General features: G+C 71.9%; 48 protein-coding genes and 5 pseudogenes (1 of these 53 only partly in view). 28 read left to right on the top strand and 25 right to left on the bottom strand.

All coding sequences use genetic code 11. The features are described 5' to 3' along the window. The 4 genes in view from JL475_RS21365 to JL475_RS40150 are tightly spaced (at most 26 nt apart) and all read left to right on the top strand, a layout consistent with a single transcriptional unit that may run on beyond the window. Positions 1-304 carry the 3' portion of a 6-carboxytetrahydropterin synthase gene (locus tag JL475_RS21365; RefSeq protein WP_202279414.1) on the top strand. 95 nt of this gene lie to the left of the window's left edge, so the window shows 304 of its 399 coding nt (coding positions 96-399); its start codon lies beyond the left edge, outside the window; its stop codon occupies positions 302-304. Beyond that, complete coding sequence (locus JL475_RS21360; RefSeq protein ID WP_307825123.1) at positions 301-1503, top strand: glycosyltransferase family 4 protein; 1203 nt, start codon at positions 301-303, stop codon at positions 1501-1503. Before JL475_RS21365 ends, JL475_RS21360 begins: the two co-directional genes overlap by 4 nt. Then, entirely contained in the window at positions 1500-2540 is a 1041-nt protein-coding gene (locus tag JL475_RS40155) for a class I SAM-dependent methyltransferase (RefSeq protein WP_237407827.1), read from the top strand. Before JL475_RS21360 ends, JL475_RS40155 begins: the two co-directional genes overlap by 4 nt. Before the next feature lie 26 nt (positions 2541-2566). Then, positions 2567-3793, top strand: a complete 1227-nt coding sequence (locus tag JL475_RS40150) for a lysylphosphatidylglycerol synthase transmembrane domain-containing protein (RefSeq protein ID WP_237407853.1) — start codon at positions 2567-2569, stop codon at positions 3791-3793. Here the strand turns inward: JL475_RS40150 and JL475_RS21350 are convergent. Next, positions 3679-4437: pseudogene (locus JL475_RS21350) on the bottom strand (creatininase family protein); the annotation flags it as partial. The gene JL475_RS40150 and the pseudogene JL475_RS21350 overlap by 115 nt on opposite strands. A 41-nt stretch (positions 4438-4478) precedes the next feature. On the opposite strand from JL475_RS21350, the gene ribA reads away from it, so the two are divergent. Beyond that, the gene (gene ribA, locus JL475_RS21345; protein ID WP_202279412.1) at positions 4479-5138 is read left to right on the top strand and encodes a GTP cyclohydrolase II; all 660 of its coding nucleotides are present in this window, start codon (positions 4479-4481) and stop codon (positions 5136-5138) included. Positions 5139-5193: 55 nt separating this feature from the next. Here ribA and JL475_RS21340 read toward each other — a convergent pair. Then, positions 5194-5475 (bottom strand): annotated as a pseudogene (locus JL475_RS21340) (hypothetical protein); the annotation flags it as partial. A gap of 264 nt (positions 5476-5739) precedes the next feature. On the opposite strand from JL475_RS21340, the gene JL475_RS21335 reads away from it, so the two are divergent. Together JL475_RS21335 and JL475_RS21330 are read left to right on the top strand one after the other, a co-directional pair. After that, a complete protein-coding gene (locus JL475_RS21335; protein ID WP_109380262.1) occupies positions 5740-6183 on the top strand; it encodes a PPOX class F420-dependent oxidoreductase in 444 nt (147 codons plus the stop codon). Between the two features lie 156 nt (positions 6184-6339). Further along, entirely contained in the window at positions 6340-6750 is a 411-nt protein-coding gene (locus JL475_RS21330; RefSeq protein ID WP_202279410.1) for a VOC family protein, read from the top strand. 75 nt (positions 6751-6825) lie between these two features. Here JL475_RS21330 and JL475_RS21325 read toward each other — a convergent pair whose 3' ends face one another. Both JL475_RS21325 and JL475_RS21320 read right to left on the bottom strand, forming a co-directional pair. Continuing rightward, positions 6826-8181, bottom strand: a complete 1356-nt coding sequence (locus tag JL475_RS21325) for an MFS transporter (protein WP_202279409.1) — start codon at positions 8179-8181, stop codon at positions 6826-6828. A 200-nt stretch (positions 8182-8381) separates the two neighbouring features. Further along, positions 8382-9047 carry a TetR/AcrR family transcriptional regulator gene (locus JL475_RS21320; protein WP_202279408.1) on the bottom strand — a complete coding sequence of 222 codons (666 nt, stop codon included), beginning with the start codon at positions 9045-9047 and terminating at the stop codon, positions 8382-8384. 143 nt (positions 9048-9190) lie between these two features. On the opposite strand from JL475_RS21320, the gene JL475_RS21315 reads away from it, so the two are divergent. Then, on the top strand, positions 9191-10075 hold the full coding sequence (locus tag JL475_RS21315) for a shikimate dehydrogenase (RefSeq protein ID WP_202279407.1): 885 nt from the start codon (positions 9191-9193) through the stop codon (positions 10073-10075). A gap of 65 nt (positions 10076-10140) precedes the next feature. Beyond that, on the top strand, positions 10141-11967 hold the full coding sequence (locus JL475_RS21310) for a bifunctional sugar phosphate isomerase/epimerase/4-hydroxyphenylpyruvate dioxygenase family protein (protein WP_202279406.1): 1827 nt from the start codon (positions 10141-10143) through the stop codon (positions 11965-11967). 23 nt (positions 11968-11990) lie between these two features. Here JL475_RS21310 and JL475_RS21305 read toward each other — a convergent pair whose 3' ends face one another. From JL475_RS21305 to JL475_RS21285, 5 genes are all read right to left on the bottom strand, one after another. Further along, positions 11991-12575 carry a histidine phosphatase family protein gene (locus JL475_RS21305; protein ID WP_202279405.1) on the bottom strand — a complete coding sequence of 195 codons (585 nt, stop codon included), beginning with the start codon at positions 12573-12575 and terminating at the stop codon, positions 11991-11993. 5 nt (positions 12576-12580) lie between these two features. After that, positions 12581-13531, bottom strand: a complete 951-nt coding sequence (gene gnd, locus JL475_RS21300) for a phosphogluconate dehydrogenase (NAD(+)-dependent, decarboxylating) (RefSeq protein ID WP_202279404.1) — start codon at positions 13529-13531, stop codon at positions 12581-12583. 70 nt (positions 13532-13601) lie between these two features. Then, positions 13602-14537, bottom strand: coding sequence for a glucose-6-phosphate dehydrogenase assembly protein OpcA (opcA, locus tag JL475_RS21295; protein WP_202279403.1), 936 nt, complete (start codon positions 14535-14537; stop codon positions 13602-13604). Continuing rightward, positions 14534-16108, bottom strand: coding sequence for a glucose-6-phosphate dehydrogenase (gene zwf, locus JL475_RS21290; RefSeq protein WP_202279402.1), 1575 nt, complete (start codon positions 16106-16108; stop codon positions 14534-14536). Before zwf ends, opcA begins: the two co-directional genes overlap by 4 nt. A 279-nt stretch (positions 16109-16387) precedes the next feature. Beyond that, positions 16388-17803 carry a glycoside hydrolase family 16 protein gene (locus JL475_RS21285; protein WP_202279401.1) on the bottom strand — a complete coding sequence of 472 codons (1416 nt, stop codon included), beginning with the start codon at positions 17801-17803 and terminating at the stop codon, positions 16388-16390. Between the two features lie 201 nt (positions 17804-18004). Between JL475_RS21285 and JL475_RS21280 the strand changes: the two genes are divergently transcribed. The 3 genes from JL475_RS21280 to JL475_RS21270 are packed head-to-tail and all read left to right on the top strand — an operon-like array spanning position 18005 to position 22613. Beyond that, positions 18005-18184: a hypothetical protein gene (locus JL475_RS21280; RefSeq protein WP_202279400.1), complete on the top strand. Its 180-nt coding sequence runs from the start codon at positions 18005-18007 to the stop codon at positions 18182-18184. After that, positions 18181-19527: a 6-phospho-beta-glucosidase gene (locus tag JL475_RS21275; RefSeq protein ID WP_202279399.1), complete on the top strand. Its 1347-nt coding sequence runs from the start codon at positions 18181-18183 to the stop codon at positions 19525-19527. Before JL475_RS21280 ends, JL475_RS21275 begins: the two co-directional genes overlap by 4 nt. A 20-nt stretch (positions 19528-19547) precedes the next feature. Next, on the top strand, positions 19548-22613 hold the full coding sequence (locus JL475_RS21270; RefSeq protein WP_202279398.1) for a glycoside hydrolase family 38 C-terminal domain-containing protein: 3066 nt from the start codon (positions 19548-19550) through the stop codon (positions 22611-22613). Positions 22614-22727: 114 nt separating this feature from the next. On the opposite strand, the pseudogene JL475_RS40145 reads toward JL475_RS21270, so the two are convergent. Continuing rightward, positions 22728-23064 (bottom strand): annotated as a pseudogene (locus JL475_RS40145) (ATP-grasp domain protein); the annotation flags it as partial. Positions 23065-23351: 287 nt separating this feature from the next. Between JL475_RS40145 and JL475_RS21265 the strand changes: the two are divergent. Beyond that, positions 23352-24242 carry a metallophosphoesterase gene (locus JL475_RS21265; protein ID WP_202279397.1) on the top strand — a complete coding sequence of 297 codons (891 nt, stop codon included), beginning with the start codon at positions 23352-23354 and terminating at the stop codon, positions 24240-24242. Further along, positions 24239-24916: a 4'-phosphopantetheinyl transferase gene (locus JL475_RS21260; protein WP_202279396.1), complete on the top strand. Its 678-nt coding sequence runs from the start codon at positions 24239-24241 to the stop codon at positions 24914-24916. Before JL475_RS21265 ends, JL475_RS21260 begins: the two co-directional genes overlap by 4 nt. 295 nt (positions 24917-25211) lie before the next feature. Here the strand turns inward: JL475_RS21260 and JL475_RS21255 are convergent, their stop codons facing one another. Further along, positions 25212-25868 carry a helix-turn-helix transcriptional regulator gene (locus JL475_RS21255; RefSeq protein ID WP_202279395.1) on the bottom strand — a complete coding sequence of 219 codons (657 nt, stop codon included), beginning with the start codon at positions 25866-25868 and terminating at the stop codon, positions 25212-25214. Between the two features lie 223 nt (positions 25869-26091). On the opposite strand from JL475_RS21255, the gene JL475_RS21250 reads away from it, so the two are divergent. Both JL475_RS21250 and JL475_RS21245 read left to right on the top strand, forming a co-directional pair. Further along, on the top strand, positions 26092-26754 hold the full coding sequence (locus JL475_RS21250) for a hypothetical protein (RefSeq protein ID WP_202279394.1): 663 nt from the start codon (positions 26092-26094) through the stop codon (positions 26752-26754). An 82-nt stretch (positions 26755-26836) separates the two neighbouring features. Continuing rightward, positions 26837-28402: pseudogene (locus JL475_RS21245) on the top strand (discoidin domain-containing protein); the annotation flags it as partial. 27 nt (positions 28403-28429) lie between these two features. Here JL475_RS21245 and JL475_RS21240 read toward each other — a convergent pair. Next, positions 28430-29371, bottom strand: coding sequence for a DUF5996 family protein (locus JL475_RS21240; RefSeq protein WP_202279393.1), 942 nt, complete (start codon positions 29369-29371; stop codon positions 28430-28432). A gap of 144 nt (positions 29372-29515) precedes the next feature. On the opposite strand from JL475_RS21240, the pseudogene JL475_RS21235 reads away from it, so the two are divergent. The 4 genes and pseudogenes from JL475_RS21235 to JL475_RS21220 all read left to right on the top strand — a co-directional run. Next, positions 29516-29746, top strand: a pseudogene (locus JL475_RS21235) (hypothetical protein); the annotation flags it as partial. A 186-nt stretch (positions 29747-29932) separates the two neighbouring features. After that, on the top strand, positions 29933-30259 hold the full coding sequence (fdxA, locus tag JL475_RS21230) for a ferredoxin (RefSeq protein ID WP_202279392.1): 327 nt from the start codon (positions 29933-29935) through the stop codon (positions 30257-30259). After that, positions 30256-30975, top strand: a complete 720-nt coding sequence (locus JL475_RS21225; protein ID WP_307825122.1) for a helix-turn-helix domain-containing protein — start codon at positions 30256-30258, stop codon at positions 30973-30975. The genes fdxA and JL475_RS21225 overlap by 4 nt, the downstream gene beginning before the upstream one ends. An 18-nt stretch (positions 30976-30993) precedes the next feature. Further along, positions 30994-31422 carry a hypothetical protein gene (locus JL475_RS21220; RefSeq protein WP_202279391.1) on the top strand — a complete coding sequence of 143 codons (429 nt, stop codon included), beginning with the start codon at positions 30994-30996 and terminating at the stop codon, positions 31420-31422. 27 nt (positions 31423-31449) lie between these two features. Here the strand turns inward: JL475_RS21220 and JL475_RS21215 are convergent, their stop codons facing one another. After that, positions 31450-32448 carry a DUF2510 domain-containing protein gene (locus JL475_RS21215; protein WP_202279390.1) on the bottom strand — a complete coding sequence of 333 codons (999 nt, stop codon included), beginning with the start codon at positions 32446-32448 and terminating at the stop codon, positions 31450-31452. Positions 32449-32857: 409 nt separating this feature from the next. On the opposite strand from JL475_RS21215, the gene JL475_RS21210 reads away from it, so the two are divergent. Continuing rightward, positions 32858-35593: an AAA family ATPase gene (locus tag JL475_RS21210; protein WP_202279389.1), complete on the top strand. Its 2736-nt coding sequence runs from the start codon at positions 32858-32860 to the stop codon at positions 35591-35593. 30 nt (positions 35594-35623) lie between these two features. On the opposite strand, the gene pcaD is transcribed toward JL475_RS21210, so the two are convergent. From pcaD to pcaH, 4 genes are read right to left on the bottom strand one after another with little or no spacing between them, the layout of a single operon-like run. Further along, the gene (gene pcaD / locus JL475_RS21205) at positions 35624-36751 is read right to left on the bottom strand and encodes a 3-oxoadipate enol-lactonase (protein ID WP_202279388.1); all 1128 of its coding nucleotides are present in this window, start codon (positions 36749-36751) and stop codon (positions 35624-35626) included. Then, on the bottom strand, positions 36748-38109 hold the full coding sequence (gene pcaB / locus JL475_RS21200) for a 3-carboxy-cis,cis-muconate cycloisomerase (RefSeq protein WP_202279387.1): 1362 nt from the start codon (positions 38107-38109) through the stop codon (positions 36748-36750). Before pcaB ends, pcaD begins: the two co-directional genes overlap by 4 nt. After that, positions 38106-38711 (bottom strand): protocatechuate 3,4-dioxygenase subunit alpha, encoded by a 606-nt coding sequence (pcaG, locus tag JL475_RS21195; protein ID WP_202279386.1) that lies wholly within the window; start codon positions 38709-38711, stop codon positions 38106-38108. The genes pcaB and pcaG overlap by 4 nt, the downstream gene beginning before the upstream one ends. A gap of 5 nt (positions 38712-38716) precedes the next feature. Further along, complete coding sequence (pcaH, locus tag JL475_RS21190; protein ID WP_202279385.1) at positions 38717-39496, bottom strand: protocatechuate 3,4-dioxygenase subunit beta; 780 nt, start codon at positions 39494-39496, stop codon at positions 38717-38719. 366 nt (positions 39497-39862) lie between these two features. Between pcaH and JL475_RS21185 the strand changes: the two genes are divergently transcribed. After that, positions 39863-40321, top strand: a complete 459-nt coding sequence (locus JL475_RS21185; RefSeq protein ID WP_202279384.1) for a MarR family winged helix-turn-helix transcriptional regulator — start codon at positions 39863-39865, stop codon at positions 40319-40321. A gap of 59 nt (positions 40322-40380) precedes the next feature. Here the strand turns inward: JL475_RS21185 and JL475_RS21180 are convergent, their stop codons facing one another. Next, the gene (locus JL475_RS21180; protein WP_202279383.1) at positions 40381-41391 is read right to left on the bottom strand and encodes a DUF3048 domain-containing protein; all 1011 of its coding nucleotides are present in this window, start codon (positions 41389-41391) and stop codon (positions 40381-40383) included. Between the two features lie 257 nt (positions 41392-41648). Between JL475_RS21180 and JL475_RS21175 the strand changes: the two genes are divergently transcribed. Beyond that, positions 41649-42839 (top strand): zinc-dependent alcohol dehydrogenase, encoded by a 1191-nt coding sequence (locus JL475_RS21175; RefSeq protein ID WP_202279382.1) that lies wholly within the window; start codon positions 41649-41651, stop codon positions 42837-42839. A gap of 107 nt (positions 42840-42946) precedes the next feature. Here JL475_RS21175 and JL475_RS21170 read toward each other — a convergent pair whose 3' ends face one another. Together JL475_RS21170 and JL475_RS21165 are read right to left on the bottom strand one after the other, a co-directional pair. Next, on the bottom strand, positions 42947-45100 hold the full coding sequence (locus JL475_RS21170; RefSeq protein WP_202279443.1) for a family 16 glycoside hydrolase: 2154 nt from the start codon (positions 45098-45100) through the stop codon (positions 42947-42949). Positions 45101-45144: 44 nt separating this feature from the next. After that, entirely contained in the window at positions 45145-47574 is a 2430-nt protein-coding gene (locus JL475_RS21165; protein WP_307825124.1) for a ThuA domain-containing protein, read from the bottom strand. Here JL475_RS21165 and JL475_RS40140 point away from each other — a divergent pair. The 4 genes from JL475_RS40140 to JL475_RS21150 all read left to right on the top strand — a co-directional run bounded on the left by JL475_RS40140 (position 47480) and on the right by JL475_RS21150 (position 50415). Then, positions 47480-47674: a hypothetical protein gene (locus JL475_RS40140; RefSeq protein WP_237407818.1), complete on the top strand. Its 195-nt coding sequence runs from the start codon at positions 47480-47482 to the stop codon at positions 47672-47674. The genes JL475_RS21165 and JL475_RS40140 overlap by 95 nt on opposite strands. Before the next feature lie 249 nt (positions 47675-47923). Further along, on the top strand, positions 47924-48907 hold the full coding sequence (locus JL475_RS21160; RefSeq protein WP_202279380.1) for a multicopper oxidase domain-containing protein: 984 nt from the start codon (positions 47924-47926) through the stop codon (positions 48905-48907). 83 nt (positions 48908-48990) lie between these two features. Continuing rightward, complete coding sequence (locus JL475_RS21155; protein ID WP_202279379.1) at positions 48991-50031, top strand: LacI family DNA-binding transcriptional regulator; 1041 nt, start codon at positions 48991-48993, stop codon at positions 50029-50031. Positions 50032-50169: 138 nt separating this feature from the next. After that, complete coding sequence (locus JL475_RS21150) at positions 50170-50415, top strand: WhiB family transcriptional regulator (RefSeq protein ID WP_202279378.1); 246 nt, start codon at positions 50170-50172, stop codon at positions 50413-50415. Positions 50416-50495: 80 nt separating this feature from the next. On the opposite strand, the gene JL475_RS21145 is transcribed toward JL475_RS21150, so the two are convergent. The 5 genes from JL475_RS21145 to JL475_RS21125 form a co-directional block, all read right to left on the bottom strand. Then, a complete protein-coding gene (locus JL475_RS21145; RefSeq protein ID WP_202279377.1) occupies positions 50496-51470 on the bottom strand; it encodes an acyl-ACP desaturase in 975 nt (324 codons plus the stop codon). 190 nt (positions 51471-51660) lie between these two features. Next, positions 51661-52437: a dimethylargininase gene (gene ddaH / locus JL475_RS21140; RefSeq protein ID WP_202279376.1), complete on the bottom strand. Its 777-nt coding sequence runs from the start codon at positions 52435-52437 to the stop codon at positions 51661-51663. Between the two features lie 210 nt (positions 52438-52647). Further along, a complete protein-coding gene (locus JL475_RS21135; RefSeq protein ID WP_202279375.1) occupies positions 52648-54264 on the bottom strand; it encodes an ABC-F family ATP-binding cassette domain-containing protein in 1617 nt (538 codons plus the stop codon). Between the two features lie 288 nt (positions 54265-54552). Continuing rightward, positions 54553-55782 carry a GDSL-type esterase/lipase family protein gene (locus tag JL475_RS21130; RefSeq protein WP_202279374.1) on the bottom strand — a complete coding sequence of 410 codons (1230 nt, stop codon included), beginning with the start codon at positions 55780-55782 and terminating at the stop codon, positions 54553-54555. Positions 55783-55872: 90 nt separating this feature from the next. Then, positions 55873-56289: an SsgA family sporulation/cell division regulator gene (locus tag JL475_RS21125; RefSeq protein ID WP_202279373.1), complete on the bottom strand. Its 417-nt coding sequence runs from the start codon at positions 56287-56289 to the stop codon at positions 55873-55875. A gap of 234 nt (positions 56290-56523) precedes the next feature. Here JL475_RS21125 and JL475_RS21120 point away from each other — a divergent pair, with 234 nt between their 5' ends. Then, positions 56524-57240, top strand: coding sequence for an endonuclease V (locus tag JL475_RS21120; RefSeq protein WP_202279372.1), 717 nt, complete (start codon positions 56524-56526; stop codon positions 57238-57240). Positions 57241-57435 lie beyond the last annotated feature (195 nt).

Below are 57435 nucleotides of genomic sequence, written 5' to 3'. Positions count from 1 at the left end.
CCTCGTGGACGCCGCGTTCCGGCGCGAACAGTTGGACGAGGACAACCTCGTCGTCGACATCGGCCTCGCGACGCAGGAACTCGGGGCCGTCGTCGGCGAGCTGAACTACCGCAACCTCGACGACGAACCTGACTTCGCGGGGATCAACACCTCCACGGAGTTCCTGGCCAAGGTCATCGCCGACCGGCTGGCCGAGCGCATCCACAAGGGCGCGCTGGGCGAGAACGCCAAGGGCATCGCGGGGCTCACGGTCACCCTGCACGAGTCGCACATCGCCTGGGCGAGTTACGAGCGTGAGCTGTGAACGACGCCACCGCCACCGTGACCGGCACGGCCACCCAGCGGGCCCGCCTGGACTACGTCCCCCAACAGGCCTCCCTCCCGGGGAACGGAGGGATCATCCCCATGTCCCTGCGCTCCGTGCACTTCCTGATGCCGGGCGGCGTCGACGACCCGGCCGCACCGAGCGGCGGCAACGCCTACGACCGGCGCGTCTGCCTGGACCTGCCCGGATTCGGCTGGGAGGTGCAGCGGCACGCCGTGGCCGGTGACTGGCCCCGCCCGGACGCCGCCGCCCGTACCGCGCTCGCCCGCACCCTGCGCGAACTGCCCGACGGCGCCGTCGTCCTGCTGGACGGACTGGTCGCCTGCGGGGTCCCCGAGATCATCCTCCCGGAGGCGGAACGGCTGCGGATGGCCGTCCTCGTCCACCTCCCGCTCGGCGACGAGACCGGGCTCGACCCGGCGGTCGCCGCCGACCTGGACGCCCGTGAGCGTACGGTGCTGCGCGCGGTGCCGGCCGTCATCGGCACCAGCGACTGGGCGGTACGCCGCCTGGTCTCCCACCACGGGCTCGCACCCGACCGGGTCCACGTCGCCGCTCCCGGCGCCGACATCGCGCCCCTCGCCTCCGGCACCGACGGCGTCTCCCGGCTGCTGTGCGTCGCCGCCCTCACCCCGCGCAAGGGCCAGCACCGACTGGTCGAGGCGCTGGCGGCGGTGTCCGACCTGCCGTGGAGCTGCGCGCTGGTCGGCGGGCTCGGCCACGACCCCGAGTACGTCGCCCATCTGCGGTCCCTGATCGGCCGATACGGCCTCCAGGACCGGCTGGAGCTGGCGGGACCGAAATCCGGCGCCGAACTCGACGCCAGTTACGCCACCGCCGACCTGATGGTCCTCACCTCGTACGCCGAGACGTACGGCATGGCGGTCACCGAGGCGCTGGCGCGTGGCATCCCGGTGCTGGCCACCGATGTCGGCGGCCTGCCCGAGGCGGTCGGCCGCGCCCCCGACGGCGGGGTGCCCGGCATCCTCGTACCGCCGGAGAACCCCGCCGCCATCGCCGTCGAACTCCGCGGCTGGTTCGGCGAGGCGGACGTCCGCCGCCGGTTGAAGGCGGCCGCGCGTGGCCGGCGTGCCGCCCTCGGCGGCTGGGCGAGCACCGCACAGAGCCTGGCGGCGGTACTGCGCCGGCTTCCGACCGAACCCCGGAGGGCCGCATGACCAGCCCGTCGACGACGCAGACCCCGTCAACGACGCAGACCCCGTCAGCAGCGCGGACGGCCCAGGAGACGCAGCCGACGGCACCGGCCGGACCGGGCGGCCCCGCCACCCGGCAGTCCGTCATCCCCGGGGCCGGTCCCGTGCTCCGTCCCGGGGAGCGGGACACCCTCCGGCTGCGGGAGGTCGCCACCGCCGACACCGATGAACCCGCCCGGTACGCGCCCGAATGGCTCCAACTGCGGGAACCCGCCGACGCCTGCGCACGCGCCCACGACCTGCTCGACCCGCTGCGCATCCGGCTCGCCAACCTGCCGCAGCGGGCCGGCGGTTTCGTCGTCCACGACATCGGCTGCGGCACCGGCTCCATGGGCCGCTGGCTCGCGCCCCGGCTGGACGGCGCCCAGCACTGGATCCTGCACGACCGGGACCCCTACCTCCTCCACTTCGCCGCCGTCGCCTCCCCGCGGTCCGCCGCCGACGGCAGCCGTGTCAGTGTGGAGACCCGGCGCGGCGACGTCGCCCGGCTCACCCCGGACGCCCTGGTCGGCGCCTCCCTGGTGACCGCGTCCGCACTGCTCGACGTCCTCACCCGCGAGGACGTCGACGCCCTCGCCGCCGCCTGCGCCGGAGCCGGCTGCCCGGCCCTGCTCACGCTCTCGGTGGCCGGACGCGTCGAACTGACCGCGCCGCACCCGCTGGACCAGGAGATCACCGAGGCGTTCAACGCCCACCAGCGCCGGGACGGACTGCTCGGCCCGGACGCGGCCACCGTCGCCGCGGAGGCCTTCGCCGACCACGGCGCGACCGTGCGGCTCGACCCGAGCCCCTGGCGGCTCGGCCCCGAACAGGCCGAACTGACCGCGCAGTGGCTGCGGGGCTGGGTCGGCGCGGCGGTCGAGGAACGCCCCGAACTGGCCGAGCCCGCGGGCCGTTACCTGACCGAGCGCCTGGAGGCCTGCGCGGCGGGCGAACTGCGGGTCGTCGTCCACCACAACGACCTGCTCGCCCTGTGCCGGCCGTCGGGCGCCGCCGCGTGAGTGCCCGGACGGTGGAAACACCGGTCCTGGACCCCCCGGTACCGCGCCCCGGCAGCGCCCCGCGCGCTCTCCTCGCCCGGCTCAACACCCCCGCCGTGCGCACCCGCCTCGGCAGCGCCGCCGGTGTCCTCATCCTCGCCGTGCTGCTGTGGCGCCTGGGCACCGGCGTCCTCCTCGACGGGCTGCGCCGGATCGACGGGCCCGCCGTGCTGGCGGCGCTCGGGATCGGGCTGGTGACCACGGTGTTCAGCGCCTGGCGCTGGGCCCTGGTGGCCCGGGGCCTGAGGATCCGGCTGCCGCTCGTCCCGGCCGTCGCCGACTACTACCGCGCCCTGTTCCTGAACGCGGCCCTGCCCGGTGGCGTCCTCGGCGACGTCCACCGCGCGGTGCGGCACGGGCAGAGCACCGGTGACCTGGGCCGCGGGGTGCGGTCCGTGGTGCTGGAGCGGGCCGCCGGACAGCTGGCGCTGTTCGCCGCCGGGGCCGTGATGCTGCTGACCATGCCGTCACCGGTCCGGGACGACATGCGGCAGGCCGCCCCGCTCGTGGGCCTCGCCGCACTCGGCGCCTGCGCCGTCGTCCTCGCCCTGCGGATGAACCGGTCGGCGTCGTCACGCCGGGACCGGGCGCCGCGGCCGGTGCTCGCCGAGGCCCGCGAGGGGCTGCTGTCCCGGCGCAACGGACCAGGTGTGCTGCTCTCCTCCCTCGTCGTGCTCGCCGGATACCTGGCGATGTTCGTCCTCGCCGCCCGCGTCGCCGGAGTCGGCGCGCCGGTCACCGAGCTGCTGCCGCTGGGCGTACTGGCGCTGCTCGCCATGGCGCTGCCACTGAACGTCGGCGGCTGGGGCCCCCGGGAGGGCGTCGCCGCCTGGGCGTTCGGCGCCGCGGGACTGGGCGCGGGCCGGGGGCTGGCCGTCGCCGTGGTCTACGGGGTGCTCAGCCTCGTGGCGAGCCTGCCCGGGGTGATCGTGCTCGTCGCCCGCTGGTACGCGGAACTGCGCGCCGGGCGGCGGACGGCCGCCACCGCCGCCCCCGGCGCCCAGGAGGACACGGCCTATGAGCCGTCGTTCACCGCGCCGGCCGAACCGGTGGTGTCCGCCGAACCGGCCGGGGCCGCCGCCTCCGTCGGGGTGCTGCCGGAGGTGAGCATCGAGAAATACGCGCCGAAGGAATCCACGAGGCTCGCCAGAAGCTCTCTGCCCTTTTCCGCGGAGCCCAGTGAAGGGCGTCCGATGACACCGGAATCGGTATAGGCGGTCATTCCCAGCGTGAGCAACCGGCGCCGGTCGTCGGCGACGTGATCGGAGGTCTCATAACCGGCCCGGAGCAATTCGGGATGAGTGTGCAGAAGGACGGAGGTCTCGATTTCCCCCGCGTGCATGTCGGTGAGCAGCGAGGTGACCACGCCGGCGTGCCGGCGCGCGGTCTCCCAGTCCTCCGGCGCCGGGAACAGCGACATGCGCTCGCCGCGGGCGGAGGATTCCTGAACGACGTTGCCGAGTACGTAGTTTCCGCCGTGCCCGTTGACCAGCACCAGGGTGTCCACGCCGGAACGGCGCAGCGAGTCGGCGATGTCCCGTATCACCGCGTGAAGGGTCACGGAGGAGATGGAGACGGTCCCCGGCCAGGCCGCGTGCTCGTGCGAGCAGGAGATCGTCACCGGAGGGAGGAGATGCACCGGGTACGTGTCGGCGATCTCCCTCGCGACGGCACACGCCACCAGGGTGTCGGTCACCAGCGGAAGGAACGGGCCGTGCTGCTCGAAACTCCCGACGGGAAGAACCGCGATCTGCCGTGAGACGTCGGCGCCTCGATTCCGTACATCTTCTGTAGTATCCGCCGGCAACAGACCGTGGACCGGGCCGTATGCCGCCGACCGCTTTTGTGAACCACTCATCTCTTCACGGCCTTTCGTCTCTGCTTAGGAACTCGAGAATCATGACAGAAAACATAGGCGTACTCGCCAAGAAGCCACCCCAGCGGACCGGCGTGGAACGTGTCGTGAATGCGCCGTTGCCCACCGTGTACGGAAAGTTCCAGGCGGTCGGCTACCTCGACCACGACCGCGGTGACGAACAAGTCGCCCTGGTCCACGGCGACATCGGCACGGACCGGGTCCTCACCCGGCTGCACTCGGAGTGCCTGACCGGCGACGCGTTCGGCTCCCAGCACTGCGAGTGCGGCGACCAGCTCGCCGCCGCACTGCGCGCGGTGGCCGCCGAAGGGGCCGGTGTCGTCCTCTACTTGAGAGGACACGAGGGCCGCGGCATCGGCCTGCTGGCGAAGCTGCGCGCGATGGCCCTGCAGGCGGAGGGGCTGGACACCGTCGAGGCGAACCTCGCCCTCGGCCTGCCGGTGGACGCCCGCGACTACGGTGTCGCCGCCGGCATGCTCCAGGACCTGGGCGTACGGTCGGTGCGGCTGATGTCCAACAACCCCCGCAAGCACGAGGCGTTGGTACGGCACGGTGTCCAGGTCGCCGAGCAGGTACCGCTGTTGATACCGCCGTGCGAGAGCAACATCACCTACCTGCGGACCAAGCGGGAACGCCTCGACCACGACCTGCCCCACCTGGACGCGGTGGCGCACTGGTCCTGACGGCCCACCGGCCCCGGCACCCCCGGCGGCGAACCGGCGTCCGGCCGGCCGGCGTTCAGCCGGTCACGGCCTCGTGCACCAGCCGCCTGAGGTCCGGGAACACCGAGTGGGAGGACCGGGGCCGCACCTGCGTGCAGAACTGCACGGCCAGGTCGCGGCCCGGGTCGACCCGGAACGCGGTGGTGGCGACCCCGGTCCAGCCGTACGTGCCGAGGCCGGACGGGAACCGGGGACGGCCCCGCAGCGGCAGCCCGGCGATGGGCTCGATGCCGCCGTCGTCCGTCTCGCCGTACAACTCCGCGAGCCGCCCGCCCCGCGCGACGGCGACGAGGAAGCCGGGCAGCCGCCCCTCGTCGACCTCGTGCGCGAAGTGCCGGCCCAGCCGGTCCAGTGCCTCCGCGTCCAGTGCGGTCTCCGCCGGGTCGGCCTCCTGCCGCAGCAGTCCCATCGCACGCTCCTTCGACCACGCTCACGAGCTGAGTCCGGGATACCCCGCCCGGAGCACGTCAGGCCTCGTCGGACCGGGTGAACACACCGGCGCACCCGGGCGGACGGCGAGGGCGACGGGAACGACGGGGCCGGTGCGGGCGTTGCAGGGGGTATGACACAGGACACACTGCCCGCGCTGCTCGCACTGATCGGTGACCACAACGGTGGCGTGCTCGTCACGCTGAAACAGGACGGCCGACCCCAGCTGTCGAACGTCAACCACGCCTACTACCCCGACGAGCGGCTGATCCGTGTCTCGATCACGGACGACCGGGCCAAGACCCGCAACCTGCGGCGGGACCCCCGGGCTTCCTACCACGTGACCACCCCCGACCGGTGGGCGTACACGGTCGCCGAGGGCACCGCCGAACTGTCCCCCGTCGCCGCCGATCCGCACGACGAGACGGTGCGGGAACTGATCCGGCTCTACCGCGACGTCAACGGCGAACACCCCGACTGGGACGACTACCGCGCCGCCATGGTCCGCGACCGCCGCCTCGTACTGCGACTGCGGGTGGAGCGGGCGTACGGGATTCCCCGGCGAGGCGAGTCGTAGGACCCGGGGGCGAGTCGTAGGACCTGGGGGCGGGGCGTAGGACCCGAGGCCCCCGCCGGGCGACCGATGGTTCGGTGATCGGTGGGGTGTCTACGCTGCGGAACGGATCGGCGCCGGTTCCGGCGCGGAGGAGCGCACCCCAGGGGAGAGGGCATCATGTCCGTCGACGGCCGCAGTCACATCCGTATCGCCCGCCCGTCCCGGGACCTCGCCGCGGCCGAGCGGTTCTGGTGCGGCGGGCTCGGATTGAGCGTGGTGTGGCGGACCGAGGGCGGCGCCCCGCCCGGTGGACACGACCTGCTGATGCTGGGCTGGCCGGACGCCGACTGGCACCTCGAACTGGTGTATGAACCCGGTCGGCCCGTCGAGCCCCGGCCCACCGAGGAGGACCTGCTGGTGATCTACCTCGACGGCCCGGTCCCGGACGACCTGGTCGGTCGGCTCGAGCAGCACGGCGGCACGACGGTCCCGTCCCCCAATCCGTACTGGAACGAGTGGGGCGTCACCCTCGAGGACCCCGACGGTTACCGGCTGGTGCTGTGCCGGCGCGGGTGGTCCAACCGGTAGGCGGGGCGGGCGGAGCCGTGCCGACGTGAGACCCCTGGAGCCGGACACCGGCTCCAGGGGTCGAAGTGAGCGGGGTCAGGTCGTCACTTTCTCCGGCTGGGTCGCGCCGTCGGCCGTGCGTTCGCCGAGCAGTTCGGTCGGGACGCGGTGGGTCTCCCGTGCGGAGAGCGCCGCGATCACCGGCGGGACGCACAGGGCGGCCGTGAAGAGCGCCACCGCCGTCCAGTCGTCCCCGTCCGGGCCCGCGATCTGTGCGGCGAAGGTGACCGCGAAGCCGGCCACGGCGAAGCCGATCTGGGTGCCGATCGCCATGCCCGAGAGCCGCACCCGGGTCGGGAACATCTCGCCGTAGAAGGACGGCCACACACCGTTCGCGGCGCTGTAGACGACGCCGAAGGCGATGATGCCCAGCAGCATCGTCAGGGCGAAGTCGCCGGTGGAGACGACCCACAGGTACAGGAACATCGTCACCGCGCTGCCGACGGCGCCGACCAGGAAGACCGGGCGGCGGCCGATGCGGTCGGAGAGCACGGCCCACATGGGGATCGCGGCGAGCGCGGCGACGTTCGCCAGCGCGGCCACCCACAGCATCGACGTGCGGGACATGCCGACCGCGTCACTGGTCGCGTACGCCAGCGCCCACACCGTGAAGATCGTGCTGACCGAGGCGATCAGCGCACCCGCGACCACCCGCAGGACGTCCGCCCAGTGCTCGCGCAGCAGCACGGCCAGGGGCAGCTTCACGACTCCCTCGGTGGCGGTCTGCTGCTCGAAGGCCGGGGTCTCGTCGAGCTTGCGGCGGATGACGTACCCGACCACGGCGACCGCGACGCTCATCCAGAACGGCACCCGCCAGCCCCAGGAGAGCAACTGCTCCTCGGGCATCGCGGCCACCGGGATGAAGACCAGCGTGGCCAGCAGCTGGCCGCCCTGCGTACCGCTCAGGGTGAAGCTGGTGAAGAAGCCCCGCCGGTGGGGCGGCGCGTGTTCCAGGGTCATCGAGTTCGCGCTGGCCTGTTCGCCGGCCGCCGAGACGCCCTGCAGGATGCGGCACAGCACCAGCAGGGCCGGCGCGAGGGTGCCGACCTGGTCACGGGTGGGCAGACAGCCGATGAGGAACGTCGACACGCCCATCAGCATCAGCGTGAAGACCATGATCTTCTTACGGCCGACCCGGTCCCCGTAGTGGCCGAGGAACAGCGCGCCGAGGGGCCGGGCCGCGTACGCGACACCGAACGTCGCCAGCGACAGCAGGGTCGCGGTGGCCGGGTCGGAGTCGTCGAAGAACACCTCCGGGAAGATCAGCGCCGCCGCGCTGCCGTAGATGAAGAAGTCGTAGTACTCCAGGGCGCTGCCGATCCAGGCGGCGGTCGCCGCCTTCTTCGGCTGTCCGGGCGGGGAGGCGTCGCGGGGCGGTGCGGGGACGGACACGGCGGGCTCCTTCGAGGGGACTCCACGACGGTGCGCGGAGGATGAGCTGAGGGGAGAAGCCGGTGCGCTAATTAACCCACTGGATAGTTAGTCGCGGCTGGATAGGGATGCTGCGCCCGACGGCTTCCGGTGTCAAGAGGTGGCGTCGTGCGGAGTCGGCCCGGGATCCGCCGGGGCTCGGGGGCGCTGCCCTCCGCCCGTCAGTCCGTGGCCCGCTCCGCCGTCAGGTACGCGATCACCATGTCGCCCAGCATCGCCCGGTAGTGCTCGCGCCGCTCCGGGGCGACCAGGTCGCGGCCGAACAGCGCGCCGAAGGTGTGCCGGTTGGACACCCGGAAGAAGCAGAACGAGCTGATCATCGCGTGCAGGTCGACGGCGTCCACATCGGCCGTGAACAGGCCGGACTCCTGCCCCGCGGCCAGGATCCGGCGGATCACGTCGAGCGCCGGCGAGCCCATCCGGCCGAGCTCATCGGAGGCCCTGATGTGCTCCGCGCCGTGGATGTTCTCGATGCTCACCAAGCGGATGAAGTCCGGGTGCCGCTCATGGTGGTCGAAGGTCACCTCCGCCAGCCGCCGGATGGCCGCCACCGGGTCCAGGTGGTCGACGTCCAACTGCTGCTCGGCCTCGCGGATCACGCCGTACGCGCGCTCCAGCACGGCCGTGAACAGCTTTTCCTTGCCGCCGAAGTAGTAGTAGATCATCCGCTTGGTGGTGCTGGTGCGGGCGGCGATCTCGTCGACGCGGGCCCCGTCGTAGCCGGCCCGGGCGAACTCCCGCGTCGCCACGTCGAGGATCTCGGCCCTGGTGCGGGCGGCGTCACGGATGCGCTCGCCGGGCCGTGCCGGTTCTTCGACGCTGGTCATGGAGTTCCTTCGGGCGAGGGTATGCGGTGCGGTGATTGTAGAAGGGAGCCGTCATCGACCGGCCGGGGCTTCCATGAGGCCCCGACCGGCTGATATAGCTAACGTACTGGTTCGTACATTAGTGAGTGGTCTCTGGAGGCCCGGTGCTCAAGGACTCGTATCTCGTCGGGCTGATCGGCTCCGGCATCGGCCCGTCGCTCAGCCCCGCGCTGCACGAGCGGGAGGCCGACCGGCAGGGTCTGCGCTGTCTGTACCGGCTCCTCGACCTCGACACGATCGGCGTGCCGCCCGAGGCGGTGGGCGAGCTGCTGCGCGCCGCGCGGCTGCTCGGATTCGACGGGCTCAACATCACCCACCCGTGCAAACGGCTCGTCGTCGAGCACCTCGACGCACTCGATCCGCAGGCCGAGGCGCTCGGCGCGGTCAACACCGTCGTCTTCGAGGGCGGCCGGGCCGTCGGCCACAACACGGACGTCACCGGCTTCGCCGCCTCCTTCGCCCGCGGCCTGCCCGACGTGCCGCTGGAGCGGGTGGTGCAGCTCGGCGCGGGCGGCGCCGGCGCCGCCGTCGCGCACGCCGTGCTCACCCTCGGCGCCGGACGGGTCACCGTGGCCGACGCCCTGCCCGAGCGGGCCGACGAACTCGCCGACTCCCTGAACCGGACCTTCGGAGCGGACCGCGCCGCCGCCGCCCCCCTGGACCGGCTGCCGGAGCTCCTGGCCGCCGCCGACGGCAGCGGCGGCCTGGTGCACGCGACCCCCACCGGCATGGCGGCCCACCCGGGACTGCCGCTGCCCGCGGAGCTGCTGCACCCCGGGCTGTGGGTCGCCGAGGTCGTCTACCGACCCCTGGAGACCGAGCTCCTGCGCACCGCCCGCGCGGCGGGCTGCGCCACCCTCGACGGCGGCGGCATGGCCGCCTTCCAGGCCGCGGACGCGTTCCGCCTGTTCACCGGGCGGGAACCCGACCGGGCCCGCATGCTCGCGGACCTCACCGAACTCACCGGCCCCGTCGCAGCACCCCAATAGCCCCCAGAGCCTTCAGACTCCACAGCCCTCAGAGCACGGAACTTCACGGAAGCAGAGATACCGACGTGCGTACGTCCATCGCCACCGTCTCCCTCAGCGGCACCCTCACCGAGAAACTCACGGCCGCCGCCCGCGCCGGCTTCGACGGCGTGGAGATCTTCGAGAACGACCTGCTCGCCAGCCCGCTCACGCCACGGGAGATCCGCGCCCGCTGCCTCGACCTCGGACTCGGCATCGACCTCTACCAGCCGCTGCGGGACATCGAGGCCGTGCCCGCCGAGGCGTTCGCCCGCAACCTGCGCCGCGCCCGGCACAAGTTCGAGCTGATGGGCGAACTCGGCGCCGACACCGTGCTGGTCTGCTCCAGCGTCGACCCCGAGGCGATCGACGACGATGCCCTCGCCGCCGCACAGCTGCGCGAACTCGCGGACCTGGCTCAGGACTTCGGTATCCGGGTCGCGTACGAGGCGCTGGCCTGGGGGCGGCACGTCAGCACGTACGACCATGCCTGGCGCATCGTCGAGGCGGCCGGGCACCCGGCGCTCGGCACCTGCCTGGACAGCTTCCACATCCTCTCCAGGGGCTCCGACCCCAAGGGCATCGAGGAGATCCCCGGCGAGAAGATCTTCTTCCTCCAACTGGCCGACGCCCCGCTGCCCGCGATGGACGTCCTCCAGTGGAGCCGCCACCACCGCTGCTTCCCCGGGCAGGGCGGCTTCGACGTCGCCGGACTCGTCCGGCACGTCCTGCGCACCGGCTACGACGGGCCGCTGTCCCTGGAGGTGTTCAACGACGTGTTCCGGCAGGCCGAGGCAGCCCCGACCGCCGTGGACGCCCGGCGCTCCCTGCTCGTCCTGCAGGAGGAGGCGGGGGTGGCGCGGCCGCCCGCCCCCGTCGTCCCCACCGGTGTGGCCTTCGCCGAACTCGTCACCGCCGACGCCGAACCCCTCACCGGACTGCTGGGCGCCCTCGGCTTCACCCGCGCCGCCCGGCACCGGAGCAAACCCGTCGACCTCTGGCAGCAGGGCGAGGCCCGCCTCCTCGTCAACACCGGTACGGCCGTACGCCGCGACGGCACCCGGCTCGCCGCCGTCGGCCTGGAGTCGCCCGACCCCGCCGGTGCCGCCGCCCGCGCCGAAGCCCTGCTGGCGCCCGTCCTGCCGCGCCGCCGCGCCCCCGAGGACGCCCCGCTGGACGCCGTCGCCGCCCCCGACGGCACGGAACTGTTCTTCTGCGACGCCCGACTCGCCGGCTGGCGGGCCGACTTCGAGGACGTCGGGGAGCCTGCGGCCGGGTCTGCCGCGGCAGATTCGTCCGCCACGTCGGGGACCTGGCGCATCGACCATCTCGCGCTCACCCAGCCCTGGCACCACTTCGACGAGGCGGTCCTCTTCCACCGCAGCGTGCTCGGGCTGCGGGCCGAGGACAGCGTCGACGTCGCCGACCCCTACGGGCTGCAGCGCAGCCGCGCGGTCAGCAACGCCGACGGCACCGTCCGGATCGCCCTCACCGTCCAAGCCGCGCCCGGCGACGACACCGTGCACGCCCAGCACATCGCGTTCGCCACCGACGACGTGGTCGCCGCGGCCCGCCGGCTGCGCGACGCGGGCGTCCCGTTGCTGCCGATCCCGGCGAACTACTACGACGACCTCGCCGCCCGCCACGAGTTCGCCGACGGCGAGCTGGAGGCCTACCGCGAACTGGGCATCCTCTACGACCGCGACGAGCACGGAAGCCTGCGGCACTGCTACACCCGCACCGTCGGCCGGGTGTTCTTCGAACTCCTCCAGCGCGACGGCGGACACCGCGGCTACGGCGCCCGCAACGCACCGGTGCGGCTGGCCGCCCAGCACGCCGTCCGGACGTCGACCGCCCTCACCTCCCAGCCGTAGGACAGGGCACCGGCGGCACGGCCTCAGGGCCGGGTGTTCCACTCCGCGAGCACCGGGCTGCCGTGCTCCAGCGACAGCCGGCTCAGCGTCCCCGTCTCCAGCCGGAACAGCCGCCCGTCCGCGGGCGGCAGACCCAGCCGCCGTGCGGTCAGCACCCGCAGCAGATGACCGTGCGCCACGAGCATCACATCACCCGCATCGAGCGCCCCGACCACCCGGGACAGCACCCGGTCGGCCCGCTCGCCGACCTGCGCGGCGGACTCGCCGGGAAACTCCGGACCGGACGGCACCCCGTCGGTCCACAGGTCCCAGCCGGGCCGGGCGCGTCGGATGTCCGCGGTGGTGACGCCCTCGTAGCCGCCGTAGTCCCACTCCCGCAGGTCCGGCTCCGGCACCGCCCCCGCCAGCCCCGCGAGTTCGGCGGTGCGCCGGGCGCGGAGCAGCGGACTGGTGAGCACGAGCGCGAAGGCGCGGCCCGCGAGCAGCGGGGCCAGGGACCTGGCCTGGTCCTCGCCGCCCGGGGTCAGGGGCAGATCGGTACCACCGGTGTGCCGTCCCGCCCTGCTCCACTCCGTCTCACCGTGCCGGGCCAGCAGGAGGTCTCCCACGACCGCTACGCCCAGTCCTCCTGCTCCTGCTCCTGCTCCTGCTTCTGTTCCTGCTCCCGTTTCCGATCCGGGGCGTCCCGGTCCGCGGACTCGACCGCGTGGCCGCCGAACTGGTTGCGCAGCGCCGCGACCATCTTCATCTGCGGCGAGTCCTCCTGCCGGGAGGCGAACCGCGCGAACAGGGAGGCGGTGATCGCGGGGAGCGGCACCGCGTTGTCGATGGCGGCCTCCACGGTCCAGCGGCCCTCGCCCGAGTCCTCGGCGTAGCCGCGCAGCTTCTCCAGGTGGGCGTCCTCGTCGAGGGCGTTGACCGCCAGGTCGAGCAGCCAGGAGCGGATGACCGTGCCCTGCTGCCAGGAGCGGAACACCTCGCGGACGTTGTCCACCGAGTGGACCTTCTCCAGCAGCTCCCAGCCCTCGGCGTAGGCCTGCATCATGGCGTACTCGATGCCGTTGTGGACCATCTTCGCGAAGTGACCGGCGCCGACCTTGCCCGCGTGGACGTAGCCGTACGGGCCCTCCGGCTTGAGCGCGTCGAAGATCGGCTTCAGCCGCTCCACGTGCTCCTCCTCGCCGCCGACCATGAGGGCGTAGCCGTGCTCCAGCCCCCACACCCCGCCCGAGACACCCGCGTCGACGAAGCCGATGCCCCGGGCGCCCAGCTCCTTGGCGTGCTTCTCGTCGTCCGTCCACCGGGAGTTGCCGCCGTCGACGACGGTGTCACCGGGCTTGAGCAGGCTCCCCAGCTGATCGATGACGTGCTGGGTGACCGTGCCGGCCGGGACCATCACCCAGACGACGCGCGGCAGGTCGAGCCGGTCGATGAGGTCGGACAGGTGGCCGACGTCGGAGCGGTCGGGGTTCGTGTCGTAGCCGACGACGGTGTGTCCGGCGGCACGGATGCGCTCACGCATGTTGCCGCCCATCTTGCCGAGACCAACAAGGCCGATCTGCATGTCAGTTCACTTCCTGGGTTCGGTTGGGGCGGCCCGCCGGGGGCGCCGGGTCGGTGCGGGGGAGGGGGCGTCAGACACGGGTGGGGACCTCCTCGGTGGCCTCGCCGCGCAGGGCGACGGCGTACATCTCGTCCGCGTCGAGACGCCTGAGCTCCTCCGCGATCAGCTCGGAGAGGGGGCGTACCTTCAGCGCGAGCCGCCGTGACGGCTGCCCCGGCAGCGACAGCGTGGCCATCGGGCCCTCCGGGCGGTCGATGACGATCTCGCCGTCCACCGTGCCCAGGCGCACGCCGGTGACCACCGGGCCGGCCGTCTCCACCCGCTCGACCGGCACGTCCAGCCGGGCCTCCAGCCAGCGCGCCAGCAGTTCCGCGCTCGGATTGTCGGCCTCGCTCTCCACGGACGCCGACGTCACCGTCAGCTGGGCCTGGTCCAGGGCGGCGGCCAGCATGGACCGCCACGGCGTCAGCCTGGTCCAGGCCAGGTCGGTGTCGCCGGGCGCGTAGCAACGCCTCCGGGCGGCCAGCACCTCCAGGGGTTCCTCGACCGCGTACAGGTCGGTGATCCTGCGCTGGGCCAGCGCGCCCAGCGGGTCCCTCGACGGGTGCTCGGGCCCGTCCGCCGGCCACCAGACCACCACCGGGGCGTCCGGCAGCAGCAGCGGCAGCACCACCGAGTCGGCGTGGTCGGACACCTCGCCGTAGGTCCGCAGGACCACGGTCTCGCCGGTGCCGGCCTCCGAACCGACCCGCACCTCGGCGTCGAGGCGCGGGTGGGTGCGGTCGCGCGGGGTGCGGGCGTGGCGCCGGATGACGACGAGCATGCGCGAGGGGTGCTCGTGCGAGGCCTCCTCGGCGGCCTTGATCGAGTCGTAGGCGTTCTCCTCGTCCGTGACGATCACCATCGTCAGGACCATGCCCACGGCGGGGGTGCCGATGGTGCGGCGGCCCCGCACCAGCGCCTTGTTGACATCGCTTGCCGTGGTGTCGGTGAGGTCGATCTTCATGGCCTGCGCCAGCTCCGTCCGTCTCGTGCGAGCATCTCGTCGGCTTCCGCGGGTCCCCAGCTGCCCGAGGTGTACCGCGCGGGCCTGCCGTGGGATGCCCAGTGCTCCTCGACCGGGTCGAGGATCCTCCACGACTCTTCCACTTCCTGATGGCGGGGGAACAGGTTGGCGTCCCCCAGCAGGACGTCCAGGATGAGCCGCTCGTACGCCTCCGGGCTGGACTCGGTGAACGACTCGCCGTAGGCGAAGTCCATGGTCACGTCGCGGATCTCCATGGACGTGCCCGGCACCTTGGAGCCGAACCGCACCGTCATGCCCTCGTTCGGCTGCACCCGGATGACGATCGCGTTCTGCCCGAGCTCCTCGGTGGCCGTCGCGTCGAACGGCGAGTGCGGCGCCCGCTGCAGCACCACCGCGATCTCGGTGACCCGGCGGCCCAGCCGCTTCCCGGTGCGCAGGTAGAAGGGGACACCCGCCCAGCGGCGGTTGTCGACGTTCAGTTTGATCGCGGCGTAGGTGTCGGTGGTGGAGTCCGCGTCGATGCCCTCCTCCTCCGTGTAGCCGCACACCCGTCGGCCGCCCTGCCAGGCACCCGCGTACTGCCCGCGCACGGTGTGCAGGCCCAGGTCCTTCGGCAGTCGCACGGCCCGGAGCACCTTCAGCTTCTCGGCGAGCAGCGACGCCGCGTCGAAGGAGGCCGGTTCCTCCATGGCGGTGAGCGCCATCAGCTGGAGCAGGTGGTTCTGGATGACGTCGCGGGCGGCGCCGATGCCGTCGTAGTAGCCGGCCCGGCCGCCGATGCCGATGTCCTCGGCCATGGTGATCTGCACGTGGTCCACGAAGGACCGGTTCCACTCCGGCTCGAACAGTTGATTGGCGAAGCGGAGCGCCAGGATGTTCTGGACGGTCTCCTTGCCCAGGTAATGGTCGATCCGGAAGACCTGGTCCGGGGCGAACACCTCGTGGACGATCGCGTTGAGCTCCTGGGCCGACCTCAGATCGTGGCCGAAGGGCTTCTCGATCACCGCGCGCCGCCAGGAACCCTCGGGCGCGTCGGCCAGCCCGTGATTCCTCAGCTGCCGGACCACCTTCGGGAAGAACTTCGGCGGTACCGAGAGATAGAACGCGTAGTTGCCGCCGGTGCCTCGGGCGCTGTCCAACTCGGCCACGGCCGCGCGTAGTTGCTCGAACGCGGTGTCGTCTTCGAAGTCACCCGGAACGAACCGCATGCCCTCGGCGAGCTGCTGCCAGACCTCCTCGCGGAACGGAGTGCGGGCGTGCTCCTTGACCGCGTCGTGCACCACCTGCGCGAAGTCCTGGTCCGCCCAGTCCCGGCGGGCGAACCCGACCAGGGAGAAGCCCGGCGGCAGCAGACCCCGGTTGGCGAGGTCGTACACGGCCGGCATCAGCTTCTTGCGGGAGAGGTCGCCGGTCACGCCGAAGATGACGAGCCCGGAGGGGCCCGCGATCCGGGGGAGCCGGCGGTCGCGGGGGTCGTGCAGGGGGTTGGACCAGTCGGCTCCGGCCCCGTTCTCGCCTCCGCCTTCGGCCTCGCCCGTCTCCTCGGTCATTCCGCGTCAGCTCCCTGGGTGTCGAGGGTCTTCCCACCTACAGGGTGTCCCGGGAAGCGGGAACCTTCACCTCCGAGAAATCCAGGCGGGGCCCGCACCCGTGCTTTTCGCCCGCTCGCCCTTGAAAAGCCTTTGTTCCGAAGGAATGAATGCGTCTCTGCCTTCAGTGGTAAAAGTGTGACGTTACAAGCGGAAGGATGCCTCGAGGTGCTGGTTCCCGGTGGTCGCCCGCACGGGTGAGGGGCCCCACGCGCGCGTGGAGCCCCTCACCACGGGTGGTCAGCGGCCGAAGGTGAACCAGTTGACGTTCACGAAGTCCTGCGGCTGACCGCTGGTGAAGGTCAGATACACGTCGTGCGTGCCCGTCACGGAGGTGATGTTCGCCGGGATCGTCCGCCAGGACTGCCAGCCGCCCGTGTTGCCCACCGCGAAACTCCCGATGGGCGCGTTGCCCCGGCTGTCCAGGCGTACCTCGACCAGACCGCTGACCCCGGTCGGCGCACCGCTCGCCACCCGGGCGGAGAACTGCCGGGCCGCGGCGGAGCCGAAAGCGACGCCCTTGTACTGCAGCCAGTCACCGCTCGCCAGCGCACCCACGTTCTGGCCGCCGCCGGAGTCCGAGGTGGCCTCCGTCACCGTGCCGGACTGGGCGTCGAAGGACTCGGCCTGGATGGTGCCGTAGGCGTCCCGGCTGCCGGCCGGCGGGGGCGTGGTGCCACCACCGCCGGAGCTCAGCACCTGGACGTAGTCGACGAGCATCGAGTGGCCGGGCTGGGTACCGCCGTCCGGGCCACCGCCGAAGGCGTCGGGGAAGCCGCCGCCCATCGCCACGTTGAGGATGATGAAGAAGCCGTGGTCGGTGGCGTTCCTCCAGGTCGTCGCGTCGACCTGGTTCTCCCGCACGGTGTGGAAGTTGTTTCCGTCGAGGTAGAAGCGGATCTGCTCCACGCTCGACGAGCGGTCCCACTCCAGCCGGTAGGTGTGGAAGCCGGCCTGGCAGGTCGTGCCCTGACAGGTGGTCGAACCGCCGATGCCGCTGTTCTCGTTGCACGGCCCGCCGGGCGCGGTGCCGCAGTGCATCGTGGCGAAGACGGTGTTGTTGCCCTGGGTGTTCTCCATGATGTCGAGCTCGCCGACGGACGGCCAGTTCCAGTAGTTGCCCCGGTACGGCGCGCCCAGCATCCAGAACGCCGGCCAGTAGCCCTTGGCGGCGGCGCCGGTCACGTTCGGCACCTGGATGCGGCTCTCGACGCGCAGCGTGCCCCCGGCGGGCGGCCGGAAGTCGGAACGGTTGGTCTCGACGCGGCCCGAGGTCCAGTTGCCGGAGGCGTCCCGTCGCGGGGTGATGCGGAGGTTGCCGTTGCCGTCGAGGGAGACGTTCTCCGGGTTCGACGTCATCGTCTCGATCTCACCGGTGCCCCAGTTGGCGGGGCCGCCCGGGTATCCCCTGCCGGTCGCGTACCGCCAGTCGGAGGTGTTGACACCGCTGCCCGCGGCGCCGTTGAAGTCGTCGACGAAGACCTGGTTCCAGCCCGACGGCGGGGGCGGGGCGGCGGCGCTCGCCGACGGGACGGCGGCCGTGACGGCGGCCGCGGTGAGCCCGAGCGTGCCGACGACGGCGAGCAGTGCCCGCCGCAGCGGGCGGGGTCTGCGGAGGGACCGGGATCTGCGGGGGGTGCCGGAGGTGTCACTCATGTGGGGGTTGCCTCTCGGATGCGGATACGGATGCGGACACAAGGACGGATGCGGGTGCACAGGTGTGTGCGGGGAGTGCTCGAAGAGCCCGGCTCGATGGTTCTGAGAGCGCTCTCAGAGTGTCGCCAATGTGCTCTGCGGCCCCGTGGCCGTCAAGAGGTGTAACCGAGAAAGTCCTTCTGCGCGGGGAGAGTTCATCCCGTGAACCGACGCGAACGGGTGCAACCGCGCCACGTCGACGTACGGACGGCCCGTACCTCGGTGCTCACTCCGGCCCCTGCCCCGCTCGGGTTGGCCGGACATGCTGGTGTCGACGCCGTCGACGCCGTCGATGGCATCGACGGCATCGCTGACGTCGAGAAGGGAAGGGTGCAGACGTGAGACTGACGATTCTGGGCGGCGGAGGATTCCGGGTGCCGCTGGTGTACGGCGCGCTCCTCGAGGACCACGCCGAGGGGCGGGTGACCCGGGTCGTCCTCCATGACGTGGACGACCGTCGGCTGTGTGCGATCGCCCGTGTGCTGGCCGACCAGGCGGCCGGGGTGCCCGACGCCCCCGAGGTGACCACCACCACCGATCTGGACGACGCCCTGCGCGGCGCCGACTTCGTCTTCTCCGCGATCCGCGTCGGCGGCCTCGAGGGCCGCGCGAACGACGAACGGGTCGCGCTCGCTGAGGGCGTCCTCGGACAGGAGACGGTCGGCGCGGGCGGCATCGCCTACGGACTGCGCACCGTCCCCGTCGCCGTCGACATCGCCGCCCGGGTGGCCCGCCTCGCCCCCGACGCCTGGGTCATCAACTTCACCAACCCGGCGGGCCTGGTCACCGAGGCCATGTCCCGCCATCTCGGCGACCGCGTCATCGGCATCTGCGACTCGCCGGTCGGCCTCGGCCGCCGCATCGCCCGGGTGCTCGGCGCGAACCCGCGGGAGGCGTGGATCGACTACGTCGGCCTCAACCACCTCGGCTGGGTGCGCGGCCTGCGGGTCAAGGGCCGCGACGAACTCCCGCGCCTGCTCGCCGACCGCCACCTGCTCGGCTCCTTCGAGGAGGGCAGGCTCTTCGGCGCCGACTGGCTCCAGTCCCTCGGCGCGATCCCCAACGAGTACCTGCACTACTACTACTTCAACCGGGAGACCGTACGCGCCTACCAGCAGGCGGAGAAGACCCGCGGCGCCTTCCTCCACGACCAGCAGGCCCGCTTCTACGCGCAGGTGAGCGACCCCGACGACACCGGCACCCCCGCTCTGGACACCTGGAACCGCACCCGCGCCGAACGCGAGGCCACCTACATGGCGGAGAACCGCGAAACCGCCGGCGCCGGAGACCGCGACGAGGACGACCTGTCCGGCGGCTACGAGAAGGTGGCCCTCGCACTGATGCGGGCCGTCGCCCGCGACGAACGGACCACCCTGATCCTCAACGTCCGCAACCGCAGCACCCTTTCGGCGCTCGACGCGGAAGCCGTCATCGAAGTCCCGTGCCTCGTCGACGCCGGCGGCGCGCACCCCGTCTCCGTCGACCCGCTGCCGGGCCACGCCACCGGCCTGGTCTGCGCGGTCAAGGCGGTCGAGCGCGAGGTGCTCCAGGCCGCCGAGTCCGGCTCCCGCGCCCGGGCGGTCAAGGCCTTCGCGCTGCACCCGCTCGTCGACTCCGTGCACGTGGCCCGTCGCCTCGTCGACGGCTACACCGCTGTCCATCCCGGCCTCGCCCACCTCAAGTAGCCCCGTGAGGAGAGCACTTCATGCATGACGAACGCCATCGGATCGAGGGCCGCGCCCTGCGCGTCCACACCCAGCGCGTCAAGCCCGCGGCCTACGCCGCCACCGTCCCGCTCACCGTCGAGGCCTGGCACGCGCCGGGCGAGCCGGTCCCCTTCGCACAGGCCGCAGCCGCCTCCTACGAGCCCTTCGCCAGGAACACCCCGTGGGGCCCGCCCTGGGGCACCACCTGGTTCCGGATGCGCGGACAGGTCCCCGCCGCATGGGCCGGCCGGCGCGTCGAGGCGGTCATCGACCTCGGCTTCACCGGCGCCGGACCGGGCTTCCAGGCCGAAGCCCTGGTGCACCTGACCGACGGCACCCCGCTGAAGGCGGTCAACCCGTTCAACCGGTACGTTCCGGTCGCCCGCCGGGCCGCGGGCGGCGAGGAGATCGACTACCTGGTCGAGGCGGCCTCCAACCCCGACATCCTGGCCGACGGCTTCGCCCGCCCGACCCCGCTCGGCGACCGGCGCACGGCGGGCGACACACCGCTGTACGTGTTTCACGGCGCCGACCTCGCCGTCCTCGACGAACCGGTCTGGCACCTCGACCTGGACCTGTGCGTGCTGCGCGAACTCATGGCCGAACTGGGCGAGCACGAGCCACGCCGGCACGAGATCGCGCACGCCCTCGACCGGGCCATGGACGCCCTCGACCTCGACGACGTCTCCGGCAGCGCCCCCGCCGCCCGCGAGGCCCTCGCCCCCGTCCTTGCGAAACCCGCGCACGCCAGCGCGCACACCGTGTCCGGCGTCGGGCACGCCCACATCGACTCCGCCTGGCTGTGGCCGCTGCGCGAGACCCGGCGCAAGACGTCCCGCACCTTCTCCAACGCCACCGCGCTCGCCGACGAGTACGAGGACTTCGTCTTCGCCTGCTCGCAGGCCCAGCAGTACGCGTGGGTGCGCGACCACCACCCGCAGGTGTGGGAGAGGATCAGGAAAGCCGTCGACAAGGGCCAGTGGGCACCGGTCGGCGGCATGTGGGTGGAGGCCGACGGCAATCTGCCCGGCGGCGAGGCCCTCGCCCGTCAACTGATCCACGGCAAACGGTTCTTCCTCGAGCACTTCGGCATCGAGACCAAGGGTGTCTGGCTGCCCGACTCCTTCGGCTACACCGCCGCCTACCCGCAACTCGCCAAGCTCGCCGGCAACGAGTGGTTCCTCACCCAGAAGATCTCCTGGAACCAGACCAACAGGTTCCCGCACCACACCTTCTGGTGGGAGGGCATCGACGGCACCCGCATCTTCACGCACTTCCCGCCGGTCGACACCTACAACGCCGCCCTCACCGGCGAGGAGATGGCCCGCGCCGTGCGCAACTACCGTGAGAAGGGCGCCGGCACCCGCTCGCTCGCACCGTTCGGCTGGGGCGACGGCGGCGGCGGCCCCACCCGCGAGCACATGGAACGGGCCCGCCGGCTGGCCGACCTGGAGGGCTCCCCGAAGGTCGTCGTCGAACACCCCGACGCCTTCTTCGCCAAGGCCCGCGAGGAGTACCCCGACGCCCCGGTCTGGAACGGCGAGCTCTACCTGGAACTGCACCGCGCCACCTACACCAGCCAGGCCCGCACCAAGCAGGGCAACCGGCGCAGCGAACACCTGCTGCGCGAGGCCGAGTTGTGGGCCACCACGGCGGCACTGCACGCACCGGACCACGCCTACCCGTACGACGCACTCGACCGGCTGTGGAAGACGGTCCTGCTGCACCAGTTCCACGACATCCTGCCCGGCTCGTCCATCGCCTGGGTGCACCGGGAGGCGGAGGCGGAGTACGCCAGGGTCGCCCGGGAACTGGATGCGCTGACCGGGGAGGCGATCGCCGCCCTGGGGGACGGCCCCGGCCTCCGGGTGTTCAACACCAGTCCGTACGACCGCGCCGAGGTGATCCGGACACCCGGGGGAGCGCCGGTGTGGACGACCGCGCCCGCGAACGGCAGCGCACCCCTGGAGGCGCCGGCCGGCTCCCCCCGCCCGCAGCCGGTGACCGTCATGGAACGGGTGCTCGACAACGGGATGGTGCGGGTGCGGCTGGCGGACGACGGCACGCTGTCGTCCGTCCACGACCTCCGCGCGGACCGCGAGGTGCTGGCCGGCCCGGGCAACCTGCTCCGGCTGCACACGGACCTCCCCAACCACTGGGACGCCTGGGACATCGACCAGCACTACCGGAACCGGTTCACCGACCTGCCCGCCGCCGGGTCCGTCACCGTCGTCGCCCAGGACCCGCTGGTCGGCGCGGTGCGGGTGGAGCGCGCCTTCGGCAACGGCTCACGGATCACCCAGACGATCACCCTGCGCGCCGGCAGCCCCCGGATCGACTTCGAGACCGAGATCGACTGGCACGAGGCCGAGAAGATCCTCAAGGCCGGCTTCCCGTTCGACATCCGGGCCCCGCACTCCTCCGCGGAGATCCAGTTCGGTCACGTCCAGCGCCCCACCCACACCAACACCAGCTGGGAGGCGGCCCGCTTCGAGGTTTCCGGCCACCGCTGGGTGCACCTCGGCGAACCCGGCTACGGCGTCGCCGTCCTCAACGACTCGACGTACGGCCACGACGTGACCCGCACGGTCCGCGACGACGGAGGCACGACCACGACGGTCCGCCTCAGCCTGGTGCGCGCCCCGCGGATCCCGGACCCCGAGGCCGACCAGGGCACGCACCGCTTCACCTACGCGCTGCTGCCCGGCGCGAGCATCGAGGACGCCGTCGCGGAGGGCTACGCGCTCAACCTGCCGCTGCGCGTGGCCCGGGCGGAGGGCGCACCGGATCCGGTGGTCTCGGTGGACGGCGAGGGCGTGACCGTCGAGGCGGTCAAGCTCGCCGACGACGCCTCCGGCGACGTCGTCGTCCGCCTCTACGAATCCCGCGGCGGACGTGCCACCGGCACCCTGCGTACCGGCTTCCCCCTCGGCGGGGCCCGGGTGACCGACCTCCTGGAGCGGCCGCTGGAACCGGCGGACACCGACGGCGACAGCGTGCCCGTGGCCCTGCGCCCGTTCCAGGTGCTGACCCTGCGGCTGACGGTGGACCGGACCCGGGACTGACCGCCCGCGCACCGTGCGCACCGGGTCGGCCGGTCGCCCCCACGATGACGGCGGCCGGCCCGAGCCCCCCAGCTCCCCGTGCCTTCGGCACCGGCTGTTCGCCCGACATCCGGAACCGATCGCCTGCACGGCCTCGTAGGCGATCACCTTGTCGCGGAAGACGGCCACGGCCTCGGGCGGCGGCGCCGGCAGCGCCGTACCGGCCGCCTCGAGCTCCGCGCGGTGCGCGACGGTCGCCCCTTGGTGCAGTCGGGGCACGAACACGTCGATGCCGCGCCGCGCGCACTGGGCGAGCGCGTACTCGACGTGCGCCGCCGGGGACGGGTTCTCGGGTTCCGGCTCGGCGGTGTCGGCCGCGGCCGGTACGGGGGGAGTCGGGGTCGCCGTGCGTGGCATGGATCTCGACGGCCCGGTCGTCGGGATTCCTTCTCACCTGATCGATGAAGAACACGTTCTCCGCGTACGTGCGGTTGAGCCATACGCGTAAGCATGAGGCCGTGCAGGCCGCCTTCCACGGTGTGCGGGCAGGCCTCGGCGGGCCCGTGCCCGGGACCGAACCACGGGCGTGTCACGGTTTCCCGGGAGACTCCGGGAGACTCTGGGAGAACTCCCCTTGTCCGGGCGCCGCGGATGTGATCCCTTGAGAGTGTCCGCGGACGCGGGGTTCCCCCTGCCCGAAGAGCCTGGGGAGTGCATGCTGTCCGTACGGGTTGTTCGTTCATTTCCAGGAGGCGACGAGTGGCGTCCACGACCGGTGGCGACGGACAGATGTGGGCGATCAGCGACCTGCACATCGGTTACGACGAGAACCGTGCGCTGGTCGAGCGGATGCACCCCGAGTCGGACGAGGACTGGCTCCTCGTGGCCGGGGACGTCGCGGAGACGGTGGAGGAGATCCGCTGGGCGCTCAAGACACTCGCCGGCCGGTTCCACAAGGTCGTCTGGGCGCCCGGCAACCACGAACTGTGGACCCACCCGAGAGACACCGTCACCCTGCGCGGCGTCGCCCGCTACGACCACCTCGTCGAACAGTGCCGGGAACTCGGCGTGATCACCCCCGAGGACCCCTACCCCGTCTGGGACGGCCCCGGCGGTCCGGTGGCCGTGGCCCCGCTGTTCCTGCTGTACGACTACACGTTCCTGCCCGCCGGTTGCGCCACCAAGGACGAAGGACTGGCGTACGCGCACGGCACCGGCGTCGTCTGCACCGACGAGCACCTGCTGCACCCCGACCCGTACCCGAGCCGGGAGGCCTGGTGCCGGGCCCGGGTCGAGGAGACCGAACGCCGGCTCGCCGAACTGCCGGACGACCTGCCCGTCGTCCTCGTCAACCACTACCCGCTGCACCGGCATCCCACGGACGTCCTGTGGTACCCCGAGTTCGCCATGTGGTGCGGCACCGAGCTGACCGACGACTGGCACCGCAGGTTCAACGTCCACACGATGGTCTACGGCCATCTCCACATCCCGCGCAGCACCCGCCGGGACGGCGTCCCCTTCGAGGAGGTGTCCGTGGGCTACCCCCGCGAATGGCACAAGCGGGCGACACCACCGGGACGGCTGCGCCGGATCGTGCCGGATAGGCACGCGGACGAGAGCAAGGGCGAGCCCGAGGGAGGGTCCCGATGATCGAGGAGCTGCTGCCGGACACCGTGGTCGTCATGGAGGCCCGCGGCGACGAGGGCGCCGACGCTCCGCTCTACCCGCAGGAGGCGGCGCTCATGGAGCGGGCGGTCGAGAAGCGCCGCCGGGAGTTCCGGGCGGTGCGCTCCTGCGCCCGCCGGGCCATGGAGAAACTCGGAGTGCCCCCGCAGCCCGTGCTGCCCGGCGAGCGCGGCGCACCGGGCTGGCCGGCCGGGCTGGTCGGCAGCATGACCCACTGCACGGGCTACTGCGCCGCAGCCCTGGTCCGGGCCGAGGACCTGGCCTCCCTCGGCATCGACGCGGAGGTCCAGGGGCCGCTGCCCGAGGGGGTGCTGTCCTCCGTCGCCCTGCCCGCGGAGGCGGAGCGGATCGGCCGGCTGACCGTGGAGCGGCCCGAGGTGCACTGGGACCGGCTGCTGTTCAGCGCCAAGGAGGCCGTCTACAAGGCGTGGTTCCCGCTCACGGGGAAGTGGCTGGACTTCATGGAGGCGGACATCGAGCTGTTCACCGACCCCGGCGAACGGACGCGCGGCGGTTTCCGGGCGGCGCTCCTGGTCCCCGGCCCATGGGTGGGCGACCGCCGTCTCGACCACTTCACGGGCCGCTGGACCGCCGAGAGCGGCCTGGTCGCGACGGCGGTCGCCGTGCCCCACGGCTGACGGGGGCGCCGCTGCGCCCCGCTGTCGCGCGGCACCGGCACGAACGCCGGCCCGGTCCTGTTCCTCTCGGTCACGGCTCCGGGTGCCAGTCGCGGAGCATCCGGAAGAAGGTCTCCTCGTCGCCGGTCAGTGCGGCGGTGGGCATCGCTCGGCTCTTCCCGGGTCGTGATCCGGCATCAGACGTCCCGCACGGTGCGGGCACGCCTCCGGCCTGCCGTCCGCCACTGACACTCGGGCCGTGCCGTCCGCCGGTCCGCCCGCACGGCGGAGCGGCGTCCCACCCGCGCTCCCCAGGTCAGGAGTGGGGCCGCTGGACGCTCTCCAGGAGCATGTCCAGCCACTCCGCGACCTTGTCGCGGTGCTGGTCGGTGGGGAGTTGCGCGGCCCGCCACGCGATTCCGCGCACGCCGTGGTCCCGCAGCAGCCGCTCCAGCGGGTCGTCGGCCGCCGCGGCGGCCCGCCGCTCGCGGGCCGCGAGGGTCTGCAGCAGTTCCTGCTCGGTGTGCTGGAGGGCGTTGGCGAGCGCTTCGGGGTCCTCGGCGGTGAGGAACCCGGCGTGCACCCGGAAGAACCGCTGGATGGCGTCGCAGTGTTCCATGGTGGGGCGCCGGTCGCCGTTGATCAGGGCGCCGGCCTGCTGGCGGGACATGCCCGCGCCGTCCGCGATCTCCTGCTGCGTGTACTTGCGGCCGTTCGGCTTGAGCCGGGTACGGCGCAGCAGGTCCAGGCGCTGCACGAACCGGGTCTGCACCTCGGGCTCGCCCGCGGGCCGGCCGCTCAGCAGAGCCTTGACCACCGGTTCCGGAACGCCGGACGCCGCGGACAGCCGGCCGACGTCGAAGATCTCGGCGTGCGGCACCTCGAGCCGGTCGGCGAGTACGGTGACGCGGGCGACGACGGCCGACAGCGCGGTCGTCGGCGCGGTGTCCGGACCCTCGAAGCCACCCGTCACCGACAGATCTCCTACGTCTCTCACAGGCTTCTCACGAGCGTTTGCCATGAACTTCACGGAGACTAGCCCGTGTCTCGAACTCACATCCAGGTCTCGCCACAACTGTGTCCAATTTCAGCCGTCAACGGGTGTGGAATGCCACGATAGTTGACACGCCTCACGTCAGGGCAGCAGGATCGGGTCGCCGCGTCAAGGCCGCACAGGCAAGAGGGGTGACCTCCCGATGGCACATCAGGCAGGAGGGCAGCGGCCGACACCGCGGCCGCCCGTCTTCGAGACTCCCGAGGCGCAGGCCTATCTGGAGGACTACGCCGTGTTTCTGAACGCGGTCCCCTTTCCCTCCCTGGTGGTCGACCACCGCTGGGACGTACTGCTGGCGAACGCTGCTTTCCGGACACTTTTCCGGGACGTCGAACCGCATCCGACGGCCATGCCCGGCGACAACTTCCTCCGGTTCGTCCTCTTCCATCCGGACGCCCCCACGGTGCTGGGCGAACACGAGTCGAGCTGGTGCCTGCCGATGCTGGCCCACTTCGCCAAGGCGGTGGAGCGGGACGGCCACGACCACGGGCTGCAGGCCATCCGCCGGGACATCGCCCAGGACCCCATCATGGAGGCGGCCTACCGGCAGGGGCTGCCGCACTGGATCCGTGCCGTCGGCGAACAGGCCGCCGAACACGACGGCGCGGTACGGCCGTTGCGCCATCCCGACCCGCGCTGGGGAGTCACCGACTGCCGTCTCGTCGTGGAGACGACCAGAATCCTCGAAGGCATGGACTGCACCCGGCTCACGCTGGTCCTGCGCGAGACGCGCCGTGCCCCGTCCCGCCGCCGCGGGCACCGTCGCGCCGCCTCCCATCTCAGCGTCGTGTCGGCGGTCGACTGAACCCCGGGGTGCGGTGTCGCTGTGACCTGACGGCTCCCCGGCCCTCCACGCAGCCGCCCACGCAGCCGTCCATGCAGCTTTCCCCAGCGGCCGGGGCGACTCCACGCAGGCTTTCCGGGAGGCCGTCTCCGCGGCTCAGGGCGGGGTGGTCTGGATACCGCCGGGCGAGTACCGGCTCACCTCCGCACTGGGCGGCGTCCAGAACGTCACCCTCCAGGGCGCGGGCCACTGGCACTCCGTCGTGCGCTCCTCCCGCTTCATCGACCAGTCGAGTTCCGCCGGCAACGTCCACATCAAGGACTTCGCCGTCATCGGCGAGGTCACCGAGCGGGTCGACTCCCAGCCCGACAAATTCGTCAACGGCTCACTCGGCCCGAACTCGTCCGTCTCCGGCATGTGGCTCCAGCACCTCAAGGTGGGTCTCTGGCTGACCGGCAACAACGACAACCTGGTCGTGGAGAACAGCCGCTTCCTCGACATGACGGCGGACGGCCTCAACCTCAACGGCAACGCACGCGGGGTGAAGGTCCGTAGCAACTTCCTGCGCAACCAGGGCGACGACTCGCTCGCCATGTGGTCGCTGTACGGGCCCAACAGCGACAGCAGTTTCGAGAACAACACCATCTCGCAGCCGAACCTCGCCAACGGCATCGCGATCTACGGCGGCACCGACATCACCGTCAGGGGCAACCTGATCGCCGACACCAACGCGCTGGGCAGCGGCATCGCGATCTCCAACCAGAAGTTCCTCGACCCGTTCCACCCGCTGGCCGGCACGATCACCGTCGACGGCAACACCCTGCTCCGCACCGGTGCCATGAACCCCAACTGGAACCACCCCATGGGCGCCCTGCGCGTCGACTCCTACGACAGCGCCATCGAGGCGCAGGTCAGGATCACCGACACCACCATCACCGACAGCCCGTACAGCGCCTTCGAGTTCGTCTCCGGCAGCGGGCGCGGGCACGCCGCGAAGAACATCACCGTGGACGGCGCCACCGTCGCCGGGGCCGGTACGGTCGTCGTCCAGGCCGAGACACCGGGCGCCGCCACCTTCCGGAACGTCACCGGCATCGGTTCGGTCGGTCTCTACAACTGCCCCTATCCGGCCGGTTCGGGCACCTTCACCCTCACCGACGGCGGCGGCAACTCCGGCTGGGACAGCACCTGGTCGGACTGCTCCACCTGGCCGGAGCCCGGCGAGGGCAACCTCGACCCCGACCCGGACCGCAACCTCGCACAGGGTCGCCCCGCGACCGCCACCGGCTCCCAGGACGTCTACACGCCGGCCAAGGCGGTCGACGGCGATGCGAACACCTACTGGGAGTCCGCCAACCACGCCTTCCCGCAGTCCCTGACGGTGGACCTCGGCGCCGTCCGGGCCGTCCGGCGGCTGGTGCTGAAACTGCCCCCGCAGTCCGCGTGGCAGACCCGCACCCAGACCCTCGCCGTCCAGGGCAGCACCGACGGCTCCGCGTACACGACGGTCCTCCCCGCGAAGGAGTACCGCTTCGACCCGGCCACCGGCAACACGGTCACCGTGACGCTGCCGGACGGCACCGGCCTGCGCCACCTCCGACTGCACGTCACCGGCAACACCGGCTGGCCGGCGGCCCAGTTCAGCGAAGTGGAGGCATATCTTTCCTGACGTTCTCCCGTACGGCCCCGCCGCGGCTCAGGCCCGTTGCGCGGCGGGGTCGGTCACGCCTCCCGGGCAGGCGTTCCGTTCGATGTCCCAGCCCGCCGCCTGCGCGCCGGCCCGGTAGGCACTCCGCAGGAAGGCGAGTACGTCGGCGCGCGGCGAGGGCGCGGTCCTGGCCTTCTCGTACTCGAGGACTGCCAGGCGGCTGCCGGTGCCGCGTTCGACCCACGAAGCGGCTGCGGGCTGCAGCGGACGGCGTGCCAGGCCGGTCGGTTCGGGCGCGGTGTAGGAGTAGAACGCCGCCCGGGGGAAGGCGGGGTCGCCGAACCAGAAGCCCGCGCTGATCACCTCACGGGAGTACGCCTCCCTGGTGACCGGATCGACGGATTCGGAGTGGGCGACGGCGGTGTCGGAGAACCTGGTCACCGCGATGTCGAAGGTGTGCCAGAAGTGGTGCACCGGACTCGTCTTTCCGGACCACTCGGCGGCGTACTCCTCCAGGACCAGGTTGACCTGGGACAGGATGACCCAGTAGCGGTTCACCGACTCCTGGTCGTAGGCGCGGTGTTCCGTGTCCTCGTCGAAGGGGCGGTCGGAGTCCGGGAGGTCGAAGGGGTGCGGTTGCCCGATGCGCACGGAGACGTCGAGTTCGGCGAGTGCGGACTGCAACCGACGGTAGAAGTCGGCCACCGAGAGGCCGGGCAGCGGGAACGACACCTCGCGACCCGAACCGGTCGTGACGAGGAGCCTGTGGTCGACGAAGTCGAAGTCGATGCAGAAGAAGCGGCCCTGGTCGTCCAGTCCCATCGGGCGGGTGGTGATGCCGCGTCCGGTGAGATGGTAGGGAACGTTCCACCAGTGGTTGCGGCGTGGCGACGCCGCGAGTCGCACCTTTCCGACCACCTGCGCGAACCGGTGCAGCGTCTCCTTGGTCGCCCGCCATTCGGCGTAGGGCAGCGGGGGAAAGAGTTCCACAGATCCTCCAGAGTGCCGCGCATGGGTGCATGTATGCATGTCAGGGTATGGGCCTGTTTGTCATTGAAAGGTATCCCCCTCCAGGGAAGGTCGAAAGGCGAGGGCGCCCGGTGTGCCCGCTCGCGGTGCGCCGGACGGGCTTGCGCGATCGGCGCGGCCGCCCTGCTCCTGCCCTTCGTGCCCACGGTGGTGGCGGGTGCCGGGCTCGCCGCGTTCTCGTCGGCGCTGCTGGGTCCGTACCTGCGCACTCCGGGGATGCGGCAGGAGGGCAGTCCGCGGCCGACCCGGGAGGGCACCGCGTCGGCCGCGGACACCTGGATGCTCGGCAACGGTCTCGGATTCGTCGTGGACGAGATGACGCGCCGCGCGCGCTGACCGTCCGGTCACGGGGGAAATCGGCTGATCAGCCCGAACAGGGCCCTGCCCGGCCGGGCAGGGGCTGTTTCCTCGGTTCCTCGGTTCCTCGGTTCCTCGATCCCCGGCCGTCGCCAGTGGTGGAGCGGTGCCGCGAAGCACTATTCTTACAGAAAGGATTCGTGAAAATTCGGGGAGGAGGACGTCGTGACCTATGTGATCGCGCAGCCCTGTGTCGACGTGAAGGACAAGGCGTGCGTCGACGAGTGCCCGGTCGACTGCATCTACGAGGGCCAGCGGTCCTTGTACATCCATCCGGACGAATGCGTCGACTGCGGCGCCTGCGAGCCGGTCTGTCCGGTAGAGGCCATCTTCTACGAGGACGACACTCCCGAGGAGTGGAAGGACTACTACAAGGCGAACGTCGAGTTCTTCGACGACCTCGGCTCGCCCGGCGGCGCCAGCAAGCTGGGGCTGATCGAGCGGGACCACCCGCTGATCGCCGCACTGCCGCCGCAGGACGGGGCGACGTGACCTCCGGGGAACGCGCCGGGGGAAGCGATCCGGTGACCCCGCGCCGCCGTACCGTGCTCGAGGTGCTGCGCACCGCCGGCGCGCCGCTCGGTGTCAACGAGGTGGCGGAGCGGGTGGGGGTCCACGCCAACACGGCGCGCTTCCACCTGGATTCGCTGGTGACGCGCGGGGCGGTGGAGCGGACCCTGGAGGCGTCGTCCGGGCGGGGACGCCCCCGCGCGGTGTACGCGCCGCGTCGCGGAATGGACCGGGGAGGGCGGCGCGAGTACCGACTGCTGGCCCGGATGCTGCTCAGCCGGCTCGCGTCGACCGGCGCCGACGCCGAGGCGGAGGCCGTGGAGGCCGGCCGGGCCTGGGGGCGGCATCTGGTCGACCCGGTGCCACCCTTCCACACCGTGACCGGCCGCGAAGCCGTCGACCGGCTGGTCGGACTCCTCGCCGACCTCGGCTTCGAACCGGTGAACCCGGCGACCCCTGTGCACCGGGTGCACCCGGTGCACGACGAGTCCGATGAGGTGCCCGACGTCATCCGTCTGCGGCATTGCCCGTTCCTCGAACTCGCCGAGGAGTACCGGCAGATCGTCTGCCCGCTGCATCTGGGCCTGATGAAGGGCGCGTTGGAAGAACTGGACGCGCCCGTCGCCGCCGACCGGCTGGAGCCGTTCGCCGAACCCGACGCCTGTCATGCCCATTTCGTCCATGCGCGCGCCGCGTAGAGGAAGGACGGTCCGGCAGTGAACCCCGTATCGGCCGCCACAGCGGGCGCCGCCGTCTTCGTCTGGCTCGGCATGGTGCTGGCGATCTCCTTCCTGGAGGCGCCGTTGAAGTTCCGGGCGCCGGGGGTGACCATCCCGGTCGGCCTGGGCATCGGCCGCATCGTCTTCCGGGCGCTCAATCTCGTCGAGCTCGTCCTCGTCGCGACCACCCTTGTCGCCGTGGCGGCCGGCGGGGCCGGCACCTCGGTGGTCCTGCTCGCCGTCGTGGTGGCCGCGGTGCCGGCAGCTCAACTCGGTGTGATCCGGCCGCGGCTCAACCGCCGGTCCGACCGGGTGCTCGCCGGAGAGCGACTGTCCCGCTCCCACGCCCACTGGTACTACGTGGCGTTCGAGGCGGTCAAGGCGGTGGCGCTCCTGGTGCTCGGCATCCTGCTTCTCGCCGCTTGAGCGCCACCCGGCCGATGCCTCAGCGGGTCACACGTCCTGGCCGTTGCCGCCGCGGCCCTCCGCCTCCTCGATGCCCTCGATGATGTCGTCGAGGACCGACTGCTTCTGGTCGGTGTCCAGACCGAAGCGGATCACGACGATCTGCTTCGGCTGCGCGGGGGAGGGGAGGGCCAGCGACTGGACGTACCCGTCGGAGCCCTTGCTGGTGACCGCCTTCCAGCGCACCAGGTAGCCCTTCTGCCCGGCGACGTCCACCGCCTTCGACTCGAGGACCTCGTGCGAGGTGATCCTCCCGTAGGAATCACCGCCGTACGACTCCTCGGCATTGGCGGCGATGTCCGCCTTGGCGACCTCCTCGGCGGTGGAGCCGCGGATACCGAGGGCCGGCGCCGGTGCCGAATAGGCCCCGCCCTTGGTGCAGGTGCTGGAGGTGTTGCCGGGGCATTCGTAGGTGTCCTCCGACATGATCTGGGCGCCCACCTGGCCCTCCTGGCCGTACCAGCCGTCCGGGATGGGCAGGCTGATCCCGCTCAGCCCGTCGGTCACCGACCCGCTCTCGACCCGTGGCGGCTGAGAGGTGTCCGGGCCGGACCCCTCCCCGTCGGGACCGCCCTTCGAACCGCCTTCCGAGCCACCGGGGCCGCCGTCCCGCCCGCCCGGCCCCTGCGAGGCTGCGGAGTCACCGGACCGGCCGTCGTCGGTCAGCGCGTACACGCCGACCCCGATGCTCGCCAGCACCGCGACGGCCGCCGCCACGGCGATTCCGATCCGCAGCCCGCGCTTCCGGCCGGAACCCGAGCCGGACTGCACGACCCCGGGATATCCCGGATGCACCGGGTACGCCGGATGGGCCGGGTACGCCGGTCCGGCCGCCGTGCCCGGTGCCGGAGGGTCCCAGGCGGGTGCCGAGCCCGTCGGCCGGACCTGGTCCGTCCAGGCGGTGCCGTCCCACCAGCGCTCGGTGGCCGGTCCGTCATTCGTCTGCCCGGGGTCGGGATACCACCCGGGAGGAGTCGCCTGCGTCATGTCCCCACCGTATGAGGCGTCGATGAAAGCCGGATGAGACCGGACGAGATCAAAGGGGAGAGGTCCGTCACCTCCGGTGACCGGCCCTCGCCTGCCCCGGCCCCGCCCCGACCGACCACCCCGGCCCCGGGCACCCTCCGCGCACCCCCGTACGACCGGCGTGCCGCCGCTTCGCCGCGCGCCTTCCCTCCCCGGCGCGCCCCTGCGAAAATGATCCGACGAACCGTCACCATGGCATCTCTTGAAGGCTGTTGACTCCGGAATCCCAGGTGGGCGGCGGGACGTGTCGACCCCTGTACCGCGTGTCACCCGTCACGGCAAGAGCGGGCACGGTACTGCTCCGTCAGGGCTGTCGGAGGACTACGCTCGACGCCTGCACGTCGTTCGGGCGACTTGGGGAGGCAGCGGGATGACGGAGGTACGGCCCATGGTCGAGGCCTCGCCCTCCCTCTGGGAGCGGGACGAGGAGGTCGCCGCCATCACCGCGGTGGTCGACACCCTGTGCGCGGACCGGTCCTCACCCGGCGACCTGCTGGTGCTCCAGGGTGAGGCGGGGCTCGGCAAGACCGCGCTGCTCGCCGAGACACGGCGCATCGCCGAGCAGCGCGGCTGCACCGTCTGGTCGGCCCGCGGCGGCGAGACCCTGCGCTCCGTCCCCTTCAACGTCGTACGTCAACTCCTCCAGCCCGCACTGGTGCCGATGCTGCCGGAGGAGGTCCACGAGTACCTGGGCGACTGGTACGACATCGCCGGCCCCGCCCTCGGCGTCGCGGAGCCCGGTGACCGGCACATCGACCCGCAAGGCGTCTGCGAGGGGCTGGTCGCCGCGGTGCGCCGGCTGGCCCGCCGGGACTGGCCGCTGGTGCTGACCGTCGACGACGTCCACTGGGCCGACCAGGAGACCCTGCACTGGCTCGCCGTCTTCGCCGAACGCCTGGCGGAGGTGCCCGTCCTCGTCGTGGTCGCCCGCCGGCCGGGCGAGATCTCCGGGGTGGGCGCCCGCCACCTGGACGCCGTCGCCGAGGCGGCCGAACACCCCGTCACCGTCCTCAGCGCCCTGACCCCGCTCGCCACGGCCGGACTCACCCGCGCCACCCTGGGCGAGAACGCGGACGCCGCGTTCTGCCGCGAGGTGTGGGCCGTCACCGGCGGCAACCCGTACGAGACCGTCGAACTCCTCGCCAAGGTCCAGGACAGCGAACTCGAACCCGTCGAGACCCACGCGGGCGAACTGCGCGCGCTGAACCGCTCCGCCCGCGGCGGCGGACTCGTGGCCCGCCTGGAACAACTCGGCATAGACTCCACCCGGTTCGCCTGGGCCGCCGCCATCCTCGGCACCGACATCACCGTCGACCTGGTGGCCCGGCTTGCCACCCTGAACCGCGACGACGCCGTCCGCTGCGCCGAACTCCTGCGCGGCGCCCGCATCCTCACCGTCCCCGACCCCGGCACCGGCCGTACCGGAACGGCCGACCTCGAGTTCGTCCACCCGCTCATCGCCACCGCCGTCTACAACTCCATCCCCGACGCCCTGCGCCGGGCCATGCACGGCATCGCCGCCCGGATCGTCACCGACTCCGGACGCGGCGCCGCGTCCGCCTCCCGGCACCTCCTCGAGGTGCACCCGGACGACGACGAGGAACTCGTGTGGCAACTGCGTGAGGCCGCCCGCGAACACCTCGCCACCGGCGCCCCGGACGCGGCCCGCCGCTGCCTGGAACGCGCACTGGAGGAACCGCCCCGCCCCGAGGTCCACGCGCACGTGCTCTACGAACTGGGCCGCGCCACCTTCCTCACCGCACCCGCCCGGACCATCGGCCAGCTGCGGACCGCGCTCGGTATGTCCGGCCTCGACGGCGACGCACGGGTGGACGCCGTGGTCCGGCTCTCGCAGGCGCTGCTGCACAACAACCAGATGGAGGAGGCCCTGCGCACCGTCGAGGCGGAGGCCGCCCGACTGGAGCCGGGACCCGCCCGGATGCGGCTGCAGGCCGTGCAGTTCATGTGGGAGGGCATCCACGCCGGCGAGACCACCACGCCCGGCCGCAGCGAACGCCTGGCAGCCCTCGCCGCCACCTGCACCGGCCGCGACAACTCCGAGCGCGCGCTGCTCATCCTGCGCGGCTTCGACGCCATGATGCGCGGCGAGAACGCCGAGGAGGTCGCCGAGATCTGCGACCGCGCCCTCGTCAACGGTCGCCTCGCGCCCGGCCTCGGCTGGACCGACTCCGAATGGGGCGTCGAACTGCTGCTGATGCTGGCCGGGGTCTACGCCTACACCGACCGACTCGACCGCGCCGAGAGCCTCTACAACGAGGCCCTGCGCGCCTACGAGACGGCAGGCTGGAGCGGCGGCCACCTGGCCCTCGCCCACGCCTACGTCGGTCTCGGACACCGCAGGCGGGGCCGCCTGGCGGCGGCGGAGAAATCGTTGCGCGAGTCCCTGCGCCTGGCCGAACGCGTCGGCCGCGGTCTGCCCCTGTACTGGACGGCGACCTGCAACCTGGTCGACACCCTGCTCGCCCGCGGGCACGTGGACGAAGCCCGGGCGGTCGCCGAACGGCACGGCTTCGCACCGCCCTACCCGTCCACCATCGTGCTTCCCGACCTCCGCTCGGTGCGCGGCAGACTGCTGCTCGCGGTCGGCCGCACCGAGGACGGCGTCAACGAACTGGAGGCCGCAGAGAAGGCGGCGGCCTCCCGCGGCCATCACAACCCCGTCCACGTCTTCTGGGCCGCCGACCTCGCCCGCGCCCTCGCCGGGGCGGACCCGGCCCGTGCCGCCCGGCTCGCCGTGGAGTACCGCAGGCGGGCCGAGCGCTTCGGCACGGACACCGCCATGGGGGAGGCCCTGCGCTGCGCCGCCGCTCTGGAGACCGGCCAGCGGGCGGTGCGGCTCGCCGCCCGGGCCGTCGCCTACCTGGAGTCCTCGCCCTGCCAGTACGAACACGCCACCGCCCGGGTCGAGTACGGCATCCTCGCCCGCTCGAAGACCGACCTGGAGCGCGGTCTGGCGCTCGCACGCTCCTGCGGCGCGGACGGGCTGGCCGCGCGGGCCCGGACCGAACTGGCCTCGGTCACCGGACGGGCGTCGACCGCCGCACCGGCCCCGGCCACCGGGCGGGGCCCGGACAACCGGCCGTAGCGCCCCGCCCCTTCACGGGCCCCGGGCCCGTCACGACGTGCCGTCGGCCTCCTCCGCCAGTACCCGCTGGGCCGTCGCGAAGGCCGAGTTGGCCGCCGGTACGCCGCAGTACACCGCCGTCTGCATCAGCACCGCTCCGATCTCCTCGGGGGTGAGCCCGTTGCGCCGTGCCGCGCGGACGTGCATGGCCAGTTCGTCGTAATGGCCGTGCGCGACCAGCGCGGTGAGCGTGATCATGCTGCGTTCGCGGCGGGTGAGCGTCGGATCGGTCCAGATCTCGCCCCAGGCGTAGCGCGAGATGAAGTCCTGGAACTGCGCGGTGAACGCCGTCTGCCGGGCCTGGGCCCGGTCCACGTGCGCGTCCCCGAGAACCTCGCGCCGTACCCGCATCCCGCTCGCCGCGTCCCCGCCGAAGTGGGCCCGCAGCGCCGTCAGCACCGCCTCGGGACGCTCCGCCGGCGCCAGATGGGAGGCGCCCGGGATCTCCACGAGCCCCGCACCCGGCACCGCGTCGGCGATCTCGCGCAGATGCGCCGGGGGCGTCGCCGGGTCCTCCCGGCCGGCCACCAGCAGGGTCGGCACCCGGATCTGTGCGAGGTGCTCCCGCAGATCGAACGCGGCCAGCGCGTCGCAGCAGGCGGCATACGCCCCGGGATCGGCCTCCCGGTGGTCGCGGACCAGCTCCGGCACCGTGAAACCGGACGTGAACCAGCGGGCGTCCGCACTCTCCGCGAGTCCCGAAAGACCCTCGCTCCGTACCAGCGCCGCCCGCTCCTCCCACGCCTTCGCGCCGTTGAAGTGCGCCGAGGAACAGATCACGGCCAGGGACGACACCCGCTCCGGGTGACGCACGGCCAGTTCCAGTCCCACCGCTCCGCCCAGCGACACGCCCGCGTAGGCGAACCGCTCGATGCCGAGCGTGTCGGCGAGCGCGACCACCAGATCCGCCAGCTCGCCGACGGTCGCGCCGGGACCGATCAGCCCGGCCGCCGAACCGCCGTGCCCCGGCAGATCCCAGCGGACCACCCGGTGCGTGATCGACAGCTCGGGCGCCACCTTGTCCCACAGGGCGTACGACGTGCCCAGCGAGGGGCCGAGCAGCAGCGGGGGAGCGGAACCGGGCCCCTCGGTACGGTGGTTGAGGACGGTGTCGGTCACGAGCGCTCCAGTGCACGGTCGGTGAGAGGGCCGGCAGAGCCGGTGTAACGGGTGGGATCGGTCGCGGCGGCGATGTCGACGACGTCGAGGTCCTTCAGTTCCGGCAGTTCGCCCGACTCGATCTGTTCGGCGAGGAGGCCACCGAGGTCGCGGCCCTCGGTGTAGGCGCGCCGCGCCAGGCGGGTGAGCAGTTCCTTCGCCCGGCCGCGGCCGAGTACGTGCCCCAGCTCCGCGGACAGCCGCTCGGAGACGATCAGCCCGTGGGTGAGGCCGAGGTGTTCACGCATCACGTCCGCGTGTACCCGCAGCCCCTCGGAGAGTTCGGCGGCGTCCCGGGCCGCGCCACCGGTCAGGCGGAGCAGGTCCCGCAGCGGTTCCCACTCGGCGTGCCAGGCACCGGCAGGCCGCTCGTCCTCGGCCACCAGCGAGCCGTACAGCGTGGCCGCGAGCTGCGGTGCGCGCCGGGCCGCCGCCGCGATCAGCGTCGAACGCACCGGGTTGGCCTTGTGCGGCATGGCCGAGGAGCCGCCACCGCTGCCCTCGGAGACCTCCGCGATCTCGGTGCGGGAGGAGGTGAGCACGTCCGTCGCGAGCTTGCCCAGCGCCCCGGCGGTGAAGGCGAGGGCGCCGGCGAGATCGGCCACCGGAGTGCGCAGCGTGTGCCAGGGGAGAGCGGGCGGGCACAGTCCGAGCTCCCGGGCGTAGAGCGCGGGGAGCGCGGTCGCGTCCGTCGCCCCGTACGCAGTGAAGGCCGCCAGGGTCCCGGCGGCACCGCCGAGCTGGGCCGGCAGCGAGGCGCGTACGGCCGTCGCCCGGTCGCGGGCGTCGAGCACCAGCGACCGCCACCCGGCGGCCTTCAGCCCGAACGTCGTCGGTACCGCGTGCTGGGTCAGCGTCCGCCCCGGCAGCACCGTGTCGCGGTGCTCGGCGGCGAGAGCGGCCAGCGCCCGCTGACAGCGGTCGAGGTCGTCGAGGAGCGGGCCCAGGGCGCGGTGGGCGACCAGCATCATCGCCGTGTCCATGATGTCCTGGCTGGTCGCACCCCGGTGCACGGAGGGACCGTGCTCCTCGCCGACCGCCCGCGTCAGATCCGCGACCAGCGGGATCACCGGGTTCCCGCCGCCCCGCGCACGCTCGGCGAGGGACACGGGGTCGAAGCGCCCGGGGTCGGCGGCCACCTCCGTGACCGCCGCAGCGGCCTCGGCGGGGACGAGCCCCGCGGCCGCCTGCGCCCGGGTCAGCGCGGCCTCGGCGTCCAGCAGCGCCCGCAGGACGGCGCCGTCACCGGTCTCGGCGGCGGCCGGGGAACCGGCCCACCCGGGGGCGAGCAGGCCGGTACCGGAATCGGTCGAGGTCACTGGAACTCCAGGAAGACCGTCTCGCCCTCGCCCTGAAGGCGGATGTCGAAACGGTACGTCCCGTGGCCCTCGTCCACCGCGACCAGCGTGTCGCGGCGGTCCGCGTCGAGCCGGGACAGCAGCGGGTCCGCCGCGAGCACGGCCTCGTCGCCGGGCAGGTGGATCCGGGTGAACAGATGCATCAGCAGGCCCCGCGCGAACACGCACACACTGAGGTACGGCGCGTGCTGCCCGCGCGCCCCCGGCCGCAGCGTGCGCACGTACCAGTGGCCGTCGGCATCGGTCTGGATCCGGCCGAAGCCGGTGAACTCCACCCCGTTGCGGCCCAGGAAGTCGCCGCTCGCGGGGTCCCGCCGCATCGAGCCGTCGGCCGTCGGCAGATTGCCCTCCGGATCGGCGCCCCACACCTCCAGCAGCGCGTCCGGCAGCGGCTTGCCCTCACCGTCGTACACGTACCCGTGCACGGTGACGGTCTCCGGGTGGCCGAGCGGCGCGATGTCCTCGCCGCCGCGGAAGGGCAGCGCGTAGCCGTAGAACGGGCCGACGGTGTGCGAGGGGGTGGGCAGCACGTTCTCCGGGCTGCTCGTGTCGATCTTCGTCATGGTGGTCAGCGCCCTTCTTCCATCCAGGTGGCCCGCGGTCCGTCGAGCACGATGTCCCAGTGGTAGCCGAGGGAGAACTCCGGCACCGACAGGCTGTGGTCGTAGGTCGCCACCAGCCGCTCGCGGGCCGCGTCGTCGGTCACCGACTGCAGGATCGGGTCGTAGGGGAAGAGCGGGTCGTTCGGGAAGTACATCTGCGTCACCAGCCGCTGGGTGAACGCGGAGCCGAAGACGGAGAAGTGGATGTGCGCCGGGCGCCACGCGTTGACGTGGTTGCGCCACGGGTACGGGCCCGGCTGGACGGTCGTGAAGCGGTAGAAGCCGTCGGCGTCGGTCAGGGTGCGGCCGGCGCCGGTGAAGTTGGGGTCCAGCGGGGCGTCGTGCTGCTCCCGCTGATGGGCGTACCGCCCGGCCGAGTTGGCCTGCCAGATCTCCACCAGCTGGCCGCGCACGGGACGTCCGTCGCGGTCCAGCAGCCGCCCGGAGACGGTGATGCGCTCACCGACGGGCTCGCCGTCGTGGTGGCGGGTGAGGTCGTTGTCGACCGCGGTGAGGTCCCGCTCGCCCCAGGCGGGGGAGGACAGCTCCACCAGCTCCGGGTCCTTGGACACGTCGACGGCGATCGCCGGCTGCTTGGGGTGGCGCAGCACCGAGGAGCGGTACGGGGCGTAGTCGCGGCGCGGATGGTGTTCGACCGGGGCGCCGCCCGCCACCCGCTTCTCGTACGCGGCGTGCTCGGCCGCGATCTCCTGGTCGATGTCGTGCTGGGTGAGTGCGTTCGTCACGACAGTCCCTCCACAACGGTCGGTCCGGCTCCGGTCGGGGCGGTGGTCCCCCCGACCACCTCCGCCACCGCCTTCACGGCGGAGGCCAACACCTTGTCCATCAGGAAACCCCATCCCTTCCAGTCCGGCCGACCGGATGCGCACCGGTCCGCGGCCGTGTGTCGTCGGTACCGAGATACTCAGGGCACTGAGTATTTTCGCGGCAGCCCCTCACGCTGCCATCGCTGGGTCGAGGCGTCAATACCCTCTTCTGTCCAGCGACGATGCCTTCAGGGGGTGATGTCTTCAGGAGGCGCAGACAGGTCCGCCCTCGCGCAGGTATTGTTCAGTGCACCGACGAAACGACGTAGGACAGTGGGGGCGTACATGGCAGCGGTGGACCTCACCGGCCATCCCGGGCATCTGGCCCGGCGGCTCCAGCAGGCGCACCACCTGCTGTGGAACACGATGGTCTCCGAGGAGATCACCTCGCCGCAGTTCGCGGTCCTCAACGCGCTCGTCGCCGAGCCCGGCCTGGACCAGCGCACGGTGGGGGAGCGGGTGGGACTCGACCGGTCCACCATCGCCGAGGTGATCGGCCGGCTCCTCCGGCGGGACCTGCTCGACAAGGTCCGTGATCCGCGGGACGGCCGCCGCTTCCTGCTCCGGCTCACGGACGACGGCCTGCGCGCCCACCGCAAGCTGGTGGTGCGCACCGCCCGGATGAACCAGGTCTTCCTGGCCCCGCTGGGTGACGAGGAGCAGGCCGCCTTCTTCGAGCTGATCCGCCGGGTGGCGGACGCGGCCGAGGGGCTGCGCCATCCCGCAGCCCCCTCGAACCGGTGAGGCGGTGCCGCGGCGAGACGGTGCCGCGGCCGCGACGCCGGGTGACGGCCCCGCGCTGATCAGGGGGCCTTCGCGTAGACCACCCACACCTGCCCCCGCGCGAAGTTCACCGGAGCGCCGTCGTTCGTCGTGAACGAGGTGCCGTCCGTGGCGTCCGGCCTGCTCCAGCGGACCTCATGGGCGCGCCCGTCGCGCAGCACGGTGGCCTTTCCGGAGCCCACCGTCTCGGTGTACGGCGTGTTGTTGCCGAGGTGGTCGCGGTAGTCGGAGGGGCGGACGGTCACGTACTGCACGACGACGGTCGCGGGCGCCAGCCGTTCGCCCCGCGGAGTGACCGCGGGATCGCCGTCCATCGAGACCAGCCAGCGGTCGCGGGCGTCGGACCAGGTGAAGGCGAAGCGGGTCGCCGGATAGCGCACCGTGTGCGTGGCCTCGGGTGTGCCGCCCGGGGGCGGCGGACCGTGGTGGAAGCCGGTGGTCAGTGCGGACCGGCCGGGCGGGTCGTCCAGGAGCCGCCGGGGGTGGAGGTAGAGGTTGTGCGGGGAGGACCGGTCGGCGGCCCGGCCGTAGACGCCCGCCTCGGAGCCGGGTGTCCCCGGGGTCAGGGCCTCCAGTGGAGCCTCGTCGATCAGCGGCAGCAGTCTGCTCTGCGCCCCGGAGAACGCCAGGATCGGCCGGTCGAACTGGCGCAGCAGCTCCAGATCGGCCTCCCGGGCGCTGCGCACCGGCCCCACGGACTCGGGCAGCCGGGTGGCGTAGACCGTCATCAGCCGGCTCAGCCCGCCCTCGACCTGCTCGACGTACACCACGTCCGCCGCGTCCAGGCCCGTCTGCGGCCGGGCCACGGGAGCGTTGTCGAGCTTCACGGCGAGCACCGGAGGGCTGCCGGTCCCGTCCGGCCGCGGCTCGAGCGGCGACGGCCAGGGCTCTCCGCGGCCGTCGTCGACCGGGCTGTCCGAGGCCGTGCAGCCGGCCGCCAGACCGGCCGTCAGGAACACCGCCAGCAGTGCTCTCGCCGTTGCCGTGCGCCGTGTGCGTGCCGCGCGTCGTGTGCGCGTCCCTCGTCCCATGCCCACCGTCGCCACCCTGCCTGCCCTGAATCATCAGTTGTCTTGATTGTGCGCTTTTCTGATCGTCCGTGGCCATAGTCGATCAGCGGTGGTCCCGCGCGGTGGCTTCCGCCGATCGGCCCAGTGGCGCGCGGTTCGGCACGGGCCGCTCGGGTACTCGGGACCCCGCACGAAGAAGGCACGAAGAAGCCATGAAGGAGCCACGAAGAAACACCGTGGCAACGGCACACCGGCCACCACGAAGGGAGCGGGCGGCGATGAGGGCAGTGACCTGGCAGGGAAGGCGGGACGTGAGGGTGGAGAACGTGCCCGATCCCCGGATCGAGGAACCCACGGACGCCGTCATCCGGATCACCTCCACCGGCCTGTGCGGCTCCGACCTGCATCTGTACGAGGTGCTCACCCCGTTCATGACCCCGGGCGACATCCTCGGCCACGAGCCGATGGGCATCGTCGAGGAGGTCGGCGCCGCCGTGCCGGACCTCCAGGCGGGCGACCGGGTCGTGGTGCCGTTCCAGATCGCCTGCGGCAACTGCTGGATGTGCCTCACCGGCCTGCCCACCCAGTGCGAGACCACTCAGGTCAGCGCCGAGGGCATGGGCGCGGCCCTGTTCGGCTACACCCGCCTCTACGGCGCGGTGCCGGGCGGCCAGGCCGAGTACCTGCGGGTCCCGCAGGCCCAGTACGGCCCCATCAAGGTCCCCCAGGGACCGCCCGACGACCGGTTCGTCTACCTCTCCGACGTGCTGCCCACCGCCTGGCAGGCGGTCGCCTACGCCGACGTCCCGAAGGGCGGCAGCATCGCCGTGCTCGGCCTCGGTCCCATCGGCGACATGGCCTGCAGGATCGCCCGGCTCAAGGGAGCCGACCGGGTCTTCGGCGTGGACCTGGTCCCGGAACGCCTGCGCCGGGCGCACGACCGGGGCGTGGAGACCTTCGACCTGCGCTCCTTCGACGACGAGAAGGAACTCGTCACCGCCATCCGCGACCGGACCGACGGCCGCGGTCCCGACGCCGTGATCGACGCCGTCGGCACCGAGGCGCACGGCAGCGCGGCGGCCCGCATGGTGCAGAACGCCTCCGCGCTGCTGCCCCGCAAGCTGAGCGGTCCCCTGGCGGAACGCTTCAGCGTCGACCGCCTCGCCGCCCTCCACACCGCGATCGAACTCGTGCGGCGCGGCGGCACCATCTCGATCACCGGCGTCTACGGCGGCATGGCCGACCCGATGCCCATGCTCACCCTGTTCGACAAGCAGATCCAGATGCGCATGGGGCAGGCGAACGTACGCCACTGGAGCGACGAGATCATCCCCCACCTCACGGACGACGACCCTCTCGGCGTCGAGGACTTCGCCACCCACCGCGTACCGCTGTCGGACGCGCCCCGGGCCTACGAGATGTTCCAGCACAAGCAGGACGGCGCGGTCAAGGTGCTCATGCAGCCGTGAGGTCCGGGCCGGGCCGGGAAGCCGCGGGTCTGCGGCTTCCCGGCCCGCTGTCGGCCGGGTTCGGCTCGGATCAGCCCGACCCGGCTGGGTTTCCGGTCAGTGCCGTCTCAGGGTAGTTCCTTGATCCGGACGTCCCGGTACGAGACCACGTCGGTGGTGCCGTGGACCTGGAGTCCGATGTAGCCGGAGGCGAACCGCCGCCCGTCCGTGCCCGGGTCGTCCGAGCGCGGCGGGGTGAAGTCCTGGCCACCGGTGTTGTCGAACTCGTTGATCAGCACACCGTTGCGGTAGACCGAGTAGTGCTGGTCCACCACGCGGATCTCGTAGTCGTTCCAGGTGCCCTTCTGCGTCACGCCCGCACCGGCCAGGCCCACCCGGTCGAAGCCGTAGACCGAGCCCGTCTTGTACATGTCGCCGGTGGGGGAGTCGAACGCCTGTACCTCGTGCCCGTACTTGATGGCGACCCACTCCGGCCGCGTCTCCTCCGGATGGTCGTGCACCTGCGGGAACCGCACGAACACACCGGAGTTGGCGTTGCCGGTGCCCGGCGCGTCGTCCCGCCACTGCAGCTTCAGCGAGAAGTCGCCGTACTTGCGCTCGGGGAACCACAGCATGCCGAGTCCGGCCCTGGTGGTGCCGGAGGTGATCGACCCGTCCGGGTTCAGAGCGAACGAACCCCCGCCCACCTGCTGCCACTCGGCGAATGACTCCGCACTGCCGTCGAGGATCGTGCGGTAGCCCTCGGTCCGGCCCGGCGTGCCGATCCCGGACTGGCGGGCCGCCTGGTTGATCGCCCGGTACTCCCGCCGGTCGACGACTCCTTCCTTCTCGAGCTTGTCCAGCACGCCCTTGACGTGCTTCAGGAACAGCGCGTGGGACGTCCACTCCTTCTCGTCCTCGATCAACTCGCCGATCCGGCAGCGGTTGTCGGTGACCCGGTTGGGCACACCCGAGTCGACCTCGCCGACGAACACCGTCAGCCGCTCGTCGAACTCCGGGCAGGGCGGCGGGGGGACCTGGCCCGACACGACCGTGAAGCTCACCGTGAGCGGGGCGGAGGTGTTGCCCGCCCTGTCGCTCGCCCGGTACGCCAGGGTGTGCCTGCCCGCCCGGTCGACGACCACGGGCGCCGTGTACGCCAGGTAGGGCCCGCCGTCGAGCGAGTACTCGATGCCGGCGACGCCGGAACCGTGCCCGTCGGTGGCGCTGACGGTCACCTTCGCGCTGCCGACGTACGCCCCGTTCGAGTTCTTCGAACCCTCGACGGTCACACCGGTCACCGGCGGGGTGGTGTCCTGCGGGGGCGCGGAGACGACGGTGAACGTGACGCTCTTCGCGGCCGCCGCGTTGCCCGCCTTGTCCGTGGCGCGGTAGCGCACGGTGTGCGTGCCCACCTGATGCACCATCACCGGGCCGGTGTACGGCTGCCAGGCGCCGGAACCGATCGCGTACTCGATGGTGTTGACCCCGGAGCCCGTGTCGGAGGCGGTGACGGTGACGGTCGCCATGTCGATGTACGAGCCGTCGGCGTTCTTCGCACCGTCCACCGTCGCCGAGGTCTCCGGTGCGGTGGTGTCGTCCGTCGGCGGGGCGACGACGGTGAACCCGACGCTCCGCTCCGCCGAGACGTTGCCCGCCTTGTCCAGGGCGCGGTAGCGCACCGTGTGCGTACCGACCTGGTCGACGACGACCGGCGCGGTGTACGGCTGCCAGGCGCCGTCGGTGCCGATCGCGTACTCGATCCGGTCCACGCCCGAGCCCACGTCGGTCGCCGTGACGGCGACACTCGCCGAACCGACGTAGGCGCCCTCGGCGTTCTGCGTGCCGGTCACCTCCGCACTCGCCTCGGGTGCCGTGGTGTCCTCACCGCTGCCCTCGGTCACCACCAGGATGCCCTGCATCTGACCGTGGCCGGGGATCGTGCAGTGGTAGAAGTAGCGGCCCGGGGTGAGGGTGACCTCGGCGGTGTACCGGCCTTTCTGGGCGTCGTTGGGGTTGGCCAGGATGTTGAGCTGGACGTCGTCGTTGAACTCGGGGTCCGAGGTGACGAACGTCAACGTGTGCGGCATGCCGGTGGTGTTGCCGGTGGCCACGCTGTTCTCGAAGACGATCGTCGCCGGTCCGGCCACCGCGGTCGCCGGTGCCGAGAGGTACTTGTCGATGTCGTTGCCCGCGGTCCAGGTGAGCACCTGGTCCGCCGCCCTGGCCCCGGGGGCCTCGGTGTCGTCGGCCGCAGAGACGGTCTGCAGCCCGAGCATCATGAGCAGGGCGGCCAACAGGGCGGCCCATGTCCTGCGTTGCCGTATCACTCGGTCCCCCTCGCCAGCTGACCGGCGGCCGGGGTCGGGCCGCCGCCCGTGTAGGTGACCCGCCACAGGGCGGACTTGGCGTCCGAGGTGAAGAAGCCGCGGCCGTAGTCGAGGACGTACAGCGCGCCGTCCGGACCGAACTTCCAGTCCATCAGGTTCTTGATGCCGTCGTTTCCGATCGGCACGATCTTCTTCAGGGACTCCGAGTGCACCGGCAGTCCGCCGTCGCCCTGCGTCTTCGGGTTCATGAGCACCGCGTTGCGCGGCTGGTCGGCGTCGTAGAAGTCGCCGACGAACCACTTGCCGTCCCAGTAGGCCGGCCATTTGGTGTCACTGCCGCTCGCCTCGTCGAAGCGGTAGACGGGCCCGTTCATCGCGGCCTGCCCGCCGCCCTTGAGCCAGGGCAGCTTGTAGGTGGTCTCGTCCTGCTTGTAGGAGGGGACGCCGTTCTGGTCCCGGGGGAAGACCGGGCCGCCGCCCTGCGGCGAGTACCAGATGTTGTTGCCGGTCACCGGCGGCAGGTCGACCAGGCCGTCGTTGTTCGGCGACTCGTTCTTCGGGCGGTCGCAGTCGTACCAGCCCAGCGGCTGGGACGGATCGGGCAGATTGCGGTCCCGGTAGGGCTGTTTGTCGCCCATGCAGTACGGCCAGCCGCGGTTGGACGCCTTGGTGATCGCGGCGAATGTGTCGTACTTGGCCGGGCCCCAGGTCGTCGACGGCTGCCCCGCGTCCGGACCGACCCAGCCGGCGTAGAGCACGTCGGTCACCGGGTCGACGAAGATGCGCGCCGGGTTGCGCACACCCATCACATAGATCTCGCCGCGCGTCTTGCCGCCGCCCTCGGCGCTCTCCTTGCCGGTGAACAGATTGCCCTCGGGGAGCGTGTACGTCCCGTCCGGCTCCGGGTGGATGCGCAGGATCTTGCCGTTGAGGTTGTTGGTGTTGCCGGCCGTGCGGCGCGCGTCCGCGAAGGAGACGCCCTTGAAGTTCGGCTCGGGGTTGTTGCCCGAGTAACCGCCGCTGAAGCCACTGGAGTTGTTGTCACCGGTGGCGATGTACAGGTTGCCCTCGGAGTCCCAGGCCAGCCCGCCGCCCGCATGGCAGCAACTGTGGATCTGTACCGGCCAGTCGAGCAGCACCTTCTCACTGCGCAGGTCCAGCCTGCCGGTGGACTCGTCGAACGTGAAGCGGGAGACCCGGCGGTCGGCCATGCGCTTGACGCGGTCGATCTCCGAGTGGGGGGTGTAGTGCAGGTACACCCACCCGTTCCGCTCGAACGCCGGGTCCAGTTCGATGCCGAGCAGCCCCTCCTCGACCTTGACCAGTTCGTCGCCGCCGCCCTTGTTCCCGAAGACGGTGAGCGCGCCGGCCAGGGTGACCTTTCCGGTCTTCGGGTCGTAGACGTGGATCTCGCCCTTGCCCTTGCCGATGTCGGGGTCGTTCCAGTCGGTGGTCACCGGCTGGGAGGAGTCGGCGCCGCCGCGGCCGATGTAGAAGACGCGGCCGTCGGGGGCGGTGACCAGTCCGTGCGGCTCGCCGATCTGGTCGTTCTGGCCCGGCTGGTTGGGCCGGGTGAGCCGTTCCGCCCTGTAGTTGCCGTTGATCGTCGCCTTGCAGTCCGCCTGGACGAGCCGCGTGGTCCACAGCAGGGCGCCGCGCAGATGGTCACGGAAGTCGGTCTCGTCGTACGACGACACCGTGCCGCCCATCCCGGTGTAGAAGGACCGGCCGCCGTCGTAGTCGCGGCACCAGCTCACCGGGTGGTCCGCGCCGTTGGCGCTCGCTCCGGGCTGGTAGGTCGACTCGCGGACCCTGGCCACGGTGTGCACCTCGCCGGACGGGTTCTTCGTCCAGTTCAGCCACTTGTCGGGCCGTTTCCACTCCTGCGGCAGGCTCTTGGTCGCCGGATGCCGCCGGTCGCCGACCTCGACGGTCGCGCGCTGGACGCCCGCCGGGCCGGACACGGCCGGACGGGCGCCGATGAGACCGGTGAACCAGTCCGAGTACGGCTCCGCGCGGGCCGCGTCATGAATGCCGACGAACCCGCCGCCGGCCTCCATGTAGGCCTCCAGGCCCGCTTCCTGGGCCGGGTCGAGGACGTCCCCGCCGCCGGTGAGGAACACGATCGCGTTGAAGCGGCCCAGCCTCTTGTCGTTGGTGAAGACCGAGGCGTCGTCCGTCGCGGTGACCTCGAACCGCTGGTTCGCGGGGCCGGACAGCCCGATCTTCTCGATCGCCTCGATCCCGGCGTTCACCACCGGCGACTCGTCCCCGGCCGCGGCGGAACCGTGGAAGAGCAGCACCCGTACGTCCGCGCCGCCCGGAGGCGACTTGATCGACATCGTTGTCAGGGCCGGGTCGTCGTCCGGACGAGCACTGGCGGCGGGCCCCGACAGCAGTCCGGCGGCGACGACTGAGGCGGTGATGGTCGCCGCCCACGCCCTTCGCCCCGCTCCGGTCCTTCTCGCGCTTCTGGTGCTTCTGGTGTTTCTTGTGCTCAACCCCTTTAAGCGCATGGGTTCTTGATGCGACGTGAACCGCATGTGGCCACCCACCCCTCTTCGGTCGCAGCGACAGCGTCAAGGAAGCTAGACCTCTTTGCGCCACACGCCAATACCTATGGCCGCAATGAAACGAACTTTGTCCTGAGTGTGGATAAACGAGAGGGCGGCCGGTACGGTTTTCCAGGTTCATGACAGCGACATCGCAGCCATTGTGCTCACGTCTCTCACAGATCCGCACCATCAAGTCCCTTACCAGTGGGGAGAGTTCGGCATGCAAAGACGCGACTTCAACCGGCGGGTGCTGTTGGGCGGCGCGGTCGTCGCGACATCGATGTCCCTGGGGCCCGAGGCGGTCGGCGCCGCCACGCCGGCGAAGACCGCGCCCGCCGGCGGCGAGGTGAGGCGCATCAAGCTGTACGCCGAGCGACTGGACGGCGGAGGGATGGGCTACGGCCTGGAGAAGGGCAAGGCGTCCGTCCCCGGCCCCCTGATCGAGCTCAACGAAGGCGACACGCTGCACATCGAGTTCGAGAACACCATGGACGTGCCGGTGAGCCTGCACGTCCACGGCCTGGACTACGAGATCTCCAGCGACGGCACCAAGATGAACCGCAGCGACGTCGCACCCGGTGACACCCGCACCTACACCTGGCGCACCCACAAGCCCGGACGGCGCCCGGACGGCACCTGGCGGTCCGGCAGCGCCGGCTACTGGCACTACCACGACCACGTCGTGGGCACGGAACACGGCACCGGCGGCATCCGCAACGGCCTGTACGGCCCGGTGATCGTGCGGCGCAAGGGAGACGTCCTGCCGGACCGGACGCACACGATCGTCTTCAACGACATGACGATCAACAACAGGCCCGCCCACACCGGCCCCGACTTCGAGGCCACCGTCGGCGACCGTGTCGAGATCGTCATGATCACGCACGGCGAGTACTACCACACCTTCCACATGCACGGTCACCGCTGGGCCGACAACCGGACCGGCATGCTCACCGGCCCCGACGACCCGAGCCAGGTCATCGACAACAAGATCGTGGGCCCGGCGGACTCCTTCGGCTTCCAGATCATCGCGGGGGAGGGGGTGGGGGCGGGCGCCTGGATGTACCACTGCCACGTCCAGAGCCACTCCGACATGGGGATGACCGGGATGTTCCTGGCGAAGAAGCCGGACGGCACGATCCCCGGCCACGACCCGCACGAACACGGCCACGGGCCGGCGGGGGAGGGCGAGGCGCACGAGCACTGACGGGCGGCACCCGCGAGAGCGCTCTCACCTCTGCCGCGACCGGGGCTATCCTGATCCGCAGCCGCAGGTGAGGAGCCGCCGACGTGACCGAGACAGTGCCGCGCCCCACGCTGGAGGCCGTGGCCGCGCGGGCCGGGGTCTCGCGGGCCACCGTCTCCCGCGTGGTCAACGGCGCCGACGGCGTCACCGAACCCCTGGCCGAGCGGGTCCGGCAGGCGGTGGACGAACTCGGCTACGTGCCCAACCAGGCAGCCCGCAGCCTGGTGACCAACCGCCACGACGCCATCGCCGTCATCGTCGCCGAACCGGAGAGCCGCGTCTTCGCCGACCCCTTCTTCGCCCGCCAGCTGCGCGGCATCAGCAAGGAGCTGACGGCACACGACAACCAGCTCGTGCTGCTGCTCACCGAGGGCCGTGCCGACCACGCCCGGGTCGCCCGCTACCTGGCCGGCGGCCATGTCGACGGCGCGCTGGTGTTCTCGCTCCACCTCGACGACCCGCTGCCCGAACTGATCCAGCGCGCGGGCGTCCCGACGGTGTTCGGCGGCCGGCCCGGCTGGTCCGGCGGCGGGGACGGCGTCGCGTACGTCGACAGCGACAACCGGGGCGGCGCCCGCGACGCCGTGCGTCACCTGCTCGGCCTCGGCCGCAGCCGGGTCGCGCACATCACCGGCGCCCTGGACCAGACCTCGGCGGTGGACCGGCTGGACGGCTTCCGGGACGCCGTGGTCGACGCCGACCCGCGGCTCGTGGTGGAGGGCGACTTCACCGTGGCCGGCGGTGAGCGGGCGATGCGGGAACTCCTGGAGCGCTGCCCCGGCCTGGACGCGGTGTTCGCCGCCAACGACCTCACGGCGGCGGGCGCGCTGCGGGTGCTGCGCGAGCACGGGCGGCGGGTGCCGGACGACGTGGCGGTGGTCGGCTTCGACGACATGCTGCCGTTCGCCGAGCAGACCGACCCCCCGCTGACCACGGTCCGCCAGGACATCCTGGAGATGGGCCGGCTGATGGCCCGTCTCCTCCTGCGCGGACTCGACCGCACCGCCCGCACGCACGACACCGTCGAAGGCGACCCCGCCGGCGTGATCCTCCCGACGACGCTGGTACGCCGCGCCTCCGCGTGACATGTCTCCGCGCGCCGCCGTGCGTTCCGGCGTCCGCGCGGGCATCGTGCGGTGGCCGGGGGAGGCAGGCGGTCCTCGGTGTGGCGCGTTGATCCGGCGTTGAGCGAACGTTTTTCGATGGTCGGCACGCTTTCGGCCATGCACATCGACACCATCGCGCCGCCCGAACTCGCCTGGCAACAGGAGGCCCTGTGCGCGCAGACCGGAGGCGACTTCTTCTTCCCCGAGCCCGGCAGCTCGGTGCGTGAGGCCAAACGGATCTGCGGTCTGTGCCCCATCCGCGCCACCTGCCTCGACTACGCCCTGGCCAACGACATGCGCTTCGGCGTCTGGGGCGGGCTGTCGGAGAAGGAACGGCTGGAGCTGCGGCGTACGCCTCACTAGTCCCTGCCGAGGCACCAGCGGGAACGGCGGGCCGCCCGGTCTGCCCGGGCGGCCCGCCGTCGTCTGCGGGGAGCGCGGGGTCAGCCGGCCGCGCGCGCAGCCATCCGGGCCTTGCGCGCGGCGAGCTTCTCGTCGAACTTCGCAGCCTCGGAGTCCAGACCGCCGAGGAACATCCCGAGCTCCTCCTGGGCCTGACGGCCCTCGGCGCCCAGCCCGTCGATCTCCATGACCTTCAGGTGGCGGATCACCGGCATGAGCACGTCGTCGTGGTGGATGCGCAGGTTGTAGACCTCGCCGATCGCCATCTGCGCCGCCGCCCGCTCGAAGCCGGGAATGCCGTGCCCGGGCATCCGGAAGTTCACGACGACGTCCCGCACCGCCTGCATCGTGAGGTCGGGGGCGAGCTCGAAGGCCGCCTTGAGCAGGTTGCGGTAGAAGACCATGTGAAGGTTCTCGTCGGTCGCGATGCGGGCCAGCATCCGGTCGCAGACCGGGTCACCGGACTGGTGGCCGGTGTTGCGGTGCGAGATGCGGGTGGCCAGCTCCTGGAACGCGACGTAGGCGATCGAGTGCAGCATCGAGTGGCGGTTGTCCGACTCGAAGCCCTCGCTCATGTGGGACATGCGGAACTGCTCGAGCTGGTCCGGGTCCACCGCCCGCGAGGCGAGCAGGTAGTCCCGCATCACGATGCCGTGCCGGCCCTCCTCCGCGGTCCAGCGGTGCACCCAGGTGCCCCAGGCGCCCTCCCGGCCGAACAGCGTGGCGATCTCGTGGTGGTAGCTCGGGAGGTTGTCCTCGGTCAGCAGGTTCACCACCAGGGCGATCCGGCCGACCTCGGTGACCTTGGACTGCTCCTTCTCCCATGCCTCGCCGTCCTCGAAGAAGCCGGGGAAGTTGCGGGCGTCGCTGAACGGCACGTACTCGTGCGGCATCCAGTCCTTGGCGACCTTCAGGTGTCGGTTGAGCTCCTTCTCGACCACTTCCTCCAGTGCGTACAACAGCCGGGCGTCGGTCCACACGGCCGGGCTGCCGAGGTGGGGAGAAGTGATCGACATGGGGTACTCCAGGGGGGACGGGGACAGGCAGGGATCATCGGCGGGCGGCGCCGGCAACCTACGGGATCGTAGGCTACGAAACCGTAGGTTACGAAACCGTAGGTTAAGGGCCCTGTAAAGGCCGCAGATCAGAGGGGGGGGCTCCGCGTGCCGATCAGGGGCCGTACGGGGGAGGGAAGGGGGGCACCCGTCAGGCGTACAGGTCCCGGAGCCGGACCGAGAGACAGGTGACGCAGCCCTCGAGTTTCTCGAACTCCCCGATGTCCACGGGCACCGGCACGTAGCCGAGGTCCGCGAACAGCTCCGCGGTCTTCGGCGCGCTCGCCGCCATCAGCAGCCGGTCCCCGCCGAGCAGCACCACGTGCGCACCGGACTCCTCCGGCACCGGCAGGAAACGGGGGAACAGCGACGGCGCGTCCAGGTTCGGGATGTGGCCGACGACCGTCCCGTCCGGCAGTGCCGTCACCGCCGACTTCAGATGCAGCACCCTGCTCACCGGCACGGCGACGACCCGGGCACCCAGCGGTTCGAACGTCGCCCGGAGCTGCTGGATCCCGGCCGCGTTCGTCCTCCCGCTCCGGCCCACGTACACGGTGCCGCCGATCTTGAGCACGTCCCCGCCGTCCAGGGTGCCCGGCTCCCAGATCCAGTTCACCGAACAGCCCAGCGCGGCCACGGCCTCCTCGACCCCGACGGTCTCCGCGCGCCGGGACTCGGCACCGGACCGGGCGATCAGGGCCACGTTCCGGTACATGACGACCGTGTCCTCGACGAACACGGAGTCGGGGCAGTCGTCGGCCGGGTCCACCTCGACCGTCTCCCAGCCGTGGCCGCGCAGCGCCTCGGTGTACGCCTCCCACTGCTCCACCGCGCGGTCGACGTCGACGCCCTCCCGCTCGATGTGTGTCACCAGCCCTTCGGCCAGTCGGGGGCCGGGACGGCGGACGAGGGCCTTCTTGCTGGACACGGGCGTGACTCCGGATCGGACGGGGCGGTCTGGCACCGTCGCCGAGGGCGCCGGTGGGCCGGCCGGTCTGCCGCGGATGACGGCGCAGCCATCATGCAGGGAGAAGCCGGTCGGGGCCACCCCTGGCGACGATGAGATCCACCACCGGTAACCGGCCGGGCCGTTCTGGTCCGTGCCGCCCTGGTCCGTGCCGGTGGAGGGTCGGGCCGGTCAGCCGACGGCGTCCGGTGTGGTCTCCCTCAGTTCTCCCTCCTCCAGCAGCAGCCAGCGCGTGATCCCGACCGACTTCAGGAACGGCAGGTCGTGGCTGGCCACGATCAGCGCCCCCTCGTAGGACTCCAGAGCCGTGATGAGCCGGCGGACGCTCGCGATGTCGAGGTTGTTGGTCGGCTCGTCCAGCATCAGCAGCTGGGGCGCGGGCTCGGCCAGCATCAGCGCGGCCAGCGCCGCCCGGAAACGCTCGCCGCCGGAGAGCGTCAGCGCCTTCTGGTCGGCGCGGGCGCCCCGGAACAGGAAGCGGGCGAGCCTCGCCCGGATCCGGTTGTCGGTGGCATCCGGCGCGAAGCGGGCCACGTTCTCGGCGACGCTGAGCTCTCCGTCGAGGACATCGAGCCGTTGCGGCAGGAACCGCAGCGGGACCTGTGCCGTCGCCTCGCCGGACACCGGCGGGAGCTCGCCCGCGACGGTGCGCAGCAGCGTCGTCTTGCCCGCGCCGTTGCGTCCGATCAGCGCGACCCGCTCGGGGCCCCGCAGCTCGAAGTGGCCCTCCACCCGGGCGCCGTACGCGAGTTCCAGACCCTTGAGGGTGAGGACGGTGCGCCCCGGTGGTACGGCGGTGTGCGGCAGGTCGACACGGATCTCGTCGTCGTCCCGTACGGCCTCCACCGCCTCGTCGAGTCGCTCCCTGGCTCCGGCGAGCTTCTCCTCGTGCATGATGCGGTGCTTGCCCGCGGACTCCTGTGCCGCGCGCTTGCGGGCGCCCATCACGATCTTCGGTTCGCGTTTGCTGTCCCACATCTTCTGCCCGTACCGCTTGCGGCGGGCCAATTTGACCTGGGCGTCCGCCAGTTCGCGCTTCTGCTTGCGCAGGTCCGACTCGGCGACCCGCACCATGCGTTCGGCCGCCTCCTGTTCGACCGCGAGTGCCTCCTGGTAGGCCGAGTAGTTGCCGCCGTACCAGGTGACCTCTCCGGAGCGCAGATCGGCGACCTGGTCGACCAGTTCCAGGAGTTCGCGGTCGTGGCTGACCACGACCATGAGGCCCGGCCAGTCCTCGACGGCCGTGTACAGCCGTCTGCGTGCGTACAGGTCGAGATTGTTGGTGGGTTCGTCGAGCAGCAGTACGTCGGGCCGGCCCAGCAGCAGTGCGGCCAGCCGCAGCAGCACCGACTCGCCGCCCGAGACCTCGCCGATGGTGCGGTCCAACCCGATGTGTCCGAGGCCGAGTTCACCGAGGGCGGCCAGGGCGCGTTCCTCCACGTCCCAGTCGTCGCCGACGGTCTCGAAGTGCGCCTCGGCCACGTCGCCCGCCTCGATGGCGTGCAGTGCGGCGCGCTGCGCGGCGATGCCGAGCGCGTCGTCGACCCTCAGCGCGGTGTCGAGCGTCACGTTCTGCGGCAGGTAGCCCACCTCGCCGGCGACGCGTACGGCGCCGTCGGCCGGCCGGAGTTCACCGGCGATGAGCTTCAGCAGGGTTGATTTTCCTGACCCGTTGACGCCGATGAGTCCGGTCCGGCCGGGACCGAAGGCGGCGTCGAGGCCCTCGAAGACGGGGGTGCCGTCGGGCCAGGTGAAGGACAGGGAGGTGCAGGTGATGGATGCGGGCATACGGGCCTCCGCGCGGTTGCGTGATGCGGTCGGGTGCGAACGCGTATCGAGACACCGCGGGACGGCAGGCCGGGCGGGAGGGTCCGGGCATGGGAAAAGCCCTGTTCCGCCAAGGACGGCTCGTACGCCGAGGTCGCACGCGACGTGCACACCACACAGGTGTGACGCGGTGTCTCAGGACCTCAGACGAGCAACGTCCTTCTCCGATCGACGGCAACAGAAGCGCTATGAACCGTACGAGGGGCCCGATTCGCTGTCAACGCGATTTCGGAACGGCGGCCAGGCGGCTCATCCGGTGAACGGCCCGCCGTCGCCGAAGGCCAGCTTCGCGAAGCGCTCGCCGATGCGGCGGTGCGTGGCGGCGTCCGGGTGCAGCGCGTCGGGCAGCGGCAGCTCGGCGTGGTCCGCCTCGCCGTAGAGCTCGCGACCGTCCAGATAGTGCAGGTTCGGGTCGTCGGCGGCCCGCTGCTCCACCAGCCGGGCCAGCTCCTCCCGGATGACGTTGAGGGTGAGCTTGCCGGCGGCCCGTTCCTCGGGGTTCCCCATGGCCGCGAACCGGAGCCGGCCCTCGCCGATGGTGCTGAAGTCGGGGACGCTCGGGCCCGGGGTGTCCTCGTGGAGGGGGCACAGGATCGGTGAGACGACCAGCAGCGGCGTCGTCGGACGGCCGTCGCGGATGGTGTCGAGGAAGCCGTGCACCGCCGGTACGAAGGCACGCAGCCGCAGCAGATCGGCGTTGACCAGATTGATCCCGATCTTGACACTGATCAGGTCCGCGGGGGTGTCCCGCATCGCCCGCGCGGTGAACGGGTCGAGCAGCGCGCTGCCGCTCAGCCCCAGATTGACCAGGTCCACCCCGCCGAGGGAGGCGGCCAGCGCCGGCCAGGTGGTGGTCGGGCTCGCGGCGTCGGACCCGTGGCTGATCGAGCTGCCGTGGTGCAGCCACACCCTGCGGTCCCCACCGGCCACCGGCTCCACGGGGGCGTCGGTGCGCAGGGCGACCAGCTGGGTCATCTCGTTGTGGGGGAGCCAGATCTCGACGCGCTTGTCCCGGTCCGGCAGCCCGGTGAAGCGGGCGGTGCCGACGGGGCCCGGCCGCAGGTCGGCGGAGCCCGTGGCCATGTCCACCAGCATGACGTTCCCACCGGTGACCTCGGCCTGCCCGGCCGGTTCGCCGTCGATCAGCAGGTCGTAGAGGACGTCCGGACGGGGCGGGGCGCCCTCGTAGGCCATCTTGGTGCGGAGCGCGTCCAGCTCGACGGCGGTGGCCCGGGTGCGGAACACCAGCCGGACGCCGGACGGTTGCGCCTCCGCCATGTTCAGCTGACCGTCGGCACCCTGCGCGCGGGCCCGGGCGGGCAACCGGTGCGGCTGCACTCCCCGCGCGGTCCGCTCCAGTTCGAGCGCGCCGCGCAGCAGTTCCTCGGTGAGCGGGGTGGTGATCCAGCCCTCCGCCGGGGGTGCCGGTGTGGAGTCGGGGGAGGGGTCGCGGAGGTCGCGGGGGACAGAGGTACTCATGATCGCAGGCTGTCAACCGGGTGGGCGGTCCGCAAACGCATTTCCGGGCCCGGGCGCCCGCCGGGTGCCCGGCTCGCCCCGCGCCGTGGCTCAGCAGGCGTCGCGGATCAGTTCCGCGAGGTCGTGGTCCAGGTCGAGTTGAAGGTGCTCCAGACCGACCGGCACGAGTTCGCCGGCGGCCTCGAGGAATCTGCGGATCTCGCCCGAGCGGACATGGACGACGGCGGTTCCCTCGGGCGCGTGGAACTCCAGCACCGTCCGGTCGTAGCCGTACGGCCGCACCCGTACGTCGCCGTGGCCCTCGGGTTCGTGCAGCCCCGCGGAGAGCAGTTCGCGGGCGAAGGTCCAGCAGACCTCGACGCCCTCCAGGGTGGCGGGGGCGGGGAAGGTCATACGCACGGCGAACGGGTCGCTCCGGTCGTAGTGCAAAGTGGCGGGAATGCTGGGCATCCGCGGCGCGGCGGCGACGAGCCGGGCTTCGACGGGCTGCTCGATGACGGTGGACAACGCCTTGCTCCCTCGTGACGGCTGAACGACGGCTGAACGGCTTCCGGGCGGATGGGGCGGCCTACTCAAAGAGACGACGGAATCAGCCGATCCGTGCCCACCGGAACAGAGTGACCTCTGTCACCGCTTTCATGTGTCCGAGTGGCCGAAGTCTCCCGGCAGGTGGTATATGCGGCTGGCGCGGCACCCCGCACCACCGCGAAAAGCCCCCGGGCCCGTAAGCTCGTCGCCACCATGACGAACGTACGCATCCCCGCGGACTGGCCCACGACCGAGGAGCAGGCCCGCGCGGTCCAGGACGCACTGCGCGGGCGGGTGGTGCTCGACGAGCCCGGCCCGCCGCCCGGAACGGGCCGTGTCACCGGGGTGGACGTGGCGTACGACGACGAGCGGGACCTCGTCGCGGCGGCGGCCGTGGTCCTGGACGCGGGCAGCCTGGAGGTCGTGGCCGAGGCCACGGCCGTCGGCCGGATCTCCTTCCCGTACGTTCCGGGCCTGCTGGCCTTCCGGGAGATCCCCACCGTCCTGGCCGCCCTCGACGCCCTGCCGTGCCCGCCGGGACTGGTCGTCTGCGACGGCTACGGACTTGCCCACCCCCGCCGCTTCGGCCTCGCCAGCCACCTCGGGGTGCTCACCGGACTGCCGACGATCGGCGTCGCCAAGAACCCCTTCACCTTCACTTTCACGACCCCGGCGGCCCCGCGCGGCAGCACGGCTCCGCTGCTCGCCGGGGCCGAGGAGGTCGGCCTGGCCCTGCGCACCCGGGACGCCGTCAAACCGGTCTTCGTCTCGGTCGGCCACCGCGTGACCCTCGCCGACGCCCGCGCCCACACCCTCGCGCTGACCCCCGCGTACCGCCTCCCGGAAACCACCCGCAGAGCGGACGCCCTGTGCCGCCGGGCCCTGCGGGAGGCGGGAAGCACGGGGGAGGCGGCGGGCGCCGACGCTTAGGGCCTGCCCGGCGGATCCTGCCGCAGACGCGGGGTCCGGCACGCACTCCCCCAAGCTCTTCGAGCAGGGGCCCCAGCCGCGTTGTCGTCACTCGCCGACTCCCCCGAGCTCTCGACGAGCTCGAGCAGGGGGACCCCACCGCGTCGACTCCCTCCTCCGCCTTGCAGCTGCACGCTCCCCCACTCTCGGCTTCTC

It is taken from the genome of Streptomyces sp. M2CJ-2, assembly GCF_016757295.1.
GTDB lineage: Bacteria > Actinomycetota > Actinomycetes > Streptomycetales > Streptomycetaceae > Streptomyces.
This window is presented reverse-complemented; position numbering and strand designations above follow the sequence as displayed.

Coding starts and splice junctions, on each gene's coding strand:
- JL475_RS21270 (WP_202279398.1), top strand. CDS start 19,548: ATGCATGACGAACGCCATCGGATCGAGGGCCGCGCCCTGCGCGTCCAC.
- JL475_RS21175 (WP_202279382.1), top strand. CDS start 41,649: ATGAGGGCAGTGACCTGGCAGGGAAGGCGGGACGTGAGGGTGGAGAAC.
- JL475_RS21185 (WP_202279384.1), top strand. CDS start 39,863: ATGGCAGCGGTGGACCTCACCGGCCATCCCGGGCATCTGGCCCGGCGG.
- JL475_RS40155 (WP_237407827.1), top strand. CDS start 1,500: ATGACCAGCCCGTCGACGACGCAGACCCCGTCAACGACGCAGACCCCG.
- JL475_RS21150 (WP_202279378.1), top strand. CDS start 50,170: ATGCACATCGACACCATCGCGCCGCCCGAACTCGCCTGGCAACAGGAG.
- JL475_RS21160 (WP_202279380.1), top strand. CDS start 47,924: ATGCAAAGACGCGACTTCAACCGGCGGGTGCTGTTGGGCGGCGCGGTC.
- opcA (WP_202279403.1), bottom strand. CDS start 14,537: ATGAAGATCGACCTCACCGACACCACGGCAAGCGATGTCAACAAGGCG.
- gnd (WP_202279404.1), bottom strand. CDS start 13,531: ATGCAGATCGGCCTTGTTGGTCTCGGCAAGATGGGCGGCAACATGCGT.
- JL475_RS21285 (WP_202279401.1), bottom strand. CDS start 17,803: ATGAGTGACACCTCCGGCACCCCCCGCAGATCCCGGTCCCTCCGCAGA.
- JL475_RS21170 (WP_202279443.1), bottom strand. CDS start 45,100: ATGATGCTCGGGCTGCAGACCGTCTCTGCGGCCGACGACACCGAGGCC.
- JL475_RS21120 (WP_202279372.1), top strand. CDS start 56,524: ATGACGAACGTACGCATCCCCGCGGACTGGCCCACGACCGAGGAGCAG.
- JL475_RS21320 (WP_202279408.1), bottom strand. CDS start 9,047: ATGACCAGCGTCGAAGAACCGGCACGGCCCGGCGAGCGCATCCGTGAC.
- JL475_RS21180 (WP_202279383.1), bottom strand. CDS start 41,391: ATGGGACGAGGGACGCGCACACGACGCGCGGCACGCACACGGCGCACG.
- zwf (WP_202279402.1), bottom strand. CDS start 16,108: ATGACCGAGGAGACGGGCGAGGCCGAAGGCGGAGGCGAGAACGGGGCC.
- JL475_RS21260 (WP_202279396.1), top strand. CDS start 24,239: ATGATCGAGGAGCTGCTGCCGGACACCGTGGTCGTCATGGAGGCCCGC.
- JL475_RS21250 (WP_202279394.1), top strand. CDS start 26,092: ATGGCACATCAGGCAGGAGGGCAGCGGCCGACACCGCGGCCGCCCGTC.
- JL475_RS21130 (WP_202279374.1), bottom strand. CDS start 55,782: ATGAGTACCTCTGTCCCCCGCGACCTCCGCGACCCCTCCCCCGACTCC.
- JL475_RS21215 (WP_202279390.1), bottom strand. CDS start 32,448: ATGACGCAGGCGACTCCTCCCGGGTGGTATCCCGACCCCGGGCAGACG.
- JL475_RS21135 (WP_202279375.1), bottom strand. CDS start 54,264: ATGCCCGCATCCATCACCTGCACCTCCCTGTCCTTCACCTGGCCCGAC.
- JL475_RS21210 (WP_202279389.1), top strand. CDS start 32,858: ATGACGGAGGTACGGCCCATGGTCGAGGCCTCGCCCTCCCTCTGGGAG.
- JL475_RS21330 (WP_202279410.1), top strand. CDS start 6,340: ATGTCCGTCGACGGCCGCAGTCACATCCGTATCGCCCGCCCGTCCCGG.
- JL475_RS21335 (WP_109380262.1), top strand. CDS start 5,740: ATGACACAGGACACACTGCCCGCGCTGCTCGCACTGATCGGTGACCAC.
- ribA (WP_202279412.1), top strand. CDS start 4,479: ATGACAGAAAACATAGGCGTACTCGCCAAGAAGCCACCCCAGCGGACC.
- JL475_RS21145 (WP_202279377.1), bottom strand. CDS start 51,470: ATGTCGATCACTTCTCCCCACCTCGGCAGCCCGGCCGTGTGGACCGAC.
- pcaG (WP_202279386.1), bottom strand. CDS start 38,711: ATGACGAAGATCGACACGAGCAGCCCGGAGAACGTGCTGCCCACCCCC.